At 73.5% G+C, this 57123-nt stretch carries 48 protein-coding genes and 2 riboswitches; of the genes, 27 read left to right on the top strand and 21 right to left on the bottom strand.

Features of this window, described 5'->3' with window-relative positions:
* Nucleotides 1-58: 58 nt before the first annotated feature.
* The 6 genes from HDA33_RS12045 (at nucleotide 59) to HDA33_RS12070 (ending at nucleotide 6639) form a co-directional block, all read left to right on the top strand.
* On the top strand, nucleotides 59-1153 hold the full coding sequence (locus tag HDA33_RS12045) for a glycosyltransferase family protein (RefSeq protein ID WP_338104354.1): 1095 nt from the start codon (nucleotides 59-61) through the stop codon (nucleotides 1151-1153).
* Nucleotides 1150-2529, top strand: a complete 1380-nt coding sequence (locus tag HDA33_RS12050; RefSeq protein WP_338104355.1) for a glycosyltransferase — start codon at nucleotides 1150-1152, stop codon at nucleotides 2527-2529. The genes HDA33_RS12045 and HDA33_RS12050 overlap by 4 nt, the downstream gene beginning before the upstream one ends.
* Before the next feature lie 64 nt (nucleotides 2530-2593).
* A complete protein-coding gene (locus HDA33_RS12055; RefSeq protein WP_184173520.1) occupies nucleotides 2594-3520 on the top strand; it encodes a 3'-5' exonuclease family protein in 927 nt (308 codons plus the stop codon).
* A 17-nt stretch (nucleotides 3521-3537) separates the two neighbouring features.
* Entirely contained in the window at nucleotides 3538-4491 is a 954-nt protein-coding gene (locus tag HDA33_RS12060) for a WcbI family polysaccharide biosynthesis putative acetyltransferase (protein WP_184173522.1), read from the top strand.
* Nucleotides 4492-4603: 112 nt separating this feature from the next.
* Nucleotides 4604-5785, top strand: a complete 1182-nt coding sequence (locus HDA33_RS12065) for an FAD-dependent oxidoreductase (protein ID WP_184173524.1) — start codon at nucleotides 4604-4606, stop codon at nucleotides 5783-5785.
* A gap of 578 nt (nucleotides 5786-6363) precedes the next feature.
* Entirely contained in the window at nucleotides 6364-6639 is a 276-nt protein-coding gene (locus HDA33_RS12070; RefSeq protein WP_184173526.1) for a DUF1540 domain-containing protein, read from the top strand.
* Nucleotides 6640-6648: 9 nt separating this feature from the next.
* On the opposite strand, the gene HDA33_RS12075 is transcribed toward HDA33_RS12070, so the two are convergent.
* Nucleotides 6649-7476 carry a hypothetical protein gene (locus HDA33_RS12075; protein ID WP_184173528.1) on the bottom strand — a complete coding sequence of 276 codons (828 nt, stop codon included), beginning with the start codon at nucleotides 7474-7476 and terminating at the stop codon, nucleotides 6649-6651.
* Between the two features lie 195 nt (nucleotides 7477-7671).
* Nucleotides 7672-9432 (bottom strand): helix-turn-helix domain-containing protein, encoded by a 1761-nt coding sequence (locus HDA33_RS12080; protein ID WP_184173530.1) that lies wholly within the window; start codon nucleotides 9430-9432, stop codon nucleotides 7672-7674.
* Between the two features lie 122 nt (nucleotides 9433-9554).
* Between HDA33_RS12080 and HDA33_RS12085 the strand changes: the two genes are divergently transcribed.
* The 9 genes from HDA33_RS12085 (at nucleotide 9555) to HDA33_RS12125 (ending at nucleotide 21420) form a co-directional block, all read left to right on the top strand.
* Nucleotides 9555-10658: an alcohol dehydrogenase catalytic domain-containing protein gene (locus tag HDA33_RS12085; RefSeq protein ID WP_184173532.1), complete on the top strand. Its 1104-nt coding sequence runs from the start codon at nucleotides 9555-9557 to the stop codon at nucleotides 10656-10658.
* 11 nt (nucleotides 10659-10669) lie between these two features.
* On the top strand, nucleotides 10670-12082 hold the full coding sequence (locus tag HDA33_RS12090; protein ID WP_184173534.1) for a hypothetical protein: 1413 nt from the start codon (nucleotides 10670-10672) through the stop codon (nucleotides 12080-12082).
* 710 nt (nucleotides 12083-12792) lie between these two features.
* On the top strand, nucleotides 12793-13653 hold the full coding sequence (locus HDA33_RS12095) for a restriction system modified-DNA reader domain-containing protein (protein WP_184173536.1): 861 nt from the start codon (nucleotides 12793-12795) through the stop codon (nucleotides 13651-13653).
* A gap of 97 nt (nucleotides 13654-13750) precedes the next feature.
* Nucleotides 13751-16543, top strand: coding sequence for a class I SAM-dependent DNA methyltransferase (locus tag HDA33_RS12100; RefSeq protein ID WP_184173538.1), 2793 nt, complete (start codon nucleotides 13751-13753; stop codon nucleotides 16541-16543).
* Nucleotides 16540-16677: a recombinase family protein gene (locus HDA33_RS12975; RefSeq protein ID WP_184173540.1), complete on the top strand. Its 138-nt coding sequence runs from the start codon at nucleotides 16540-16542 to the stop codon at nucleotides 16675-16677. The genes HDA33_RS12100 and HDA33_RS12975 overlap by 4 nt, the downstream gene beginning before the upstream one ends.
* 45 nt (nucleotides 16678-16722) lie before the next feature.
* Complete coding sequence (locus HDA33_RS12110; RefSeq protein ID WP_184173542.1) at nucleotides 16723-19263, top strand: GmrSD restriction endonuclease domain-containing protein; 2541 nt, start codon at nucleotides 16723-16725, stop codon at nucleotides 19261-19263.
* A gap of 75 nt (nucleotides 19264-19338) precedes the next feature.
* Entirely contained in the window at nucleotides 19339-19548 is a 210-nt protein-coding gene (locus tag HDA33_RS12115) for a hypothetical protein (protein ID WP_184173544.1), read from the top strand.
* 431 nt (nucleotides 19549-19979) lie between these two features.
* On the top strand, nucleotides 19980-20717 hold the full coding sequence (locus tag HDA33_RS12580; protein WP_221433003.1) for a 4a-hydroxytetrahydrobiopterin dehydratase: 738 nt from the start codon (nucleotides 19980-19982) through the stop codon (nucleotides 20715-20717).
* Nucleotides 20695-21420, top strand: a complete 726-nt coding sequence (locus tag HDA33_RS12125) for a DUF2238 domain-containing protein (RefSeq protein WP_476703396.1) — start codon at nucleotides 20695-20697, stop codon at nucleotides 21418-21420. Before HDA33_RS12580 ends, HDA33_RS12125 begins: the two co-directional genes overlap by 23 nt.
* Nucleotides 21421-21478: 58 nt before the next feature.
* Here the strand turns inward: HDA33_RS12125 and HDA33_RS12130 are convergent, their stop codons facing one another.
* The 4 genes from HDA33_RS12130 to HDA33_RS12145 all read right to left on the bottom strand — a co-directional run bounded on the left by HDA33_RS12130 (nucleotide 21479) and on the right by HDA33_RS12145 (nucleotide 26438).
* On the bottom strand, nucleotides 21479-22279 hold the full coding sequence (locus HDA33_RS12130; RefSeq protein WP_184173547.1) for an enoyl-CoA hydratase/isomerase family protein: 801 nt from the start codon (nucleotides 22277-22279) through the stop codon (nucleotides 21479-21481).
* 62 nt (nucleotides 22280-22341) lie between these two features.
* Nucleotides 22342-23544, bottom strand: coding sequence for an acyl-CoA dehydrogenase family protein (locus HDA33_RS12135; RefSeq protein WP_184173549.1), 1203 nt, complete (start codon nucleotides 23542-23544; stop codon nucleotides 22342-22344).
* A complete protein-coding gene (locus tag HDA33_RS12140; RefSeq protein ID WP_184173551.1) occupies nucleotides 23541-25136 on the bottom strand; it encodes a fatty acyl-CoA synthetase in 1596 nt (531 codons plus the stop codon). Before HDA33_RS12140 ends, HDA33_RS12135 begins: the two co-directional genes overlap by 4 nt.
* 153 nt (nucleotides 25137-25289) lie before the next feature.
* Complete coding sequence (locus HDA33_RS12145) at nucleotides 25290-26438, bottom strand: acetyl-CoA C-acetyltransferase (RefSeq protein ID WP_184173553.1); 1149 nt, start codon at nucleotides 26436-26438, stop codon at nucleotides 25290-25292.
* 92 nt (nucleotides 26439-26530) lie between these two features.
* On the opposite strand from HDA33_RS12145, the gene HDA33_RS12150 reads away from it, so the two are divergent.
* On the top strand, nucleotides 26531-26962 hold the full coding sequence (locus HDA33_RS12150) for a hypothetical protein (RefSeq protein WP_184173555.1): 432 nt from the start codon (nucleotides 26531-26533) through the stop codon (nucleotides 26960-26962).
* Nucleotides 26963-27049: 87 nt separating this feature from the next.
* On the opposite strand, the gene HDA33_RS12155 is transcribed toward HDA33_RS12150, so the two are convergent.
* Nucleotides 27050-27580: a MarR family winged helix-turn-helix transcriptional regulator gene (locus tag HDA33_RS12155; RefSeq protein ID WP_184173557.1), complete on the bottom strand. Its 531-nt coding sequence runs from the start codon at nucleotides 27578-27580 to the stop codon at nucleotides 27050-27052.
* 152 nt (nucleotides 27581-27732) lie between these two features.
* On the opposite strand from HDA33_RS12155, the gene HDA33_RS12160 reads away from it, so the two are divergent.
* Both HDA33_RS12160 and HDA33_RS12165 read left to right on the top strand, forming a co-directional pair.
* Nucleotides 27733-28131, top strand: coding sequence for a hypothetical protein (locus HDA33_RS12160; RefSeq protein WP_184173559.1), 399 nt, complete (start codon nucleotides 27733-27735; stop codon nucleotides 28129-28131).
* Between the two features lie 94 nt (nucleotides 28132-28225).
* The gene (locus HDA33_RS12165; RefSeq protein WP_184173561.1) at nucleotides 28226-28489 is read left to right on the top strand and encodes a DUF6480 family protein; all 264 of its coding nucleotides are present in this window, start codon (nucleotides 28226-28228) and stop codon (nucleotides 28487-28489) included.
* A 239-nt stretch (nucleotides 28490-28728) separates the two neighbouring features.
* Here HDA33_RS12165 and HDA33_RS12170 read toward each other — a convergent pair whose 3' ends face one another.
* From HDA33_RS12170 to HDA33_RS12200, 7 genes are all read right to left on the bottom strand, one after another.
* Entirely contained in the window at nucleotides 28729-29106 is a 378-nt protein-coding gene (locus tag HDA33_RS12170) for a hypothetical protein (protein WP_158492363.1), read from the bottom strand.
* 196 nt (nucleotides 29107-29302) lie between these two features.
* On the bottom strand, nucleotides 29303-30745 hold the full coding sequence (locus tag HDA33_RS12175) for an amino acid carrier protein (RefSeq protein WP_184173563.1): 1443 nt from the start codon (nucleotides 30743-30745) through the stop codon (nucleotides 29303-29305).
* Between the two features lie 22 nt (nucleotides 30746-30767).
* A complete protein-coding gene (locus HDA33_RS12180; protein ID WP_184173565.1) occupies nucleotides 30768-32180 on the bottom strand; it encodes an RNase H family protein in 1413 nt (470 codons plus the stop codon).
* A 193-nt stretch (nucleotides 32181-32373) separates the two neighbouring features.
* Entirely contained in the window at nucleotides 32374-32892 is a 519-nt protein-coding gene (locus HDA33_RS12185; protein ID WP_184173567.1) for a TetR family transcriptional regulator, read from the bottom strand.
* 10 nt (nucleotides 32893-32902) lie between these two features.
* Nucleotides 32903-33697, bottom strand: coding sequence for an ABC transporter ATP-binding protein (locus HDA33_RS12190; protein WP_246416960.1), 795 nt, complete (start codon nucleotides 33695-33697; stop codon nucleotides 32903-32905).
* Nucleotides 33697-35487 (bottom strand): ABC transporter permease, encoded by a 1791-nt coding sequence (locus tag HDA33_RS12195; protein WP_420826923.1) that lies wholly within the window; start codon nucleotides 35485-35487, stop codon nucleotides 33697-33699. Before HDA33_RS12195 ends, HDA33_RS12190 begins: the two co-directional genes overlap by 1 nt.
* The gene (locus HDA33_RS12200; protein WP_158494079.1) at nucleotides 35454-36536 is read right to left on the bottom strand and encodes a thiamine ABC transporter substrate-binding protein; all 1083 of its coding nucleotides are present in this window, start codon (nucleotides 36534-36536) and stop codon (nucleotides 35454-35456) included. Before HDA33_RS12200 ends, HDA33_RS12195 begins: the two co-directional genes overlap by 34 nt.
* Nucleotides 36537-36595: 59 nt before the next feature.
* Nucleotides 36596-36700: riboswitch (TPP riboswitch) on the bottom strand.
* Between the two features lie 44 nt (nucleotides 36701-36744).
* On the opposite strand from HDA33_RS12200, the gene HDA33_RS12205 reads away from it, so the two are divergent.
* The gene (locus HDA33_RS12205; RefSeq protein WP_338104356.1) at nucleotides 36745-38151 is read left to right on the top strand and encodes an AI-2E family transporter; all 1407 of its coding nucleotides are present in this window, start codon (nucleotides 36745-36747) and stop codon (nucleotides 38149-38151) included.
* Here HDA33_RS12205 and HDA33_RS12210 read toward each other — a convergent pair.
* Complete coding sequence (locus HDA33_RS12210; RefSeq protein WP_184173569.1) at nucleotides 38117-39166, bottom strand: agmatine deiminase family protein; 1050 nt, start codon at nucleotides 39164-39166, stop codon at nucleotides 38117-38119. The two genes, HDA33_RS12205 and HDA33_RS12210, sit on opposite strands and share 35 nt — an antisense overlap.
* 153 nt (nucleotides 39167-39319) lie before the next feature.
* Here HDA33_RS12210 and HDA33_RS12215 point away from each other — a divergent pair, with 153 nt between their 5' ends.
* The 5 genes from HDA33_RS12215 to HDA33_RS12235 all read left to right on the top strand — a co-directional run bounded on the left by HDA33_RS12215 (nucleotide 39320) and on the right by HDA33_RS12235 (nucleotide 48559).
* The gene (locus HDA33_RS12215) at nucleotides 39320-39883 is read left to right on the top strand and encodes an acyl-CoA thioesterase (protein ID WP_184173571.1); all 564 of its coding nucleotides are present in this window, start codon (nucleotides 39320-39322) and stop codon (nucleotides 39881-39883) included.
* Nucleotides 39884-39930: 47 nt separating this feature from the next.
* Nucleotides 39931-43599: a bifunctional proline dehydrogenase/L-glutamate gamma-semialdehyde dehydrogenase gene (locus HDA33_RS12220; protein WP_184173573.1), complete on the top strand. Its 3669-nt coding sequence runs from the start codon at nucleotides 39931-39933 to the stop codon at nucleotides 43597-43599.
* Nucleotides 43600-43691: 92 nt separating this feature from the next.
* Nucleotides 43692-45683, top strand: coding sequence for a glutamate synthase-related protein (locus tag HDA33_RS12225; protein ID WP_184173575.1), 1992 nt, complete (start codon nucleotides 43692-43694; stop codon nucleotides 45681-45683).
* Nucleotides 45684-45929: 246 nt separating this feature from the next.
* Nucleotides 45930-47258, top strand: a complete 1329-nt coding sequence (locus HDA33_RS12230) for an MFS transporter (RefSeq protein WP_184173578.1) — start codon at nucleotides 45930-45932, stop codon at nucleotides 47256-47258.
* 83 nt (nucleotides 47259-47341) lie between these two features.
* Nucleotides 47342-48559: an MFS transporter gene (locus HDA33_RS12235; RefSeq protein ID WP_338104357.1), complete on the top strand. Its 1218-nt coding sequence runs from the start codon at nucleotides 47342-47344 to the stop codon at nucleotides 48557-48559.
* A 207-nt stretch (nucleotides 48560-48766) separates the two neighbouring features.
* On the opposite strand, the gene HDA33_RS12240 is transcribed toward HDA33_RS12235, so the two are convergent.
* Complete coding sequence (locus HDA33_RS12240; protein WP_017488271.1) at nucleotides 48767-48970, bottom strand: cold-shock protein; 204 nt, start codon at nucleotides 48968-48970, stop codon at nucleotides 48767-48769.
* 256 nt (nucleotides 48971-49226) lie between these two features.
* Nucleotides 49227-49751, bottom strand: coding sequence for a flavin reductase family protein (locus HDA33_RS12245; RefSeq protein WP_184173580.1), 525 nt, complete (start codon nucleotides 49749-49751; stop codon nucleotides 49227-49229).
* A gap of 72 nt (nucleotides 49752-49823) precedes the next feature.
* A riboswitch (SAM riboswitch) is annotated at nucleotides 49824-49942 on the bottom strand.
* 210 nt (nucleotides 49943-50152) lie between these two features.
* Between HDA33_RS12245 and HDA33_RS12250 the strand changes: the two genes are divergently transcribed.
* Nucleotides 50153-50803, top strand: coding sequence for a hypothetical protein (locus HDA33_RS12250; protein ID WP_184173582.1), 651 nt, complete (start codon nucleotides 50153-50155; stop codon nucleotides 50801-50803).
* Between the two features lie 29 nt (nucleotides 50804-50832).
* On the opposite strand, the gene HDA33_RS12255 is transcribed toward HDA33_RS12250, so the two are convergent.
* Nucleotides 50833-51213 (bottom strand): S4 domain-containing protein, encoded by a 381-nt coding sequence (locus HDA33_RS12255; protein WP_184173584.1) that lies wholly within the window; start codon nucleotides 51211-51213, stop codon nucleotides 50833-50835.
* A 106-nt stretch (nucleotides 51214-51319) separates the two neighbouring features.
* Nucleotides 51320-52636, bottom strand: coding sequence for a histidinol dehydrogenase (hisD, locus tag HDA33_RS12260; protein ID WP_184173586.1), 1317 nt, complete (start codon nucleotides 52634-52636; stop codon nucleotides 51320-51322).
* Between the two features lie 149 nt (nucleotides 52637-52785).
* Here hisD and HDA33_RS12265 point away from each other — a divergent pair, with 149 nt between their 5' ends.
* Nucleotides 52786-54363 (top strand): mechanosensitive ion channel family protein, encoded by a 1578-nt coding sequence (locus HDA33_RS12265; protein WP_221433004.1) that lies wholly within the window; start codon nucleotides 52786-52788, stop codon nucleotides 54361-54363.
* Between the two features lie 16 nt (nucleotides 54364-54379).
* Here the strand turns inward: HDA33_RS12265 and HDA33_RS12270 are convergent, their stop codons facing one another.
* A complete protein-coding gene (locus tag HDA33_RS12270; protein WP_184173588.1) occupies nucleotides 54380-54916 on the bottom strand; it encodes a universal stress protein in 537 nt (178 codons plus the stop codon).
* A 108-nt stretch (nucleotides 54917-55024) separates the two neighbouring features.
* Nucleotides 55025-55840 (bottom strand): MBL fold metallo-hydrolase, encoded by an 816-nt coding sequence (locus HDA33_RS12275; protein WP_184173590.1) that lies wholly within the window; start codon nucleotides 55838-55840, stop codon nucleotides 55025-55027.
* Nucleotides 55841-55852: 12 nt separating this feature from the next.
* On the opposite strand from HDA33_RS12275, the gene HDA33_RS12280 reads away from it, so the two are divergent.
* Entirely contained in the window at nucleotides 55853-57004 is a 1152-nt protein-coding gene (locus HDA33_RS12280) for a glutathione S-transferase family protein (RefSeq protein ID WP_184173592.1), read from the top strand.
* Nucleotides 57005-57123 lie beyond the last annotated feature (119 nt).

Consider the following 57123-nt stretch of genomic DNA (forward strand, 5'->3'; position numbering starts at 1 on the left):
TCGTCTCGGCGCGGCCCGCGCCGGCCGTCGCAGCAGCAGGTGAAGGGGACCGTTGGACGTGGAGTCGCAGCCGCAGGGGCGGGTGCTGTATGTGATCGTCGGCCCGCCGGAGCACGGCGTCGTCCGCCACGCCCGGCAGACGGCCGCCGCCCTCCGACGGGTGGGCGCCGAGGTGGAGCTGCTCACGGCGGAGGACGTCGCGGCGTTCCACGGCCTCGTGCCGCTGATGACCGAGGCCCGCTCCCTCGGCGCCGCCGTCCACCTGGACGTCACGGACGCCCTGTTCGGCCCCACCGCCGCCGTGGCCGCGGACCTGCTCGTGGACGTGCTCCCCGAGGGCGCCACGCTGACTCTGCACGACATCCCCCAGCCCGCCGAGGGGGACGGCCGCTACCGCCGCCGCGGAGAGGCGTACGCGCGGCTGGCGCACCACGCGGCCGGCGTCGTCGTCTCCTCCCAGCACGAGCGCGCGCTGCTGGCCGAGCTCGTGGACGCCGACGCGGACGTGGTGCCGCTGCCCGTGGAGGACCGCCGCGCCGAGGCCGCGCGCGCCGAGTCCGTGGTGCCGGAGAACATGGCCGGTCTGGACCAGGACGTGGTGCTCTTCGGGTTCGTGTACCCGGGCAAGGGGCACGCCCTCGCCCTCGAGGCGCTCACCGAGCTGCACCGTCAGTGGGGCCCGAACTCCGGGGCGCCGCGCCGGCTGACGGCGCTCGGACCCGTCAGCATCGGGCATGACGACCTCGTGGCGGAGCTGACCCGCGACGCCGAGGCGCGCGGCCTGGAGTTCCGCGTCACCGGGTTCGTGCCGGACGAGTTCGCGGACGCGGCCCTGCTCTCGGCGGGCATCCCGTTCGCGGCGCACCGCAACGTGTCCGCGTCCGGGTCTCTGGCGGCGTGGACCTCGGTGGGGCGGCGGGCCATCGCCTCCGCCGGCCGCTACACGGAGGAGATGGAGCGCCTGCGCCCCGGCACCCTGCGGCTCGTGCACCCGAACGGGTCGCCGGCCTTCGCGATGGCCGAGGCGATCGCCGAGGCGGTCGAGGACCCCGAGCGCACGTGGCTGGACCCCGCCGTGGACCTCTCGCCCGGGGCCGAGGACTGCGCGCGGATGCTCTTCGACGTGCTCCGCCGCGTGCACAGGTGGACGTGAGCGCCGCCGTCTCCGTGGTGGTGCCCTACTACCGGGCCCAGGCGGACCTCGACCGGCTCACGGCCGCGCTCGCGGCCCAGAGCGGTGTGACCGGCGGGCTGCAGCTCGTGGTGGCCGACGACGGCTCGCCCGTCCCGCCCATGGTGGGCCCGGACCCGCCCTTCGACGTGGTGACCGTGCGCCAGCAGGACCGCGGGTTCCGAGCTTCGGCGGCCCGGGCGCTCGGGGCGGAGGCGGCCGACGGCGACGTGCTCGCCTTCCTCGACGGGGACATGCTTCCCGAGCCCGGGTACCTCGCCGCGGCCGTGGCGGCGGTGGCCGAGGCGCCCCGGGACGCCGCGGTGGTGGGCCGGCGGCGGCACCTGGCCGAGGCCTGGCTGGAGCGGGCCTGGGCGGACGGCTGGCGGCCCGGGCATGAGGTGCCCGCGGACGCCCGCCTGGCCGACCCGGCCTGGCTGCGCGAGGGGTACCGGACCACGGACGAGCTGCGCCGCGCCGACTCCACCGGCTACCGGTACGTCATCTCGGCCGTGCTCACGGTGGCGCGTGAGGTCTACGAGGACGCCGGCGGCTTCGACCCCGCGTTCGTGGGCTACGGGGGGGAGGACTGGGAGCTGGCGCACCGGCTGTGGCGCGTGGGGGCGGCGCTGCGTCACGCGCCGGACGCGGTGGCGTGGCAGGCCGGTGCCGACTTCGGCGGGCGCGGCGACGCCGCCGAGGCCGCCCGGGTGAAGGCCCGCGAGGCGCTCGTGCTGGCCTCCCGCATCCCCGCGACGACGGCCCGCGGTCACGGCCTGTCCCTGGCCGGCCCGCTGCGGGTCGAGGCGCACGTGCGGGTGCCGGAGCGCGCGGACGGCGCGGCGGCGGCCGTGGTGGCGGTGGACGCCGTGCTGCGCGCGGCACCGGGGGCGCGGGTCGGCGTCGTGGGCGGCCTCGACGAGGCGGCGGCGCGGGCGCTCGGCGACCCCCGCGTGCGGCTGCTGGGCGAGCCCGACGGCGGCGCGGCGGCGGCCGAGGACCTGCCGCCGACGCCGGCGCGCGGCGACCTCGACGCCGTGCGGTCGGTGCCCGACTGGTCCGTGGACGTGCGCGTGCCGCTGCGGCCCGCCGCGGCCGGAGCCCGGCCTGACGCGGACGCCGTCGCCGCGTGGCTGCTGCGCCTGGAACGGGCCGGCGTCGAGCGTGTGGAGGTGCTGGGCGAGCCGGGCGAGCGGGCCGAGCGCGACGTGCTCGCCGTGCTGACGTGCGCGCGGGCGCTGTGGCGGCGCCGGCGGGGCGGGACGTCGCGGGTGTGGCGGGTGCCCGCCTCCCGGCTGGGCTGGGCGCCCGTGGCCGCCGTGCCGGACCTCGAGGCGTGGTGGGGCGGCTGGGGCTGAGCGGGCCGGTGCCCGCGGGGCGGGGCTGGCACAATCGCGGACAGGACGGAACACGGGAGGACCGATGAGCGAGCTGGACGAACTGGACTTCGTGGCCGTGGAGATCCACACCGCGGGGGCCGACCCGGCGTCCGTGTGCGCCGTGGACATGGCCCTCGTGCGTGGCGGCGAGATCGTCGCCGCCGAACGGTGGCCCGTGCGCCCGCCGACCGGGCCGACGTCGTTCTCCCGCCTGCACACGCAGCTGCACGGGGTGGACGAGGCCGCCGTCGCCGACGCGCCGGAGTGGCCCGAGGTGGCCGCCCAGCTCGACCTGCTGGGGGAGCACCTGCCGTTCGTGGCGTCCGGGGCGGACCGGGACCGGGGCGCCTACGAGGCGGCCACCCGCGCGACCGGCGGGACGCCGCAGGAGCACGAGTGGCGGGACGCCCTGGCCCTGGTGGGCCGTCTCCGCCCGGACGTCGACCCGCCCCGGATCGCGACCGCGGCCCAAGCCCTCGGCGTCCCCGACGGCGCCCGCCCGGCCGGCGCCGGGTCCGAGGCCGTGCGGACCGCCGACGTGGTGCTGGCGCTCGCCCGTCAGAGTGGGCGGGGCACCGTGCGCCGGCTCTGGAGCGAGGCGGCGCCGCCCACCCCGGACGAGCCGATCATCCCGGAGTCCCTGCGCCGGCGCCACGGCATGGAGCCGTCCGTGCCGCCCGCGGGCGCGCACCGGTGGGCGCCGCCCGCGCCGGCACCCGTCGCGGCGTCCGAGGCACCGGCCGCGCGCGGGGGCGGCGTGGGCTGGAAGCTCGCGGGCACGGCCATGGTGGGGATCGCGCTGGGCGCCGCACTGTTCTTCGTGGCGAGCGTCGCGGTGATCATGGAGTACCTGGAGGACGGGCGCGGCTCGGACGCCACGGTGGGCATGGGCATCGCGGCGCTCTCCGCGTTCCTGGCCTGGTGGTTCGGGAAGACGGGCGTCGACTGGATCCGTCGCCAGGACGGCTGAGGAGAGAGGACGCAGGCGTGCACGAGGACGAGGGACGACGCCGGCACTACGGCCACTTCTACGGGCTCGAGGACCTGCCCGAGGGCGACCTGCTCCTGGTGTGGGGCAACTGCCAGGGCGAGTCGTACCGGCGGCTCCTCGGCGGGGAGCCCGGCACACCGCTGCACGGGGCGGACGTGGTGAGCGTCCGCGTGCCACCGGCCTTCGAGGTCCAGCCGGACGAGGTCGAGCACCTGGAGCGGCTGCTGCCCCGCGTGAAGGCGCTGGTCACCCAGCCGATCCCGCACGACTACCGGGGCATGCCCATCGGCACGGACCAGCTCGTGGCCCGGCTGCCCGAGGACGCCGTGGTGGTGCGGATCCCCGTGGTGTACGACGTCTCGCGCTTCCCCTGGCAGGTCACCCTTCGCAACTGGAAGTTCGCGCCCGGGGCAGCCGAGCGGCCGGGGGAGGACCCGCCCGTCGTGCCGTACCACGACCTGCGCGTGCTGGCCGAGGCGGCGACGGGCCGTCGTCGGGAGGTGGCGCCGGCGGCGATCCGCGAGGCCGCGGCCGCGTCCGTGCAGGCGCTGCGGGCGCGGGAGGAGGCGAAGGGGACCCTGTCCATGGCGGATCTGGTGGCGGCGGAGCGGGGCGTCGGCTTCTACACCGTGAACCACCCGACCAACACGGTGCTGACCCGGGTGGCCGAGCGCGTGGCCGAGCACCTGCCGGGCGACGTCGCCGTCCAGCCCGTGCCCGCCTCCCGCGTGCTCCTCGGCGGGGTGCGCGCGCCCCTCGAGGCGGTCGTGATCGAGGCCCTCGACCTGGACGCCGAGCCGACCGAGGACTGGACCGTGGCCGGACAGACCGTCCCGGCCGAGCAGCTGCGGCGCACGCATCTGGACTGGTACGCACAGAACCCGCAGGCCGTGGAGGTCGGGATGCGCAAGTACGCCGAACAGCTGCGGATGCTGGGCCTCGCGGGCTAGCCCCGGCCCCGGCCCCCAGTGGAGGATGGGCGGCACGTCCCGTCTGCCCCGGAGCGCGTCTGCGGGGGCGGTCGTACCGTTCCCCTGACCCCGCCACCCCACGGAGGACCACGTGACCGAGCAGTACGACATCCTGATCGTCGGTGGCGGCAACGCCGGCGTGTCCCTGGCCGCCGCACTGCGGCGGAGGCGGCAGGGTCGGGTCGCCATCGCCGACGGCCAACAGCTGCACCGCTACCGGCCGATGTTGAACTACGCGGCGGGCGGGCAGGCGGACATGGCCCGGTTCGAACGGCCGATGCGGGCCGTCATCCCGGACGGGGTCGAATGGATCCCGGACCACGTCGTGGCCGTGGACGCCGAGGAACGGACCGCGGTGACGACCACCGGGCTGACCGTCGGCTTCGGCCACCTGGTGCTCTGCCCGGGGCTGACCCCGTGGTGGGGTGCGATCGACGGGCTGCGTGAGGCCTACGCCGCCGGATGGGCGGCGAGTGCGCACGTGCCCGAGCACGTGGACGCCGCCCGGGCGCTGCTGTCGCGTGTGGCCGCGGGGGACCGTGTGGTGGCGAATGTGCCGGCTGAGCCCTCCTCGTGCGGCGGCACCGTGCTCAAGGCGCTGTTCCTGGCCTGCGCGGCGTGGGAGCGCACGGGGATCCTGCCGGACGTGGATGTCCACCTGGTGACCCCGTACGGCCGGATCCTGGACCGGCAGACCATCGACCCCGCTCTGGCCGAGGCCGTGGCGAGGTACGGCATCCGTGTGCACGCCGACGCAGAGGTGAACGCGGTGGACCACGAGGCCCGCGAGGTGGTGCTCAACACCGGTGAGCGGATCACCGACGTCGCGGCCGCGTACATCACGCCCGTGGTGAGGGCCCCGGAGTTCATCGCCGAGGCGGGCCTGGCGGACGACGGCGAGGCCGGCCTGGCGGCCGCGGATCCCGCGACCCTGCGGCATCGCGTGCACCCGCACGTGTGGGCGCTGGGCGACGCCGCCGCCCTGGGCACACGGCCCTCCGGCGGTGCCCTGCGCCGGCAGATCAAGGTCCTGGCCCAGAACATCCAGGCCGCGGATGCGGGGAAGCCGCTCCAGAAGTACGACGGCTACACCGTGATCCCGGTGATGGTCAGCCGGGACGAGCTGGTCCTGGACGAGCACGTCCGCGACGGCTCCGAGGACCGGTCGGTCCCCGGCGTGGACCTGACGAAGCCGCGGAAGAGCACGGCGGCCTTCGACCGCTTCGGCCAGCCTCGGATCTACTGGCACCGACTGCTCAAGGGGAAGGTCTGAGCCCAGCGTTCTCGCTGACGCGACACGTGCGGCGGGCGTGCTTTCCCTTGCGGGGCGCCCCCGCCCGATCCGGATGACGACGCCGGCCCGCCGAGCGTTTTCGTTCGGGAAACGGCGGCGTGTCGCACCGCTTGGCCGCGGTGTCCACGCCCACGCGCTCGTCCCGGGCGCGCAGGAGGGCCTCGTCCGAGAGGTGCTCATCGCGCCCATGGGGTACTTCGGCTAGGCCAGGCCGGATGCCGCGTCCAGGAGGCGGGGCTTGAACGGGTGGCCCTTTCCGACGGCGGCCATGAGGGCGATCTTGCGGGCTGCTCAGGAGGCGAGGACGGCGGATCGTCGGCGCATCTGACCCTTCTGAGTGGGCGCGTGGTCGCCAGAAGGGCCAGAGATGCAGAAGATTCCGGGTAGGGGCGGGCACGACGTCGGTCCATACGGCACGCGACAATGCGCAAAATTCATTTGCGCTAATCCTCTATGGACTAAGTCTCACCCCTCTTGTGCTATTCGTGGGCCGGGGTAATCTCGATTCCAGCAGCACCGTCCCAGTCCGGGGCGGGCCCGAACCGGAAGGACCTCCCATGACCGCCACCGTCAGCTCCTGCGCCGCCAGTGCCTGCGCCTTCAATGCCGAGACGTCCTGCAACGCCCTGGCCATCACCGTCGCCGGCTCCGACCGCACGCCCGGCTGCGGCACCTTCGTCCAGCTGGACGTCCGCCGCCCGGTGACCGAGGGTGCCTCGACCGTCGGTGCGTGCCACCGCCTCGAGTGCACGTACAACGCCGACCTCGCCTGCACTGCCGAGGGCATCGAGGTCACGGACGTGGCCACCTGCGCCACCTACTCGATCGACTGACGCCGCCCCTCAGGGGTGGGCGACGCGCGCGGGGATCGCGTCCAGCAGTCGCCGCCAGGCGTGCCGGGGGCTGTGGTCGAGCCGGCTCGCGCTGGGCAGGGCCACGTGCACCGCGGTGGTCTCGCCGTCGCGGACGCGCAGCAGGGTCACCCCGGCTTCGTCCGCGTCGAGGGCATGGGCGGGGGACTCGGACCGGGGTTCGGTGCCGACCTGCAACGGGGTGCTCTCGCCCGGCAGCAGGCCCAGGGCGACGGCGTCGGCCAGGTCGGCGAGCACCTCGGGGGCGGTGCCCAGCACGTCGTCCGCCAGGTCTGCGAGCTCGGCCTGGTCGACGAGTCCGCGCGACGTGAGCGGCAGGGTGTGGCGGCAGAACACGGCGACGCCGTCGACGTCGTGCAGCAGGATCCGCTGGGTCTCGACGACACCCACGCGCACCCGCGGGCCGACGTCGGCCACGAGGTCCGCGACGCGACCGCGCAGCCCCAGCTCCGCGACCTCGGCCGAGTCCCGGCACCAGCGCAGGGTGCCGAGCAGATGCACGGATGCCAGGCGGGTGGGGAGCGTGAGGTCCAGGGCGTCGCGCAGGACGTCCACGCGCACGTCCAGCGGCGCGGGCGTGTGGAACGCGCCGAGCGAACCGAGGAGGTTGGGGACGTGGGCGACCACGAGGCGGCCGTCCGCGCTCACGCCGTGGACGGCCGTCGTGAGTGTCTCGCCGGCGCGGAAGGCCGTGACCTCCACGGAACCCTCGCCACGGAGCAGTCGCTGGGCCAGCAGCAGGCGACGGGACGCCACGGGCGGCAGTGGATGGGCGGGGTGCGTGGAGGCGTGGGCCATGGGGGTCCTTCCGGCGGGTTTCCGGAAACCAGTAAGGCACACCTCAGTGAGATACGCAAGGCGAGTGTTGTGTATTTATCGGGTGCGGGGCGGTGGGGCGTGTATCAGGAATCGTCTGCGGATCTGACCCTTCTCGGCGGCCGTGGCCGGGTCAGAAGGGTCCGATGTGCAGAAGAGTCCTAAGGCTCGGGGCTGTCACTCCCGGGTGCGCTCCCGGGGCCGGCGAAGCTCCGCGGCGCGACGACGGGGTTGACTTCGCGCGGGTGGTGCGCCCGGAGCGCCGCCGTCGTCGCGTGCTGCCGAGAGCAGGGCGAGATGGAGGTCGAGCGACCGCGGGGGCGTGTGCCAGTCGGGCCCCAGGACGGCGCCGAGCTGCTCCAGTCGTTGAAGGACCGTGTTGCGGTGCAGGAAGAGCCGGCGGGACGTCTCGGCCACGTTCATTCCGGCGTCCAGGTAGGCCAGCGCGGTCTCCCGGAGGGCCGAGGCACGCTGGGGCGGCAGATCGCGCAACGGCGCCAGCGGGCGGGCCGTCACGTCCTTGCCCGCCTCGCCGACCCCGGCGAGGACCATGCCCACGGCGCCCACGGTCGACGCGTCCACGGCGTGGAGCCCTCCGGCCACCCGGCTGACGGCGAGGGCGTTCTCGAGCGTGCGGAACGCTCCCGGCAGATCGCGGAGGTGCTCGCCCGGCCCAAGGAAGGCCATCTGCCATACGGCCTCCGTCGCGTGCCGAACCGCGGCCTCCACGCGGGCGGGCACATCCGGGCGGTCGCCGACCACGCACCATGTGCCGCCCCACGGGGCGCTGAGGCGCACTCCGGCGACGGGTGAGAGCACTCGCTCGGCGAACTGGGGTTCGGGTACGGCGGCGAGATCGATGACGACCAAGCTGACCTGTGAATCCTCGCGCAGGCCGAGCTCGGAGAGCGCCCGACGTCGTCGCACGATTCCACCGGCGGAATCATCGACGAGTTCGGCCAGCAGGCCGGCGCCCGCCTCGAGCTCGGTGGCGCGCCGCGCGCTGCGGAGCCGTCGTGCGAGCAGGAGGTGCTGCGCGGTCCTGACCAGGGCCTTCTCCTCGGCAGGGTTGAGGGCGCGGCGGACGGCGAGCCAGTCGTGCGCGTCCCGATCTGCGGCAACGAGCGTCCAGGTGCAGCCGTCCGGCGCCACGACCTGGTGGACCACGCCTGCGGTGTGACGGGAGGGGAGGGTGGGGGCGGGCCGCAGCGGCGACGTCGGACGTTCGGGGGAGAGGAGTTCCACCTCCACCCCGAAGTGCTCGGAGGCCCGATTGAGCACGGCCGTCTCATTGGGCTCCGCCAGGAGGGCCTGGCATTGGCGAGAGGAGAGCTCCTCCAGGCGAGTGAGCTCACGCAGGGACTGGCGTTCGTGATCCCGGTCTGCGTCCGCGCGCCCCGCGGCGTTGAGTGCCTCCGTGTAGCGGTGTGCGTTCTGGATCGCGATGGCGGCATGTTTGGCGAGTGACTCGACGATGGTCACCTCGGAGTGGGTGAACCTCCGGGCGCGACGTTCGGCGACCATCAGGGCGCCGAGCGGTCGGCCGTCGACGACGAGGGGTGAGCCCATGATCGCGTGGACGCCCTCGGCCTGCACCGCGTGGTCCACCTGGGGGATGTGGGTGATCGTCGGGTCGTTGGAGTAGTCGAGGCTCTGGAAGGGTGCCAGACCCTCCGCCACCTTCCCGAGCACTCCCGTGCCGATGGGCATGCGGATCGTCCGGTACGCGTGGGTCACGACGCCCTCAGCCCGGCGGATGTACGTCTCACCTGCTGCGTGGTCATTGAGGCTGAGATACGCCATGTCCGTTCCGACGAGGGCCCGAGTACGCCGAACGATGGACGCCAGGACGGATTCGGTGTCGGCCAGTTCCGCGAGGTCGGCAGCCGTGTCGAGCAGGGCTCGGAGGAGGCGGTGGTCGAGGGCGTCAGTGGACATTTTGCCTACTCTATCCCGTGAGAGATGGACTGGATGTCTATAGCGCTTGAAGGGGTGCGCTGGTGGGATGAGGGGAGGCCATGAGGCCTACATCACACATCCCCGTCGTGGAAGGCGCTCACATGCTGATCCGTGGAGCTGTTCTCGAGGAGATCGGCAGGCAGAGGCCGTACGCCTCGTCCCGTCCCCTCACCGTCTCGGACCTGGAGCTCGATCCCCCGGGCGCAGGCGAGATCCTCGTCCGCATGGAGACTTCGGGCGTGTGCCACTCGGATCTCTCCGTGGTGAACGGTCATCGTGTTCGGCCCGTCCCCATGCTGCTCGGCCACGAGGCCGCCGGGATCGTCGAGGAGCTCGGTGAGGGGGTCGACGACGTGGAGATCGGCCAGCGGGTCGTCATGACGTTCCTGCCTCGATGCGGCGAATGCGATGCGTGCAAGACCGACGGTCGCCTGCCCTGCACCCCCGGCACGGAGGCGAACAACGCCGGCGTCCTCCTGGGCGGCGGGACCCGACTCCACCGCGACGGCGACGAGGTGTTCCACCACCTGGGCGTCTCAGGATTCGCGACCCACGCGGTCGTGAACCGGAAGTCCGTGGTGCCCGTCGGCTCCGACGTGCCGGCCGCCGTCGCTGCGGTCCTGGGATGTGCCGTGCTGACCGGCGGCGGCGCCCTGCTCAATGCCGCGGCCCCGGAAGAGGGGGACTCCATCGCGATCGTCGGACTCGGCGGCGTGGGGGTCGCGTGCCTTCTGACGGCGGTGGCGAGCGGTGTGCAGGAGATCATCGCCGTGGACATGTCCGAGGAGAAGCGGGAGCTCGCCCTCAGCTATGGCGCGCATGCCGCCTACTCACCCGAAGAGATGGCGGAGCGCGGCATCAAGACCACCCACGCCGTCGAGTGCGCCGGCCATCCGGCGGCCTTCACGACGGCGTTCAACGCGACGTCGCCGGGCGGCAGGACCGTCACGGCAGGGCTTCCCTCGCCGGAGCAGACGGCGGAGATCTCACCGCTCACCATCACGGGTGAGGCCCGCACGATCATCGGCTCGTACCTGGGCACCTCTGTGCCCGCTCGCGACATCCCGCGATACGAGCAGATGTGGCGTGAAGGTCGGCTGCCCGTGGAGAAGCTCGTCTCCGCGACCATGCGGCTCGACGACATCAACGAAGCGATGGACCAGCTGGCCGATGGCCGTGCGGTCCGTCAGATCATCGAATACTGAAGGCCACGGACATGACGACTACTGCGCATCACTCGCTGGACGACGAAGGCATCGGGGAAGTCTCCCCGCACTGGAAGGCAGGGCCCTTCCAGATCCGCCTGCCGTTCGTGCACTACCGCTTCGAGTGGCCGGACTACGTCCAGGGCCTCCTGATGTGCGCCGTGGACCTGGCGGCCATCCCCCTGATGGTCGAACTGCTCGGCATGCCGTTCGAGGTGGCCCTCGCCGTCGTGGTGTTCAACGGCCTCCTGTACCTCACCCATCACCTCCTCGGCGATCCGGTGGTTCCCGGGTGGATCACCCCGGCGATCCCGCTGGTCATGGCCTACTGCTCAGCGTTCCCCGAGGGGGAGGAGCGCGTGCATGCACTCATCGCGTTCCAGTTCATGCTGGGCGTCTTCTCGATCACGTTGGGTGCGACGGGACTCGCCTCCAAGGTGGTCTCGCTGATCCCCTCCGCCATCAAGGCGGGCGTCCTGGTGGGTGCGGGAATCGCCGCCGTCCAGTCACTCTTCGTCGCCGGAGGGCGTTTCGAGACCTTCCCGGTCACCATCACGATCGCGGTGGGGATCGCCTTCCTCCTGCTCTTCTCCAGCCGGTTCGCCGCGATGCGGACCAAGAACCCGATGTGGCGCACGATCGGCAACCTGGGCATCCTCCCGGTGATCCTCCTGGCCGTGGTCATCGCGCCCCTGGCCGGCGAAGCGCCGTGGCCGACCATCGAGTGGGGGTTCAACACCCCGGACTTCGCGGGCCTCTTCGCCGGATACACGATCTTCGGCATCGGCCTCCCGCCGGCCTCGATGTTCCTCACCGCGCTGCCCACCGTGCTCGCGACCTACATCGTCGTGTTCGGTGACGTCCTCCAGTCCCGGGCGATCCTCAAGGAGGCCGACCAGATCCGCACGGATGAGGCGGTCGTGTACAACCCGGACCGTGCGCACCTGATCTTCGGCGGCCGCAACACCCTCATGTCCATGATCGGTCCGGACGTGGCCATGTGCGGTCCGATCTGGTCTGCCATGCACGTCGTGATCGTGGAGCGCTACAAGGAAGGCCGCAAGGCCATGAAGTCGATCTTCGGCGGGGCAGGGTCGTTCCGGTGGGGCACGAACACCGGGCTCCTGCTGCTGCCGATCGTGACGCTGGTGCAGCCGGTGCTCGGGGTGGCACTGGCCCTGACCCTGCTCATCCAGGGATTCGTGTCCGTGAAGGTCGGCATCATGGAGGCCCGCAGCCTCAAGGATCTTGGAATCGCGGGAGTCACCGCGGCGGTGCTGGCGTCCAACGGTGCCGCATGGGGCCTGGCGACGGGAGTCATCCTCTGCCTCGTGGTCTACGGCCGGGACTTCTTCCGCGGTGAGCCGGATGCCACCTTCAAGGCCATGCTCCGCGCGCAGGAGGGCCAGGCCGCCGAGAGCTGACCTCTCACGGGCCGCAGCCGTCGACCGAGGCCTCGGGATGCATCGCCCAGTGCGACGCAGACCGGGGCCTCGGTGCGTGGGTGGGTCTGGCCGCCGGAGGGTCCGCGCGACGAACTGAGTCGGAGTGGGAAGCGGCCGTGCCGGGTGAGAGCCGAGACCTGGGATGTCGCCGTGCCAGAATGAGGCCGACTGCCACACCGCCGTGCTCCGAAAGGCTCTGCCGCCTTGGGACTGATGCACGCATAGGTGACAGTCCCATGGCTCGGATCCCGGGCGAACGAGGCCCCCTGGGTGGCCTGGCGTTTCAGGATCATCCGTACGGCGCGTTCACGCAGCTCGAGGCTGAACTTCTTGGGCATGGTCCGATTCTCCTTCAGTTGGATCGGAACGAAACCCAGGGCGCTTCAGGCTCTGCCAACGAGGTCACCGGGCCAGCGTCATCCTTCCCGGCTCGGACCTGGGGCGGGTTCCCTGACAGGCGCATCCGCGACGCAGATTTTTGACGAGCCACGCGCGGAGCCAGGTTGCCGGCTGCCCTCGTGTCAGACTGCAAAGAGATCGACCGATTTCCTGCAGGTCGGCATGACAGGGGAAGCGAGGCGCCAGCACCATGGCACCCACCGAGGCTCGAACGGCGGCGTTAGATCAGAGGCACAGCTACGACGTGATAACTGACGGCCATCTGCTCATCTCCCAGGGGAATGGGTGTCATGCATAAGGCGCCCCCTCCAGAACGGGATTCGCGACTGCCGTTCACCGTTCTGCTCGCGGACGCCCCCGGGCAACCGATCGAGATCCACGATCACTCCGTCGGCCTCCACATGGTTCTCGTCGAGAAGTCGTCGGTGCACTGGTTGAACACGGATTGGGACGTCACCGGCGTCTACCTGTTGCTTGACCTTGTCCAAGCCGACGGGTCCTTCGGTGCCTATGTTGGGAAGTCCCCGGCAGGGGTGCGGTCACGGCTACAGCAGCACGAGCGAGAGAAATCCTGGAACCGCGCCCTCTTGATCCGCCGGTCTACGTTGCACGGGTTGACCTCCGCGCAGGCAGGGTGGCTGGAAGGCGACCTCCATGAGCTCCTGCGCGCATCCGAGCGCGCTGTTCTTAGCAACTCTGTAACGCCCGGTGACGACACCGTCCCCTCCTACGACCAGACCATCCTGGAATCGTTTCGAGATCCCATCGTTCGTGTCCTCCGCCTCCTCGGCTACGAGACGGAGAGTGTGGATTCCAGCTCTCCGGCCGGTGGAACGCAGCAACGACGAAGCAGCAAGTACGCCGGCATTCAGCTCGCCGACCTCATCGGCACCGATCTCCTTCATGCAGGGGACCGGCTGATCTCGGTCAACAGCTCGTGGCCGGCCAGCGCGAGCGTGAACAGTGACGGGACCATCTCCTGCAACGCCACTTCGTACACGTCGCCCTCCGCGGCCGCGGCCGCAGTAAGGGGCGGGGCGGCCAACGGCTGGGACTTCTGGGCCGTCGAAGGCCCGGGCAAGTCCGTTCGCCTGGCCACTTTGCGTGAGCAGTACTTCGAACAGCGAGAAGCGGAGGGCTCAGACACCTGAGCAACCCAAAAGCCGTCCTGCAGCAAGGCCGAGATCCATACGGGCTGGCTGACAGGACACTGCAGGACTGATGATTTCGGACCCCGGAGGGACACACATGGCAGACCAGGCGCAGGCTGCGCGCAAGCGCGCCGCGAAGGAGTTCGCGGAGAAGTGGGCCGGACGCGGCTATGAGAAGGGCGACACGTCCTCGTTCTGGCTCGAGCTGCTGCGCGATGTGGTCGGCATGGAGGACGTGACCACCAACGTCCGGTTCGAGAACCGCACCACCGAGCGGGGCTTCATCGACGTCGTCATCCGCGACGCCAAGACCGTGATCGAGCAGAAGTCTCTCGGCGTCGACCTGGACAAGGCCGAGATGCGCCAGGGCGTGGCTGTGACCCCCTTCGGGCAGGCCAAGCGCTACGCCGACTCCCTCCGGAACTCGGAGCGGCCAGACACGATCATCGTCTGCGATTTCGACCGCTTCCGCATCCACGACCTGGACACCGAGCACCCCGAGCGGGACTACGAAGAGTTCCGCCTGGCCGAGCTGCCCGAGCAGCTGCACCTGCTGGACTTCCTCCTTGACCCCCAGCGCGAGCGGCAGCGACGCGAGACGCAGGTCTCCCTGGACGCCGGCGCCCTGATCGGCAAGCTCTACGACATGCTGCGGGCGCAGTACCTCGACCCCGACTCCGAAGCGTCGATGCACTCGCTGAACGTGCTGTGCGTGCGGCTGGTGTTCCTGCTGTTCGCCGAGGACGCCGGCCTGTTCCCCAAGAACGCGTTCTACCACTACCTCAAGCCGGTGCCGGCCGATCGGGCCCGGGCCGCGCTCAAGGAGCTCTTCGCCTACCTCAACGCCGCCCCGCAGGAGCGGGACCCCTACGCCTCGGAAGCACTGAAGGCCTTCCCCTACGTCAACGGCGGCCTGTTCGCCGCGGACGTGGAGATCCCCCAGCTGACCCAGGACATCGTCGACATGCTCCTGGATGAGGTCAGTGAGGGTACGGACTGGTCCCAGATCAGCCCCACCGTGTTCGGCGGCGTGTTCGAGTCCACCCTGAACCCCGAGACCCGCCGTTCCGGGGGCATGCACTATACCTCCCCGCAGAACATCCACCGGCTGATCGACCCGCTGTTCCTGGACGAGCTAAAGGCCGAACTGGACGGCATCCTCACCGCCCAGGGCGTGGGGGACCGTAAGCGACGCAACGAGCTGACCCGGTTTCACGACAAGATCGCCGGCCTGAGGTTCTTCGACCCGGCCTGCGGGTCCGGGAACTTCCTCACCGAGACCTACATCCAGCTGCGCAAGCTCGAGAACAAGATCCTCTCCGTGCTCCTGCACGACCAGGGCGTCTTCGAGCTCCAGGAGCAGCACTCCCCCCTGAAGGTCTCCCTGCAGCAGTTCCACGGCATCGAGATCAACGACTTCGCCGTGAACGTGGCGACCACGGCCCTGTGGATCGCCGAGCTGCAGGCCAACGCCGAAGCCGAGACCATCGTCTACGGCATGGTCAAGGACCTCCCCCTGAAGGACTCCGCCCACATCGTGCTCGGCAACGCCCTGACCGTGGACTGGGCCGAGGTCCTGGACCCGGCCGAGTGCGACTACATCATCGGCAACCCCCCGTTCCTCGGCTACTCGAACCTGTCCTTGGAACAGAAGGCCGACCGTCAGAAGGTGATGGGGGCGGCCGGAGGCGTTCTGGACTTCGTCACGTGCTGGTTCGCGCTCGCTGGCCAGTACATGGGGGGCACCCGAACACAGGCGGCCTTTGTTGCCACGAACTCGATCTGCCAGGGCCAGCAGGTCCAGCCGCTGTGGAAGCCACTTTTCGAGGCCGGGGTGGTCATCAACTTCGCCCATCGCACCTTTACTTGGGCAAGCGAATCCAAGGACGCGGCCCACGTGCACGTGGTGATCGTGGGCTTCGGTTATCACTCCTGGTCACAGAAGACGTTGTTCACACATCTGCGGGGCGGGGAGGTCGCGGTTGAGCATCCAGACAACATCAACGCCTATCTCGCACCAGCGCCCAACCTGTTCATCGCCAAGCGCAGTAAGCCATTGAGCGCCCCGGTGCAGATGATCGCCGGAGGGAAGCCGACGGATGGAAAGCATCTGCTGCTCAGCAGGGAAGCGCGCGATGAGCTGGTGGCAGCTGAACCAGCGGCTGAGGAATGGATTCGGCCGTTCTCCATGGGCGAGGAGTTCATCTCAGGGACCGAGCGGTTCTGCCTGTGGCTGGTGGACTGCCCGCCGGAAATCCTGAAAACCATGCCTCTGGTCAGGGAAAGGGTTGAACGGGTCAGGTCCATGCGGCTGGCATCGCCTAAGCCGGCCACACAGGCGAAGGCGGCGGTCCCGTGGCGCTTCGACGAGGTCAAGTACCGCGGAGAGGGCGATTACATCGCGGTGCCAAAGGTGTCCTCTCAGCGCCGCGTATACGTCCCCATCGGGTTCGTTACGGACGGGATGATCCCTGGCGACAAGCTGTTCTACATCCCGTCGGAGTCCCGTTACGTCTTCGGAGTCCTGATGTCCCGCGTCCATAATGCGTGGATGCGGTCTGTGGGCGGCCGCCTCAAGAGCGACTACAGCTACGCCAACACGCTGATCCACAACACGATGGTGTGGCCAGACACCTCTGACTCACAGCGTGAGAAGATCGAGAAGGCTGCTCAGGCCGTGCTGGATGCGCGAGCAGAGCACCCGCAGGCTTCACTGGCGGATCTGTATGAACCGGACGACGCCTGGCTCTACCCGGCTCTCACCGCCGCGCACCAGGCCCTCGATGACGCCGTGGAGCGGGCCTACGGGCTCGAACCTGGCCTAGACGAAGCTGACCTGGTCGCGCACCTGTTCGAGCTGTACGGCAAGGCTGTAGGAGCCACCTCGTGAAGCTCGGCTATGTCCGCGTGAGCACCCGCGACCAGGAAGGCTCCCTCCAGGCCCAGGAGACTGCGCTGGCCGGGGCCGGCTGCTCGAAGAGCTTCCAGGACCGGCTCTCGGGGGCCAGAGCCGACCGGCCCTGACACCTCGGGACGACCTGGCCTTAGGGCCCCCGTTAGGCTCGTCCCATGGTCGCCGCGCGTGAAGTCACCCTTCAGGAACTCCTCGGGGGCTCCTACCAGTACACGGTCCCGCTCTATCAGCGGACGTACTCCTGGGGCCGCCCGCAGTGGCAACGACTGTGGGAGGACGTCGTGGACGTCGCCGACCACCGGCGGGACAACCCGTCGGCAACCCACTTCATCGGCTCCCTCGTTCTCGCCGGCTTCCGGGACAACGGGCCCGGCGGCGTCCAGCGGTGGCTCGTGGTGGACGGGCAGCAGCGACTGACGACGCTGACGCTCCTCCTCGCCGCTGTCCGCGACCACCGGGCTGAGCACGAAGGCCCCATGCACGCCGATCGGGTCAACGAGAAGTACCTGGTCAACAAGTGGGAGGACGGCGATCTCCGCTACAAGGTCCTGCCCACCCAGGCCGACCGTGCCGCCTACCGCGGGCGGATCGAGCACGCCCCGGACGCTGCCGAGGGCTCCAGGATCAGCGAAGCCCACCAGTTCTTCCTGACGAAGCTGTTCGGGTTGAGTCAACCGTCTGCTGACGGTGAAGAGGAGCAGCTGACCTTGGCGGAGGTTGAGTCCGCCGTCGTCGCCGGCCTGTCGATCGTGTCCGTGACCACCGGGGAGAACGACAACGCTCACCGCATCTTCGAGTCGCTGAACAACACCGGCCTCAAGCTCACCCAAGGCGACCTGCTCAGGAACTACCTGTTCATGCAGCTGCCCACACGGGCGGATGAGGTCTACACCACCCTGTGGCTCCCGTTGCAGAACCTGCTCTCCAATGAGGAACTGGAGACGCTGTTCTGGCTTGACCTGGTGCAACAGGATCCCAAGGTCCGCCAGACGGAGATCTACGCGGGGCAGCAGCGTCGCATGCGTGGCCTGCAGGATGAGTCGCAGGTCAGGGCGGAAGTCGAGCGGTTCCTGGCGTTGGGGCGTCTCTACGACGTCATGCTCCGTCCGGAGAAGGAGAAGGACGCCGCAGTGCGGTTCCGCTTGGCGCGCCTGCGCGCCTGGCGCACGACGACGACGTTCCCCATCACACTGCACCTGATGGAGCGCCGGTCCTTGGGGGACATCGACTCGGACGAACTGGCCCGTGCGCTCCTCTACCTCGAGTCGTACCTGGTCCGGCGCCTCGTCTTCGGCCGCTACTCCGACGGTCTCAACACCACCTTGCTCGCGGCGACGGCGGACATCCAAGGTCAGGACGATCCGGCGGATGCCCTGCACCGCTTCCTCTCCAGCGGACGGAAGCACTTCGCCTCCGACGATCAGATCCGCCAGGCCGTGATGACGGCACCCTTCTATACGACGGGCCGGGCGGCCCACCGGAAGCTGATCCTCCGGTGGATCGAGGAGTCCTACGGCAGCAAGGAGCCGGTGGATCTCGACAGCGCGACCATCGAGCACGTCATGCCGCGGACGCTCACGGAGGAGTGGGAGCGCGCTCTGGCCGGTCAGCTCGAGGCGCACCAGGACCTTCGAGAGGTGCACACCGAGCTCCTGCACACCTTGGGCAACCTCACCCTCACCGGGTACAACAGCGAGCTGAGCAATGGGCCCTTCGCGGTCAAGCGTGCGGAGCTGGCCAAGAGCGGCATCCGCATGAACCAGGAGATCTCCGCTGAGCCGGTATGGGGTCCCGCGCAGATCCGTGCTCGCGCCGAGCGGCTGGCGGACCGGATCGTCGGCATCTGGCCGGGACCCTCAGCAGAGGCCGCCTCCGGAGTCGCTCACACGGCCTGGCAGACGCTGACGGATGCCGTCGCGGCCATTCCCGACGGGTCCTGGACCTCCTACGGCGAACTCGCACGGCTGATCGGAAGCCATCCGGTCCCCGTGGGCACCTACCTCGCACGGACGGCCCTGCCGCACGCTCATCGTGTGCTCCAGGCGGGAGGCACCGTCTCTCCGTCCTTCCGGTGGCCCGACGTCCACCGCACGGACGATCCGCACGACGTCCTCGCAGCCGAAGGCGTGCGCTTCTCCGAGGACGGACGGGCCGACGGCGGCCAGCGGCTGTTGGCGGAGCAGCTCGCCGAGCTCATCGATGTCGACGTCGACCTGACCGATCCCCGGTCGCTCGCCGCCCCGGGCAACGACCCTGCGCTGCGGGACCGCTGGGTCGACCGACTGCACGACCACAACGATCCCGAATCGGCCCGCGCACTGATCGAGGTCCAACGAGGCTGGGTCGAGCGCGGTGGCCGGGCGGAATTCGCGGACAATGCCGCCGGCGGTTGCTTCTTGGTCGTCCCGCGCGCGTCAGCACGCGTTATCTGGCCGGTGATCCTGTACCCGACGTACGGCGTCGAGGTCGTCTTCTATCATCTGGCGAAGTGGGCTCCCTTCACGGACGAGGCGCTTCTCGACGAATTCCGGGGGCGTCTGAATCTCGTCCCCGGGCTGGAATTCGGCCCTGAGGCTCTCCGTCGGCGCCCGAGCATCAGGCCGCAGATCCTTCAGCCGGCCGCGGCGCAGGAGGCGTTCCTCGATGCGCTGGAGTGGTTCCTGCACACCGTCCAGGAGGACGACAGAAGTGCCTGACAGCCCTGCCAGGGGCAGGTCCTGACGACGCGCCGACCCCCTCACCCCGTCCGCCCCACCCATTACGCTCGCCCCATGAAGATCGGTCTCCGCAAGCCCAGCCTGAAGAAGTCCATCAAGGCCCGCACCACGGGCCGCGCCAAGCGGGCGATCAAGCGCAAGCTCATCCCCGGTTACGGCCGCAAGGGGATGGGCTGGCTGCGCGATCCGAAGCGCGCCGCCTACAACGCCGTCTACCGGCGCACCACGGTCGGGCTGGGCGACGTCCTGAAGATGTTTCGATGAGCACGCGCAGCAGCATCCCCGACGCCGTCGATACGGACCGGACCGCCGGCACCATCGAGCTCCTCGAACCGCCCCGTGAGGCCGTGGAGTGGATGGAGTCGCCGGACCGGCCCACGGACCTCTGGTGGACCACCAAGGTCCGCGGGGAGGTGGACCCGTACTGGCACGAACTGAAGAGCGCCGCTCAGATCGCGGATCTGGTGCACGCACTCACCGACCCCCAGGACCTCGTCCAGCCGCTTCAGGAACTGACTAACGCCGAGACCATCGAAGTGCTAGTCAGCTGGGCGCAGGGCCACGGCCTCCCGTTGCCCTACGGGGGGCCCTGCGCACGTACGGCTACCCGCCGGACCCGGGGCTCGTCGCGTGATCGCCGGCGGTCGTGTCGCGCGGCCGCCTCGTCCCCGCACCGCACCAGGCATCATGGCCCAATGACGTCCACCCTGGACCTCCTCGCCGCCACCCCGGCCCTCCGCCCGCTCGACCCGGCGGACGTCGCCGCGGCGCTCGCGGCCGCGCCCGAGCTGGCCGGCTGGGCGGTCGCCGCCCCCGAGGCTCCCGTCGCCGCCCCGCCCGAACTCGCCATCACCTACGCCACCGGCGACTTCGCCACCGCCCTCGCCCTGGCCGACCGGATCGGGGAGGCCGCCGAGGCCGCCGACCACCACCCGGACCTCGCTGTCTCCTACGGCCGGCTCGGCGTGCGCATGCACAGCCACGACGTCCGCGCCCTCACCTCCCGGGACGTCCGCCTGGCCCGCACCGTCGCCCGCCTCGCCGCCGAGGTGCTCGCGCCCACCGCCCTGGCCGCCTACGGCACCCTCGCGCCGGGCCGCTCGAACGCGCACGTCATGGACGGCGTCCGCGGCCCGTGGACGCCCGGCACCGTCCGCGGCGTGCTCCACGCCAGCGGCGCCGGCGCCGCCACGGGCTACCCGGGCGTCGTCCTCGCCACCCCGGCCGCAGCGGAGCACCCCGCCGCCCAGATCGCCGACGTCCCCGCCCAGCTGCTGGTCTCCGTCGACCTCCCGGACCACTGGGACCGCCTCGACGCCTTCGAGGGCGCCGGCTACCGGCGCGTGCCCGCCGTCGTCGCCCTGGACGACGACGCCGTCCGTCCCGCCTACCTCTACGAGCTGGTCCCCGATGCCGTCCCGCCGTCCGCCTGAGCGCCCCGTCGTCGGCCCCGCCGCTCCCGACGTCGCCCCGTCCCGTCCGGTCCCCGGGTCCTGTCAGCGCGCGCTCGTCCGGCGCTCGCCGCTGATCCTCGCCGCGGTCGTGCTGCTTGTCAGCGCCGCCGTCCTCGCCGCCCGGGGCGAGACGGAGGCGGCCGGCCTCAGCGTGCAGATCGCGATGGTCGTCCCCGTGACGATCGCCGTCGAGCGCGCGGCCCGGGTCCGCCTGCCCACCTCCCTGCACGCGATGTATGCGGCTCTCCTGCTGTCCGCCCCGTGGCTGGGCGCCGCACTCGGGCGCTACGCCGCCTGGCCGTGGTGGGACGTCCTCGTGCACTTCTTCTCGGGCGTGCCCATCGCGCTGGGGGCCGTCCTGCTCCTGGGCGTCGCCGCCGCCCGCCGGAGCCTGGTCATGCCGCCCGGGCTCGAGGCCCTCACCGTGGTGGGGCTGCACTCGCTCGTGGCCCTGGCGTGGGAGGTCGCCGAGTTCACCGCGGACCAGGTGCTCGGCGCCCAGACGCAGAAGGGCAACACGGACACCATGACGGACCTGATCGTGGGCACGCTGGGGGCGCTGCTCGTCGCGCTCGCCCTGTACGCGCACCGCACCCGGGGACGGTTCCCCTGGCTGGCCCGCTTCGCCGGGGCTCGGACGGACCTCGCCTGCGGGGGGCCGGCGCAGCCGCCGCCGGCCTGAGCCCGCGACGCCGTCGCCTCAGTGGGCGACGCCGCCGGCCCGGGCCGCAGCCCGCCCCTCACTGGCCCGCGAAGGCCTCCACCCGCCGCACGGCCTCCGGATGCTCGGACGCCGCCGCGATCGACGCCGCCTCCTGCCGCACGTGCGCGCGCAGCGCCTCGACGTCGGCCCCGCGCGCCAGCGCCTTCGTCGGCCCATAGGTGTGCGCCGGACCGGCCACCAGCTCGTCCTCGAGCTCCGCCAGACGTGCCGCGAACGCGTCGCCGGCCACCGCCTCAGTCGCCAGGCCCCACGCGACGGCCTCGGCCCCGTTCAGGCGCCGCCCGCCGAGCAGCAGCTGCGTCGCGCGCACCGGCCCGAGCACCCGCGGCAGCCAGTAGGACACGCCCGTGTCCGGGGTCATCCCGAGCGCGGAGAACGCCGTCACCAGCTGGGCGTCCTCGCGCACCAGCACGACGTCGCCGCCCAGCATGAGCCCGAGCCCCGCCCCGGCGGCCGTCCCGTTGACGCCGGCCAGCACCAGCAGGCGAGAGCCCGTCAGCGCCACCGCGACCTCGCCCGCCGCCTCGCCGAGCTCCTGGATCATCGTGCGCCGCTCCGGCCCGGCGGGGGAGGCAGCCATGGCCTGGACGTCCCCGCCGCCGCAGAAGATCCGCCCCGCGCCGGTCAGCGTGAGCACGTGCACGGACTCGTCCGCCTCGGCCGCGGCGATCGCCGCGAGCACCTCGCGCGCCATCGTCAGTCCGAGCGCGTTGCCCTTCGCGGGCCGGTTCAGCGTCAGCCGCACGACGCCGGGCCGCGTCTCGACGAGGACGGCGGGGGCGTCGTCGGCGGAGGAAGGGGTGGGCGCGGTGGTCATGTCAGCTCCTAGGAGACGGAAGGTGGGGGCGGGTGTCGGCCACGTGCAGGGCCGGCCGGGGCTCACGCAAACGCGCTCATCCCGGTCAGGTCCCGGCCGAGGATCAACGCCTGCACGGACTCCGTGCCCTCGTAGGTGTGCAGCGCCTCGACGTCGGCGAAGTGCCGCATCACCCGGTGCTCCAGCAGGATGCCGTTGCCGCCGAGCATGTCCCGGGCGATCTGCGCGACCCGCCGCGCGCCCCGCGTGCAGGCGTACTTCAGCAGGGAGGCCTGCTCGTCACGCAGCCGCCCGGCCGCCTGCAGGCGGGCCACGGCCACGCAGCGGGTCTGCATCGCGGTCACCTCGTCCAGCATCTGCGCGAGCCGTTCCTGCACCATCTGGTGCGCTCCCAGCGGCTTGCCGAACTGCTCGCGCTGCCGGGCGTAGGCCAGCGCGGCCTCGAACATGGCGGTCGCGTGGCCCAGCGCGGACCAGCCCACGTTCACGCGGGTGGCCACCAGCACGCGCGCGGCGTCCTTGAACGTCGCCACGCCCGGCAGCCGCGCGTCGTCACCGACCCGCACGTCGGTCAGCGTGATCTCGGCCTGGTGGATCGCCCGCAGCGCCCCCTTGCCCGTGATCACCTCGGCCTCGTAACCGGGCGTGGACTGCTCCACCACGAACCCCTTGACCTGGCCGTCCTCGGTGTCCCGGGCCCACACGATCGTGATGCCCCCGGCGGCCCCGTTGCCGATCCACTTCTTGGCGCCGTTCAGCACCCAGCCGCCGGCGCCGTCGGGCCGCGCGGACGTCTCGAGGGACACCGAGTCCGAACCGTGCAGCGGCTCCGTGAGCGCGAACCCGCCCGGCAGCGTGCCGCGCGCCACCGGCTCGAGGTACCTCTCCTTCTGCTCCGGGCTCGCGCAGTGCACCAGGGCGCGCAGCACGAGCCCGCCCTGCACCGCCGCCGCAGCCGCCATGGAGCCGTCCGCCCGGGAGATCTCCATCGCCACCAGGCCCGCGGCCAACGGGGACATCACGGCGTGCCCCGGCACCTCCAGCCCGTCGGTGAGCAGGTCCAGCTCGCCCGCGCGCGCCACCAGGTCCAGCGGGTACTCCGCCCGGTCCCAGTGCCCGTCGATCCGCTCGAGCACCTCCCGGCCGTAGGCACGGGCGCGGTCCCAGTGCGCGCGGTCCTCCTCCGTCGCCTCCCCGAACGCGTCCAGATAGTCGATGTCCAGGGGCGTGACGACGTCGTACGTCGGCTTCTGCCTGCGTGTCACCGGGCCTCCTGCGTCCGCTCGGCGCGCAGCGCGCGCTTGAGCAGCTTGCCCGACTGGTTCCGCGGCAGCTCCGCCACGAAGTCCACGCGCTTGGGCACCTTGAAGCCCGCCAGGCGCTCCTTCACGTGGGTGCGCACGGTCTCCGCGGTCAGCTCGGCGCCCTCCTTGAGCACGACGACGGCGGTCACCGCCTCGATCCAGCGCTCGTCCGGCAGGCCGATGACGGCGACCTCGGCCACCTCGTCGAGCTCGTAGATCGCGTCCTCGACCTCCCGCGGGGCGACCAGGACGCCGCCCGTGTTGATGACGTCCTTGATGCGGTCCACCACCTGGATGTAGCCGGCCGCGTCCTGGGTGACCTGGTCGCCGGAGCGGAACCAGCCGTCGTCGGTGAACGCGTCCGCGGTGGCATCCGGGCGGTTCCAGTAGCCGGAGAGCAGCTGCGGCGAGCGGTACTGGATCTCGCCGGGCTCGCCGGGCGCGGCGGGGGCGCCGTCGGCCGTCATCACCCGCGCCTCCACGTGGAACACGGGGCGGCCGCACGAGGCCGGCCGCGCGTCGTGCTCCTCGGGGCGCAGCACGGTGCACAAGGGGCCCAGCTCGGATTGGCCGAAGCAGTTGTAGAAGCCGATGCCCGGCTGGCTCTGACGCAGGCGCTGCAGCACGGTCACCGGCATGATCGAGGCGCCGTACTGGGCCTTGCGCAGCGAGGAGAGGTCGCGCGTGGCCAGGTCCGGATGGTTCGCCAGCGGCACCCAGACGGTGGGCGCCAGGAACAGGGAGCCGATGTGCTCGGTCTCCACCAGCTCGAGCATCCGGGGGATGTCCGGGGCGGCCAGCAGGCGCACCGTGGCGCCGAGGCTCAGGTAGGGGAGCAGGAACACGTGCATCGCGGCGGAGTGGTACAGCGGCATGGCCACCAGGGGGCGGTCCTCGGCCGTGAAGTCCAGCGCAATGATGCAGGAGAGGTACTCGGCCACGAGCGCCCGGTGGGACATCATCGCGCCCTTGGGCGTGGAGGTGGTGCCGGAGGTGTAGAGCAGCTGGGCCAGATCGGTGGCCGACACCTCCGCCTCCGGGGCCGCGGCATCCAACGTCTCGTCCTGGGCGGTCTCCAGCACGGAGGGCTCGGCGTGGCCGGCGGGGAGCATGGTCCACACGTGCCGCAGCCCGGCCCCGCCGCCGTCGGCCCGGACCTGCTCGACGCGCTCGAGCATGCCGGCGTCGGCCACGAGCAGCTCCGCGCCGGAGTCCTCGAGGGCGTGGGCGAGCTCCCCGCCCTTGAGCGCGAAGTTCACGGGCACGTGCACGTAACCGGCCGTGACGCAGGCCAGGAAGAGCAGCGCGTAGGCGTCCGAGTTGGTGGCGTAGGCGGCCACCCGGGTGCCGGCCGGCAGGCCGGTGTCCTGGAGGCGGCGGGCCACGCGGTGCGCTCCGTCCCGCAGCTGGGCGTAGGTCCAGTCCCGGTCCTCGAAGCGCAGGGCCACGGTCTCGGGGTGGCGGGCCACAGCCCGCGTGAACAGGCGGCCGATCGTGTCCTCGGGCGAGGGGGAGCCGGCGGTCGGGGCGGCGGGCGAGGTCTGCTCGGTCATGGGGTCCTCCAGGTGGGGGCGGGACGGGGGTGCTGGGGGTGAGGGCGATGGGGGAGGGGGGTCTCGATCGGCGAGTGCAATCTTTTCTCCCGGAGAATCGATTGCATTCTTCCGACGACGGCCTCGCCGCCGCCTCGGGTGAGGACGGTGCCGTCAGAGCCGCTCGATGACGGTGACGTTGGCCTGGCCGCCGCCCTCGCACATGGTCTGCAGGCCGTAGCGGCCGCCGCTGCGCTCGAGCTCGTGCAGCAGGGAGGTCATCAGCCGGGCGCCGGTGGCGCCGATGGGGTGGCCCAGGGCGATCGCCCCGCCGTTGACGTTGACCTTCGCGGGGTCCGCGCCGGTCTCGGTCAGCCAGGCCAGCACGACGGCGCCGAACGCCTCGTTGATCTCCACGAGATCCATGTCGTCGATGGTCAGCCCCATGCGGTCGAGCGCATGCGCCGTCGCCGGGATCGGGGCGGAGAGCATCATGACGGGGTCCGCGCCGCGCGCGGAGATGTGGTGGATGCGGGCGCGCGGGGTGAGGCCGTGACGACGCACCGCCTCCTCGGAGGCGAGCAGGAGGGCGGCCGCGCCGTCGGACATCTGGGAGGCGGTGGCCGCCGTGTGCAGCCCGCCCTCGACGATGGGCGGCAGGGAGGCGATCTTCGCCCGGTCCGGGGTGCGCGGGCCCTCGTCCGCCGCCAGGCCGGCCAGCGGCAGGATCTCCCGGTCGAACCGGCCCTCGGCCTGGGCGGCCAGCGCCCGCTCGTGGGAGCGCACCGCGAACTCCTCGAGGGCGTCCTGGTCCAGGCCCCACTGCCGGGCCATCATCTCGGCGCCGCGGAACTGGGAGATCTCCTGGTCCCCGTAGCGGGCGGCCCAGGACTCCGAGCCGGTGAAGGGGTCCGCGAAGCCGAACTCGGCGGCCGCCCGGTTCGAGTGGGAGAGCGGGATCGCGCTCATGGACTGCACGCCGCCGGCGACCACCAAGTCCGCGGTCCCGCTCATCACGGCCTGCGCCGCGTAGTGCACGGCCTGCTGGCCCGAGCCGCACTGGCGCTCCACCGTGGTGCCCGGGACGTCCTCGGAGAGCCCGGCCGCGAGCCAGGCGTTGCGCGCCACGTCCATGGCCTGGGGGCCGAGCTGGTCGATGCAGCCGAGGATGACCTCGTCGTACTCGGCCGAGTCGATGTCCTGGCGGCCCACGAGCTCGCGCAGGGGAGCGGCCGCCAGGTCCAGCGGATGCACCTGCGCCAGGCCCTTGCCGCGGCGTCCCACCGGGGTGCGGACGGCGTCGATGATGTAGGCCTCGGGCATGGGGCTCCTCCAGGAGGTCGGGGCGACTGTGGCCCTGGTCACGCTAGCCCCGGCTCCCCGGCCGGACAACCTCGCCGGGGCATCATGGACCCATGCGCGCCGACCACCGCTTCGAGGCCACCCTGGACGAGGACCTGGAGGCCGCCTCCGCCTCCGCCCTCCACCACTGCCTCGTTACCGAGATCCCGCCGCTGACGGACACGCAGCTGCGGGCCTTCCGCCGGGCCCGGATCGAGATCCGCGCGGACCACGTCCCCTCCTTCGACACCGGCCTCACCGGCCTGCGCCTGGTGGTGGCCGCCGTCGCCCTAGGCCTGAGCGCCGCGGCCCTGTACAACGTGGCCCCCAACGGCATCGTCCTGGTGTGGGCGGTCGTGGCGCTGGCCGTGGTGCTGCTGCTGGCGATGCTGGGCATGACCCTGCTGCACGGCCGCAACCGGCGGCGCTCGCAGACGCTGGAGATGGCCGTCGCCCTCGCGGAGATCGTGGAGCCGCTGGGCGCCCGGCCGCGCGTGCGGCACTGAGCCGGACGACGGCGTCGCCCGCCTCCGCCTGGCGGCGTCGGCATTCCGCGGAGGCGTGCCCGCCTGCCCGGGGACGGCGGGGGAGGGTCAGTGCTCCGTGCCGTGTTCCAGCGCGTCCTCCGCGGCCTCGTCCACGCTGCGGGTGAGCGCGGTGAGGAACTTCGCGACGGCGGCCAGCTCGTCCGGGCTCAGCGACTCGACCGCGTCCAGCATGCTGCGGTGCATGCGGCCCAGGGTGGCGCGGACCTCGTCGTCGGTGCGCGCCGTGGTCTCGATGATCACCGACCGACGGTCGGCCGGATGCGGGGACCGGCGCGCGTAGCCGTCCCTGATGAGGCGGTCCACCAGGGCGCTGGCGGAGGCGGGGCTGATCTCGAGCGCGGCGGCGAGGTCGCGCTGGCGCACCGGCCGGCCGGCGCGGCTCTCGCGGAGCAGGTGGCGCAGGGCCAGCAGGTCCGTCTCGCCCATGCGCATCGAGTCCCGGGTGCGCTGGCGCATGCGCCGCTCGGCCGCGAGGTAGCCGCGCAGCAGGTTGAGGACCTCCACGGGCCCGGCGGAGTCGGGGGAGGAGAGGTACCAGTAGCCGCTCGCGGACGGCGCACGGTGGTCCTCGGTCATGGTCTCCCCTCCTGACGTGCCGTGATGTGATGGCGCGGCGGCCCGGGTGTTGTTAGCCTATCGAACAGATAGAGACTCGAACAGTCTGGTCCGCTCCCACTCCCGGGCATCGGATGGGCGCCTCTCCGAGCATAGAGAACAGGAGCAGGGACATGACCGCGACGATGCACCCGCACGTGGAGGATTCCACGGACGGCCTCACCACCACCTCCGCCGACCGGGCCGAAGAGGTCGCCGCCCGATGGGCGCAGGAAGTCTGGATCGCCCGCGCCCGCCGGCTGGCGGCCAGCGCCGAGCGCGCCGTGCTCGTGTTCCCCGAGGTGGCCTCCGCGCGGTTCGCCATCGACGGCGGCCCCGCGGCCCCGACCGTGGACATCGACTGCACCGTGCTGTCCGGCGAGGACACCGAGGCCGTGATCGAGACCATCACCTGCAAGGTCGTCGCCGACCTCGAGCAGCTCCTCGACGCGCGGTTCGCCACCCGGCGGATCAACGTCCAGGTGGCCGCCGAGCCTGTGGTCCCCGGCATCGGGGTGGTCGAGCTCGCCTGAGCGGGCCGTCGTGCCTGGTCAGGCCCCCCGGGGAGGGGTCTAGCGTGTGCGCGACAGGCGCCGCGTGCGCCGTCACCACGAAGAGGAGCCGTCCATGGCCGCCCCGCACACCCCCCGTCCCCACGACTCCGACCCTCACGACGCCCGCCGGGCCGCAGACGAGCACTCCGGCCACACGGACCGCGGCGGCACGCCGCCCGCCGAAGGGTCCGGAGTCGGCCCCACGAACCCGCAGATGGACGTGGAGCAGCCGGGTGAGCGATCCACGGGCAGGATCGTCCTGTTCGCGATCATCGCCCTGCTGGTGATCGGCATCCTGCTGTTCGTCCTCGGCCGCATGTTCGACGTGTTCGGCTGAGCGGGGCGGACCTCACCTTGACGGTGCCGCCGTCCCGCTCCACCGCGGAGAAGCGCCGGCCTCTTGAATCACCGCAGAGAAGCACGAGCTCTCCGCATCACAGCAGAGAAACGACATCACCGCCGGGCGGACCGGCGGTGATGTCGTTTTCTGCAGGTGGGTCTGGTGGCCTGGTGGCACCGGCGGACGGGCCGGCGGGTGAGCCGTCCGGCGGCGGCGGGGCCCCCAGCCCCGTGGGCTCAGAACCGGCCGCCGGTGGTGCGGCGCCCGCTGCGGGAGTTCATCGCGCCGCTGAGCAGTCCGCCCAGCAGGCCGCCGCCGCGGCTCGAGGAGCGGCCGGCGCCCATGCCGCCGAGTCCGCCCAGCAGGCCGCCGAGCCCGCCGGAGGTGCGGCCGTAGCCGCCGGTGGTCCGGCCGTAGCCGGCCTGGCCGCCGTAGCCCCGCGCGGTGCCGCCGGAGCTGCGGCGGGAGAGCTCGCGCAGCGCGAGGCCGCCGAGTGTGCCGAGCAGGGCGCCGCCGGCGCCGCTGGAGCGACGTCGGCCGTAGGTGTTCGCGCCGATGGTGGGGCGGCGTCGGCTGCCGCCGAGTGCACGGGTGATGCCGGACAGGATGCCCATGGTGTCCTCCTCGTACGTCTGGCCGGCCGCGGTGCACGGCCGGTCGGGTGAGAGCCAACGTAGGCCCGCGCCCCCCTGATCCGTCCAGGGTTCGACGCCGCTGGGACGGACGCCGCTGAGACGGACGCCGCCGGGACGACCCCCGCACCGGCCCGGGGCTCCCGGACCGGCCGGCGTCGCGCCCGGCGGCGTCGGCTCACTTCTGCAGCGGAGCGGTCTCCGGCGTGTCCTGCCACAGCGCCACGTTGCGGGCCTCGGGCAGGTCGGAGATGTGGAAGCCCGGATCCATGCCCGCCTTGAGCTTGCGCTCGTAGTCCTTGAGCAGCTTCACGGCCAGGCCGCCCAGCGGGATGATCGCCACGAGGTTGATGGTGGCCATGAGCGCGGCGAACGTGTCCGCGAGGTTCCACACCAGCGCCACGGAGCCGAGCGCGCCGCCGACCACGCACACCAGCACGAGCACGCGGAACACGGTGATGGCCGCGTCGGCGCGCTTGCCGGCGAGGTACCGGATGTTGGCCTCGCCGTAGTAGGTGTTGCCCAGCATGGAGGACCAGGCGAGGAAGAAGATGATCACGGTCAGCGCGGGGCCGGCCCATGCGCCCACGGCCTGCTGCAGCGCGTTCTGCGTGACGGCCATGCCGAGGGCCTCGCCGTCGCCGTAGGCCGGGTTGGAGAGCAGGATGATGAACGCCGTGGCCGAGCAGACGATCAGGGTGTCGAAGTACACGCCGAGGGACTGCACGAAGCCCTGCTTGGCGGGGTGGGAGACGGCCGCGGTGGCGGCGGCGTTCGGGGCCGAGCCCATGCCGGCCTCGTTGGAGAACATGCCGCGGCGCACGCCCTGCATGATCATGGCCATGCCGACGGCGGCGCCGGCCACCTCCTGGAAGCCGAGGGCGTGGCCCACGATGAGGCCGATCAGGGCCGGCACCTCGGTGATGTTCAGCGCGAGGACGATGATCGCCAGGATGATGTAGAACACGGCCATCACGGGCACGACCACGTTGGTCACGGCGGAGAGCCGGCGCACGCCGCCGAAGATCACGAGGCCGGTGATGACGGCCAGGGCGATGCCCACGATCCACGCGGTGGTGGTGGAGACGCCCCAGTTGGCCTGCACGGACTCGGAGATGGAGTTGGACTGCACGGCGTTGAACACGAAGCCGTAGGTCACGGTGATGGCGAGGGCGAAGATCGTCGCGAGCCAGGGGGCGCGCAGGCCGTCGCGGATGTAGTAGGCGGGGCCGCCGTAGAAGCCGTCCGGGCCCTTCTGCTTGTACAGCTGGGCGAGGGTGGACTCCACGAAGGCCGTGGCGCCGCCGATGATGGCCAGCACCCACATCCAGAACACCGCGCCGGGGCCGCCGATCACGATCGCGATCGCCACGCCGGCCACGTTGCCGGTGCCCACGCGGGAGGCCGCGGAGATGGTGAAGGCGCGGAACGGGCTGACGCCGTCGTTCTCGAAGCCCTTCTGCGAGCCCGCCGTCACCGAGCGGACCATCTCCGGGAGCATGCGCACCTGCACGCCCACGGTACGGATCGTGAACCACACGCCCGCCGTGAACAGCAGCGCCATGACCACGTACCAGTACTTGTTGTTGAAGGCGGAGACCGCCGCTGTGATCGCTTCCACAAGATCACAGCCTAGGGCCTGGTCACCGCCCGCGCGGCATCGGCCGGTGGCCCTCGGCCGCCTCGGCCCGGGCAGGCGTCTGCCCGGCCTCGGCCTCGGTCTCCTCGTGCAGGTCGATCAGCCGGTCCAGGCGGCGGCGCAGGTCTTCCTCGGAGGTTCCCACGCCGGCGTGGCGGGCGGCGGCGCGGGCCAGGTCGTCGGCCAGCTCGTTGCCCTGCACGCCCACGTGCCCCTTGACCCAGGTGGTCTCCACGCGGACGTCCGCGGCCTGGGCGAGGTCGACGGCGGCCAGCAGGCGCCTCAGGGTGCGGCGGATGCGCTCGCCGCGGGCGCCGCCGAGGGTCAGCCGGTCGCGGCGGGCGGCGTTGAGCAGCGCCAGGGCGGCACGCGAGTCGGAGTGGATGGTCACGCGCTCGCCGGGGACGCCGGCCCAGGCGCTGACCACGTGGCCGAGGACGAGGGCCTCGAGTTCCACCTCGAGGGGGGTGGTGGCCCCGTTGACGGCCTGGACGGCCCACATGCTGGGCCCGCCCACGGCGGCGGCGCCGCCGATCCGGGAGCCGCGCAGCACGGAGCCGTCCACGTAGACGTCCGCCACGTCGGCCTCGTCGGAGAAGGAGAGGCTGTGGGTGACGGCCGGGAGGGTGCGTCGCAGGAAGCGGTCCGTGCGGCGGCGGGAGAGGAACACGCCCGAGGAGCGGCGCAGGGCGTCCTCCTCCTCCTGCGTGGCCTCGATGGCCTCCAGGGGGATGCGGGGGGACTCGGTGCGGGCCACGATCTCGGGGTCCACGTCCGGCAGGAGGTAGCTGGAGCGCTGGGTGCCCACGGGGGACTCGTGCAGCCGGTAGGACACCACCCGCATCTCCACGGGGGCGAGGACCTCCAGCAGGGAGAGCAGCTCGGCGTCCCGGTCCGAGCGCAGGCGGACGATCACGGGCCGGTCCGGGGGCAGGTCCACGGTCACCGTGGACCAGAAGGCGTGGAGCTGGGCGGTGCCCACCATGCCCGCGTGCACATGGCCGCGGACGTCGTCGCCGAGCTCGCGCAGCACGAGGTCCCGGGCCACGTAGACGATGCCGCCGGGCACCGGGTGCAGATCCATGCGCAGGGCCGGGCCGTGGTCCACGCCGGGCAGCATGGCCAGCGGGGCGGCCACCACGCGCACCCCGTCGGGGCGGACGCGGGTGCGGGGCGGGGCGGGCCGCGGAGTGGCGGGGCGGCGGTCGGTGAGGTCGACGGCGGGCCGGTCGTAGGGGATGCCCCGGGGGCGGCGGGCGCGGACGACGCGCAGCGGCGCGTGTCGCTCGGCGGCCTTGGCGCCGGGTCCACGGAACTCCCAGCCCACGTCGACGAGCGCCGCGGGGTGGCCGGCGGCGACGTCGTGGTGCAGCGAGCGGTCGACGGCCGTCCGCGGGTGGTTGATCCTGGCTCCCATAGTCATCGGCTGGTGGTCGGAGGGGACCGCGCCGGGGGTGTCAGCCGGGTCCGGGGCGGCCTTGCTGGTCCTGCCGGGAGGCGCATTCCTCAGCAGAGGGAATGCGGTCTGCCCGGGTCGATTTAATGGTCGACCATACCGACACCTGCGTCGGGCAGGCAGGTCTGTCCACCTGTGCGACCACGAACCGCGCTCACAGCGGATCCGTGCGGTGGCGCTGCACGTCCGGGCCCACGCGCACGCCGAGGGCCTCGGCCTGGGCCCGCTGCTGGCGCAGGGAGACGCCGCCGAGCAGCAGGGCCAGGGCCCGCTCGCCCTCCTCCGGGGTGGGCGCCGCCTCGGTGAGCAGGGCGTGCAGGCCGAGCCCGCCGAGCCCGAGGGCGAGCGCGGAGAGGACCACGTCGGCGCCGTCGCGGTGGCGCAGCAGGGCGGCCTCCGCGACCTCGGCGCGGCCGGCGAGGTCGGCGATCCCGCGGTGCCGCACGGCCTCCTCGGCCTCGGCGACGATCCGGTCCGCCACGCGCGCCAGCAGGGTCTGCTTGTCCGGGACGTGCCAGTACAGGGCGGAGGCCTGCACGCCGAGCACCGAGGCCACGCGCCGCATGGACAGGTCGCCCATGCCGAAGTCCTGCAGGATCCCGACGGCGGCGTCCACCACGTCCGTCGCGCTGAGGCGGCCGCGGGAGGAGCCGGCGCGGGGTGGTGAGCTCATGCGCTCGAGGCTACCGCGCGTCGCCGTCCGGCCCCGGCCCGGCGCCCTCGTCCGGCTCGCCCTCGCCCGGCGCGGCCAGGCGCCCACCCGCGCCGAGGCGCACGGTGCGGTCGGCCATCACGGCGGCCTCGGCGAGGTCGTGGGTCACGACGACGGCGGTCACCCCCGCCGCCCGCAGCACCTCGCGGATCTGCACGGCCAGGCGGGCCCGCAGGTCGGCGTCGAGCGCGGACAGCGGCTCGTCCAGCAGCAGCACGCGGGGCCGCGGGGCGAGGGAGCGGGCCAGCGCCACGCGCTGGGCCTGGCCGCCGGAGAGCGACTGCACGGGCCGCTCGGCCAGCTCCGCCAGGTCCACGAGCTCGAGGAGCTCGGCCACCCGCGCCCGGCGCCGCTCCCGCGGCCACCCGGCGGCCTCGAGTCCGTAGGCCACGTTGCGGGCCACGCTGCGGTGGGGGAACAGCTGCCCGTCCTGGAACACCATCCCCACGCCGCGCCGGTGCGTGGGCACCGCGGCCACGTCCTCGCTGTCGATCTCGACGACGCCGCCCACCACGTCCTCCAGGCCCGCGATCCCGCGCAGCACCGTGGACTTGCCGGAGCCCGAGGCGCCCACGAGGGCGACGATCTCCCCGGGGGCCAGCTCCAGGTCCAGGCCGCGCACGGGCGTGGTTCCGTCCGGGTAGGCCACGCTCAGCGCGCGCAGGCGCAGGCCGGCGGGGTCGCGGCCGGCCCGGCCGTCATCGTCGTGGCCCCGGGGCGCCGGGTCCGGGGTCGCGCCCCGGGACGTCCTCGTGGTGCGTGCCATCAGATCCCTCCTCGTGAGGCCGCGGCCCGCGGGCCCAGCCGTTCGCAGGCCATCATGGTGCCGGCGCTGAGCACGGCGAGCACCGTGGCCGCCGCGAGCGCCATGCCGTAGTTGTCCGCCCCGGGCCGGCCGAGGAGCTTCACGATCAGCAGGGGCAGGGTCTGGTAGTCGGGGCTGGAGAGGAAACTGGTGGCGCCGAACTCGCCCAGGGACACCGCGAACGCGAACCCGGCCGCCACCCCCAGCCCACGCAGGAGGAACGGGCCGTCCACGGTGGCCAGCACCCGCAGCGGGCCGGCGCCCAGGGTGCGGGCGGCCTCGCGCAGCCGCGGGTCCACGGCGCCGAGCACCGGCACCAGCGAGCGCACCACGAGCGGCAGCGCCACCACCGCCTGCGCGATGGGCACGAGCGCGCCCGAGGCGGCCAGCGCCGGCGCCTCCGCCCGCAGGGACACCACGAACCCGAAGCCCACCGTCACCGCGGAGACGCCCAGCGGCAGCAGCAGGGCGCCGTCCAGGCCGCGCTGGGCCCGCCGCCCCGCGGCCGAGCGCACGGGCCGGGTGAGCAGCAGCGCCAGCGGGACGCCGATCAGCAGGGTCAGCAGCGTGGCGTCCAGCGCGATCCGCAGCGAGTGCTCGAGGGCCTGCGCCGGGGTGACGCCGCCGGAGAACCCCGCCCCGGGGCTCGAGGCGAGCAGGCGGTAGTTGCGCAGCCCCCAGCCCTCGCTCGAGTGGAAGGAGCGCACCAGCAGGGTCGCCAGCGGCGCGAGGACGAGCAGCGCCGTCGCCAGGGTGACGGCCACGGGCGCGGCGTCCGCGCGGGTGAGCCGGCGCACCGGGGCGTCGCGCAGCCGCAGGGCGCGGCGGGTGCGCCGCGCGGTGGCGCCCGAGACCAGCACGGCGGCCAGCACCACGAGGAACTGCAGCGTGGAGAACACGGCCGCGGTGCGCAGGTCGAAGTAGACCACCGTCTGGACCCAGATCTCGGACTCCAGGGTGCCCACGCCGGGCCGGCCCAGCGTCTGCACGATCCCGAACGCGGACGCGCAGAACAGGAAGACGAGCGCCGCAGAGCTGGCCAGCGCCGGCGCCAGCTGCGGCAGGGTCACCGTGCGGAAGGCGCGCCAGCCCGAGGAGCCCAGGGTCCGCGCCGCCTCCGCCTGCCGCGGGTCCAGGGACGCCCACAGGGCGCCCACCTGGCGCACCACCACGGAGACGTTGAAGAACACCATGGCCAGCACGACGGCGGCCGTGGACTGGTCCAGGCCCGTCCAGCCGAACGGGCCGCCCGGGGCCAGCAGGGCGCGGAACGCCACGCCGACCACCACGGTGGGCAGCACGAACGGCACCGTGATCACCGCGCGCAGCGCCGCCCGTCCCGGGAAGGCGCGCCGGTGCAGCACGAACGCCGCCGGCAGCCCCAGCGCCACCGCCAGGACCGTGCCGGCCGCCGCCATCCCCAGCGTCTGGCCCACGATCCGCCACGTGCGCTCGCGGCCCAGCACCTCCGCGAAGGCGCCCAGGTCCAGGACGCCCTCGGCGGACACGCCGCGCCAGAGCATCGCGCCCACCGGCCACGCGAAGAACACCAGCAGGAACGCCACGGGCACCACCGCGGCCAGCAGCCACCACGCCCCGATCCCGTCCCCGCCGGCGGTGCGCCGCCGTCGTCGTCCCCCGGACGCGGCCGGGCCGGGCGCGTCCGAGGGCGCGCCCGGCCCGCCCACCGGCGCGGGGAGGGAGGTCAGCCCGCCCGTCAGGAGGCCGCTTCCTCGTGCAGGGCCGTCCACTCCTTCAGGAGGTCCTCACGGCGGGAGTCCAGGAGCCCCGCGTCCGGGACGATCGGGTCCTCGACCAGCGGGGCGTGCTCGGCCCAGGCCTCGGGCAGCGGGACCGAGGAGTCGACCGGGTACATGTACATGGCGTCCGGGATGGCCGCCTGCACGTCCTCGGTGAGCAGGAAGTCCACGAACGCGCGGGCGCCCTCGGGGTTCTCCGCGCCCTCGACGACGCCGGCGTACTCCACCTGCGGGGTGCATGAGGCCGCCACCACGTCCGTGTCCGGGGCGAACGCGGGGGAGGAGGAGTAGGACAGCACGATCGGCCGGGTGCCGGTGCCCTCGCCGCCGGAGAAGGAGGTGTTGTAGGCGTCGGACCAGGAGGCGTCCACCTGCATGCCGCCCTGCAGGGCGGTGCGCCACCAGTCCTGCCAGCCGTCCTCGCCGAACTCGGCCACGGTGGCGGCCAGCAGCGCCAGGCCGGGGGAGGAGCTGACGGGGCTGGTGACCACGGTCAGCTCGGCGTACTCGGGGGCGGCCACCTGCTCCAGGGTGGTCGGGGCCGCCAGCCCCTGCTCCTGGAACCACGGGGTGTCCACGTTCAGGCACACCTGGCCCTGGTCCACCGGGGTCATGCGGCCGTCCACCACGAGGTCCCGGGCGGAGTCGGGCAGGTCGGCGGGGACGTGCTCGGCGATCACGCCCTCGGACACCAGGCGGTGGGCCGAGTGGTCCTCGATGCCGTAGACGCCGTCCACGGTGGGGGCGTCCTTGGCCAGCAGCAGCTGGTTCACCACGGAGCCGGCGTCGCCCGGGGCGGTGGTGACGAGGGTGTGGCCGGACTCCTGCTCGAACCGGGCGATCAGCTCGTCCGGCAGGGAGAAGGAGTCGTGCGTCATGATCGTGACGGTCCTCGCCTCGGCCGAGGACGAGCCCTGGTCGCCGGAGCCGCCGCGGTCGGCGACCGAGCAGCCGGTGAGGGCGAGGGCCGCCACGGAGAGGGCGGCGAGGGCGCCGTGCCGGCGGGGCCGGGTGCGGACGCGGTGCGGGGCGGTGGTCATGGTGGTCTCCTCCGTGCGGTGCAGGAGGGGCCGGTGCGACGCCGGCCGGGGACGACGTCGACCGGGAGGACTCGACTTCCTTCGCCGGTGCGAGCCGGAGCAGGTTCGAGGGTCTGCGGCGGACCGCACTCTCAGCGCCGTGGGGCGCTCCCCTGTCGATGTGACACCTCGACCCTACCCCGTCCGGTCCCGTGCATAGACTGCCCGGGTGAGCGCCGCACAGCCCGTCGGGGCGGCCCCGACCCCCTCCGCCGCCGGTCCCGTCTCGGACTGGGACATCCGCCGTCCGCATCGCATGTGGCCGCGGATGCTCGTGATCGTCCTGACGCTGGCCGGGCTCGTGCTCCTGGTCCAGTTCTTCCAGGGCATCGCGTCCATCGCGGCACCCGTGTTCCTCGGCCTGAACCTCGTGATCGTGGCCTACCCGCTGCAGGCGTGGCTGATCCGCCGGGGCGTGCACCCGGTGCTCGGGGCCGCCGCCAGCGTGGTGGTGGTCGTGGCCGTGCTCGGGGCGTTCGTGGGCATGATCGTGTGGTCCGGCCTCGAGCTGGTGGCCGAGCTGCCCAAGTACTCGGGCCAGTTCCAGCAGATCGTCCTGGACGTCTCGAACTGGCTGAACGCGCGCGGCGTCACCCCGGACATGGTCTCCCAGCAGCTCGCCTCGATCGACATGAGCGCGGTGACCAGCGCGGCGGTCGGCGCGCTCACCAAGATCGCCACGAACCTCTACGCCGTGCTCGGCCTGCTCGTCACCGTGGTGATGGGCATGTTCTTCCTGGCCATGGACTCCATGGACGTGGAGCGCCGGGTCCGACTGCTCAGCACCGCCCGCCTCGAGCTCGGCGAGGCGCTCATCGACTTCGCCCACGGCGTGCGCCGGTACTGGGTGGTCACCACCGTGTTCGGCCTGATCGTGGCCGTGCTGGACGTGATCGCCCTGGTCCTCATCGGCGTCCCGCTGGCGCTCGTGTGGGGCGTGCTGAGCTTCCTCACGAACTACATCCCGAACGTCGGGTTCATCATCGGGCTCATCCCGCCGGCCATCCTCGGCCTGGCGGCGGGCGGCTGGACCTCGTTCCTGTGGGTGGTGGTGAGCTACAGCGTGCTGAACTTCGTGCTGCAGTCCGTCATCCAGCCGAAGGTGGCCGGGGACGCGATCGGCGTGATCCCCACCGTCAGCTTCCTCTCCCTGCTGTTCTGGGCTTGGGTCCTCGGCCCGCTCGGCGCCATCCTCGCCCTGCCCTGCACCCTGCTGGCCAAGGCCGTGCTCATCGACGCCGACCCGAACGCCCGGTGGGTGAACTCGCTGATCGCCTCGGACCTGAAGGGCATGGAGCGGCGGCAGCACTCCCTGCTGGAGCGCCTGCGCGAGGGCCGGCGCGGCGAGGGCCGGGCGGGGAAGGCGGACGCCGAGGCCGTGGCCGGCATCGACGGCGCCGCAGCCGGGGTCGACGACGCGCCGGACGTCGACGACGCCGCGGCGGGCGCCCGGCGCCCCGAGGCGGCCCCGACGGGGTCGACGCTCACCGAGCCGGCGCGCACCGAGCCGGGACCGGCCGCACCGGCCGACGGCCCGGGCCTCACGGGCGGGGCTGCACCAGCACCAGGTCGCTGAGGGAGCCGGCCAGCCGCAGCAGAGGCGCGCCGGGGAACGGCACGGGGCGCAGCCCGGGGTGCAGGGCCGCGCACGCGGCGGCGGCCGCCTCCTCGGTGCCGGCGTCCTCGAACGCGGGCCGCAGCACCGCCGAGCCCAGGGGCACCGTGTCCACGAGGGAGCGGGGCCCGATCTCCGCGGGGTCGTGCTCGGGCGGCAGCGCCCCGCCGGGCACGGTGCGCACGCGCAGCGGTCGGCCGGCGGCGTCCGGCGCGTCCTGCAGGATCCGCAGCGCGGCCGCGCCGTGGAGGTGCTCGGGGTGGAAGCGGTCCGCGCGCCAGTGCACGGCCGCCTCGCCCCCGCCGAGCAGGCGCACCCACGCGCCCAGGTGACCGGCCCCGCCCCACGGCCCGGTGGGGATGCGGGGCACGGGCGGCAGCCACACCACGCGGGTGATCCCCAGCAGCGTCGCGAACTCCGCCTCCACCTGCTCCGGGGTCCACGCCGGGTTGGTCCGGCCGTCCAGCACGGGGTCCGCGGCGACCACGGCCGTCCCCTCGCCGTCGGCCACCCACGCGTCCCGCGGGGCCCGCAGCATCGGGGTCAGCAGGGGCAGCCCGGCGGCCGCGGCCACGGCGGCGGCCACGCCCGCGTCCCGGGGGCCGGGCCCGCCCGCGCCGGCGGCCGGGCGCCAGGCGATCGCCGCCAGGCCCTCGGGGCGGCGCACGAAGCCCGGCCCGGCGCGGCCGAGCAGGGGCGAGTCCACGGGGGCGGCCAGCAGGTCCACCTCGGGCGGGATCAGGCTCCGGGCGGTGTGGTCCGCGGGGTCGGCGAGCACGGTCACGGGCAGCACCTCGGCGAGCGTCTCCGCGAGCCCGGCGACGGCGTCGCGGGCCTCGTCCAGCAGCGCGGGCACCGGGTGCCGGCGCGGCAGCGCCAGCCAGGCCCGCTCCGGCTGCTCCCGGGGTCCGGGCACGCGCGGCCGGGCGTCGGGACGCCCGGCGGCGTCGGCGGGGACGGTCTCGGCGGCGGGCATGGCGGGCGGCTCCGGAGGCGTGAGGCGTGTTGCATGGGGCGTGATGCTCGGACGCGCCGGGGACGCGTCCTCCCTGCCGAGCATAGGCCGCCGCGCGGCGCGGCAGGGGGGTGCGGCGGCCCCCGGACCGGGCCGCTCTGGCAGGGTGGGGACATGCATCTGATCCCACGCACCCTCTGGGTGCTCGCCCGCGCCCGCCGCCGCCCGCCCCTGTCGATCTGGGACTCCGCGTCCCTGCCGATGCGGGCCCTGCCCACGGACGTGGACATCGCCGGCCACGTGAACAACGGCCAGTACTTCGGCCTGTTCGATCTCGGCCGCTTCGACCTCATGGCCCGCTCCGGCGTGATGCGGGCCGTCCGCCGGCGCGGCTGGCTGCCCGTGGTGCAGGCCGAGCAGATCGCCTTCCGCCGCTCCGTCACCCTGGGCGCCGCGTTCACCCTGGAGACCCGGATCATCGGCCTGGACGAGCGCGCCGTCTGGTTCGAGCAGCGCGTGGTGGTGGCCGGGGACGTGGCCGTGCGCGGGTACGTCTGCACCCGGCTGCGCGGCCGCGACGGCACCCCCGTGGGCAACGACGAGGTGCGCGCCCTCGCCGTCGAGCTGGGCCACGATCCGGCCGCCGAGCCCGAGCTGCCGGGCTGGCTGCACGACTGGCGCGAGCAGGTCGCCCTGCCCTCGGCGCGCACCCCGCTGCCGCACGCCTGGGGGCGCTGACCGGGGCCGGTTTGACCGGTGACGCGGCTCGCGTGCAGAGTGCGCCCATGACCCCCACGTTCTCCGCGCAGGACCACGACGACCTCGACCGTGTCCTCACCGCCACCGGCGGCATCCCCGACCCCGCCGACCTCCAGCACCTGGCCGACGACGCCGTCGCGCAGGTCCGCCGCTGGCTCGCCGACGCGCGCGGCCACCAGGCCGACTTCGCCGCCCAGCAGCTGGCCGGCGCCCTGAAGGAGCCGGGCGGCCTGGACTTCATCGTCCGCTTCGTGGACCACGTGGTGCGGCCGGAGGACCCGGCCATCGCCGCCCGCGCCCTGCGCGAGCTCGCCCAGCAGGCTCCCGGCTTCCTGCCCCCGGCCCTGCGCGCCGTGTTCGGGGTCGGCGGCCGCGCGGCCCCGCTCGTGCCGCGCGTCGCCGTGCCGGTGGCCCGGCGCGTGCTGCGCCGGATGGTCTCCCACCTGATCGTCGACGCGCGCGACCGGCAGCTCGGCGAGGCCATCGCCGCCCTGCGCGACGAGCGCACGCGGCTTAACGTGAACCTGCTCGGCGAGGCCATCCTCGGCAAGGGCGAGGCCGACCGCCGCCTCGAGGGCATCGCCGGGCTCATCCGCCGCGACGACGTGGACTACGTGTCCGTGAAGGTCTCCGCCGCCACCGCCCCGCACGCCCCCTACGCGTTCGACGAGGCCGTCGCGGACATCACCGAGCGCCTCACGCCGCTCTACGAGCTGGCGCGGGACAACGGCACCTTCATCAACCTGGACATGGAGGAGTACCACGACCTCGACCTCACCCTGAACGTGTTCACCGGCCTGCTCGAGCAGCCCGGGCTGCGCGACTACGAGGCCGGGATCGTGCTGCAGGCCTACCTGCCGGACGCGCTTGCGGCCATGGTGCGCCTGCAGGAGTGGGCGGCCCGGCGCGTGGCCGCCGGCGGGGCCCCCGTGAAGGTGCGCGTGGTCAAGGGCGCCAACCTGCCCATGGAGCTGATGCAGGCCTCCCTCATGGGCTGGCCGGTGGCCACCGTGGCCTCCAAGCAGGAGGCGGACACCAACTACAAGCGGGTGCTGAACTACGCGCTCACCCCGGAGCACCTGCGCCACGTGCGCATCGGCGTGGCCGGGCACAACCTCTTCGACGTCGCCCTGGCCCACCGCCTCATGGACCGCCGCGGCCTCGGCCCGGAGCAGGTGGAGTTCGAGATGCTGCTGGGCATGGCCACCGGCCAGGCCGCGGCCGTGAAGGCGGACGTCGGCTCGCTGCTGCTCTACACCCCGGTGGTGCGGCCCGAGGAGTTCGACGTGGCCATCTCCTACCTCGTGCGCCGCCTCGAGGAGGGCGCCTCCCCGGAGAACTTCATGTCCGCGGTCTTCGACCTGGACGCGGACGAGGCCCTGTTCGCCCGGGAGGAGGAGCGCTTCCGCGCCTCGCTGGCCCACCTGGACGCCGAGGTGCCCCGCCCCTCCCGCGGCCAGGACCGCTCGCGCGGGGAGGACGGCGTGCGGCCGGCCCCCGTGGACGGGTTCGCCAACACCCCGGACACCGACCCCTCGCTGCCCGGCAACCGCGCCTGGGCGCGCGGGATCCTCGAGGCGATCCCCGGCTCCGCGCTGGGGGCCGAGCGCGCCCGCGCGCACCGCGTGGGCACCGCCGAGGCCGCCCGCGCCGCGATCGCGGACACGCAGGCCCCGGGCGCCGCGTGGGGCGCGCTCACCGGCGCGCAGCGGGCCGAGGCGCTGGACGCCGTCGGGCGGGCGCTGCACGCCGGCCGCGGACGCCTCCTGGAGGTCGCCGCCGCCGAGACCGGCAAGACCCTGGACCAGGGCGACCCGGAGATCTCCGAGGCCGTGGACTTCGCCCACTACTACGCGCGGCTGGCCCGCGGCCTGGACGAGGTGGAGGGCGCCCGCGCCGTGCCCGTGCGCCTGACCCTGGTCATCCCGCCGTGGAACTTCCCCGTGGCCATCCCCGTCGGCGGCGTCCTCGCCGCCCTGGGCGCCGGCTCGCCCGTGGTGTTCAAGCCGGCCCCGCAGTCCGAGCGGACCGGCGCCGTCGCCTGGGAGCTGATCGTCCAGGGCCTGCGGGACTCGGGCCTGTTCGACGACGGCGGCCCCCTCGCCGCGCACGACCCGGCGGACCTCGTGCGGCTGGTGACGATGGCCGACGAGGACGAGGAGGAGGTGGGCACCGCGCTGGTGACCGACCCGGCCGTGGAGCGGCTCATCCTCACCGGCGGCTGGGACACCGCGAAGCTGTTCAAGGGCATGCGCCCGGACCTGCACCTGCTCGCGGAGACCTCCGGCAAGAACGCCGTGATCGTCACCCCGTCGGCGGACCTGGACCTGGCCACGAAGGACGTGGTGCACTCCGCGTTCGGCCACGCCGGGCAGAAGTGCTCCGCCTCCTCCCTCGTGGTGCTCGTGGGCTCGGTGGCCACCTCGGAGCGGTTCCACCGCCAGCTGCTGGACGCCGCCTCGTCCCTGCACGTGGCGCACCCGGCCGACCCGCGCGCCCAGATGGGCCCCGTCATCGAGGAGCCGGGCGAGAAGCTGCGCCGCGGGCTCACCGAGCTCGGCGAGGGGGAGCGGTGGGCGCTGCGCCCCCGCGAGCTGGACGCCACCGGGCGCCTGTGGAGCCCCGGCATCCGCTCGGGCGTGCGCCCCGGCGCGGACGCGCACCTCACCGAGTACTTCGGCCCCGTGCTCTCCGTGATGACCGCGGCCACCCTGGACGAGGCCATCGACATCGTCAACGCCGTGGACTTCGGCCTCACCTCGGGCCTGCACTCCCTGGACCCGGACGAGATCGCCCACTGGCTCGAGCGCGTGCACGCCGGCAACCTCTACGTGAACCGCGGCATCACCGGCGCCATCGTGCGTCGCCAGCCGTTCGGCGGCTGGAAGCGCTCCGTGGTCGGCCCCACCACCAAGGCCGGCGGCCCGCACTACCTGCACGGCCTCGTGGACTGGGAGGACGCGCCCTCGTCGACGTCGGAGTCGCCGGCCGCGGACCGGGCGGGGGAGGGGACCGTCGCCGGGACCCCGGCCGCCGCCGAGCGGTCCTGGCTGGACGCCGCCCGCGCGCTGGACGAGCGGGCCTGGGCCGCCACGTTCGGCGCGGGCACGGACGTCTCGGCGCTCGCGGCCGAGCGCAACGTGCTGCGCCACCTGCCCGTCCCCGTGCTGGTGCGCCGCGCGTCCGGCCCCGCCGAGCACCTGCTGCGCGTCGTCTCCGCCGGCCTGCGCGCCGGGGCGCCCATGACGGTGAGCATCGCCCCGACCCCGGCCGCGCAGGCCCCCGGCACGGACGACCTGTCCGCCGAGGCACTGCGCGGGCAGGTGGCCGAGCTCGTCCGCACCGCCGGCGCGGGCCGGGCCGAGGGCGCCGCCCCGGTGAGCGTCGTCGTCGAGGACGCCGCGGCGTTCCACGACCGCGCCCGCCAGCTCGCGCAGATCCCGCCGGCCGCCGAGGGCGGCGGGGACGCCCGCATCCGCCTGGTCGCCGACTGGGCGCAGGACCGCGAGGGCGCCCGGGCCGCCGGCGCCGCCCTCCACGCGGCCCTCGGGGACACCCCGGACGTGGCCGTCTACGCCGGTCCCGTGGTCTCCGCGGGCGAGGTGGAGCTGCTGCCGTTCCTGCACGAGCAGGCGGTGTCCGTGACCGCCCACCGGTTCGGCACCCCGGACCACCTCACCGACGCGATCCTGTGAGCTGAGCCCGCCGCGCTCCTCGGGAGGCTGTCCGCACTGCGACACAGTCTCCCGGGGATGCCGGATCGAGTGATATAGGGCACCATGGTCGGGTGAACAACAGACTCCTGATCGTCGCGACCCTCTCCCTCGGCGCGCTCGTGGTCGTCCTGGTCGCCGCCATCGGCAACGGCGCCTGGTGGGTGCTCGCCGCGATCGTCGTCGGGCTGCTGATCCTGGCCGTCCGCGACATGACCCAGAAGCGCCACGCGATCCTGCGCAACTTCCCCGTGCTCGGGCACATGCGGTACCTGCTGGAGTCGATCCGCCCGGAGATCCAGCAGTACTTCATCGAGCGCAACTTCGACGGCAAGCCCTTCGACCGGGACACCCGCTCGCTCGTGTACGCCCGCTCCAAGGGCCTGGACAGCCACAAGGCGTTCGGCACCGAGCGGGACACCTCGGAGATCGGCTACGAGTTCCTGCTGCACTCGTCCGCCCCCGTGAACGCCCCGGCCGAGGCCCCCACCGTGCGCATCGGCGGGCCCGACTGCCGCCAGCCCGTGGACATCTCCCTGATGAACATCTCCTCGATGTCCTTCGGCTCGCTCTCGGCCAACGCCGTGCAGGCCATGAACAAGGGCGCCGGCCTGGGCGGGTTCATCCACGAGACCGGCGAGGGCGGCCTCACCAAGTACCACCGCGGCAACGGCGCGGACCTGTTCTGGGAGATCGGCTCCGGCTACTTCGGCTGCCGGAGCGACGACGGCACGTTCAGCGCGGAGAAGTTCGCGGCCAAGGCGGCGCTCCCCGAGGTCAAGGGCATCACCATCAAGATGTCCCAGGGCGCCAAGCCCGGCCTGGGCGGCATGCTGCCCAAGGAGAAGATCACCGCGGAGATCGCCGAGGCCCGCGAGATCCCCATGGACCAGGACTGCCTGTCCCCGGCCTCCCACTCCGCGTTCCGCACCCCCCGCGAGATGGTCCGGTTCATCGGGCACCTGCGCGAGCTCTCCGACGGCAAGCCGGTGGGCATCAAGTTCTGCGTGGGCTCCCGCGTGGACGTGCTGGCCATGTGCAAAGCCATCTGGGAGGAGCGGATCGCCCCGGACTTCATCATCGTGGACGGCTCCGAGGGCGGCACCGGCGCCGCCCCGCTGGAGTACTCGGACCGCGTGGGCACCCCGCTGACCGAGGGCCTGATGCTCGTGCACAATGCCCTCGTGGGCACCGGCCTGCGCCACATGATCAAGCTCGGCGCCGCCGGCAAGGTGGCCACCGGCTCGGACATCGTCAAGCGCCTCATCCAGGGCGCGGACTTCACCATGTCCGCCCGCGCCATGATGATGGCCACCGGCTGCATCCAGGCGCAGAAGTGCCACACCAACGAGTGCCCCGTGGGCGTCGCGACCCAGGACCCGCGCCTCATGCGCGCCCTGGACGTGACGGACAAGTCGAACCGCGTGTTCAACTACCACCGCCTGACCGTGCGCGAGGCCGTGCAGATCATGGCCTCCATGGGCGTCACCCACCCGTCCCAGCTGAACACGCGCATGCTCCGCCGCCGCGTGGACCACCTGGCCACCCGCTCCTACGCGTCCATCTACCACTGGCTGCGCACGGACGAGCTGCTCAACGACCCGCCGGCCGGCTGGGCCATGGACTGGGAGGAGGCGGACGGCGACCACTTCGGCGAGCACGCCCGCGTGGACTACCTCACCGAGCGCGACCCCGAGTGGCGCTCCGAGCTGCTCATCCCGGGCCGCGAGGAGCAGGGCGCCCCGGTCCAGGGCTCCCCGGCCTCGGGCGCCGGCTCCCGCGTGGCCGTCGGCGACTCCCGGGACACCGTGCCCGCCACCACCTCGCCGCTGCCGCGCGTGAGCACGCTCGCCGAGGGCGAGACCCTGTACTCGCGCAGCACCCGCTCCCACGACCCGGCCCGTGAGCAGGCCGGCGTCACCCAGCGCGTGGACACGGACGGCAACGACGGTCTGTCCCCGCACGCCGGCGAGGACCCGGAGCGTCAGGACGGCGAGGAGGTCACGCAGCGCGGGACCACCGGCCGCGTGGACGCCGAGCCCCGCGGGGAGGGCCGCGTCGGCTGATCCGGGCCGGCCGTCGTCGTCCTCGGACGCCGACCGATGGTGCGCTGGGCGCACTACTGCCAGGTAGACCGCAAGGTACTCGGCAGTAGTGCGCCCAGCGTCGTCGTGGGGCGGTCCACCCCTCACCCGACGTCGGCGCACCTCGCCCCCCGGTTGACGCCCCGCCCATCACCCGACGTCGGCGCACCTCGCCCCCCCGGGCGACGCCCGGACCGCCGCCGCGTCGGCCGGGTCTAGCCTGGGTCCGTGACCCCGGCCTCCTCCGCCCCCGCCGCCGCGCGCTCCGGCCCCTCCACGGCGCTGCTGTGGGTGCTGCTGGCCGCCATGGGCGCCGGGCCCCTGTTCAACTACGGGATCTCCGCGTCCTCCACGGTGATCATCGAACGGCTCGGGGTGACCTCCGGCCAGCTGGGCACCGTGATGACCGCGGTGTTCGCGGCGGCCGCGGTCACCTCCCTCGGCCTGGGCCGGGCCGCCGACCGGCTCTCCTCCCGCGCCCAGATGAGCATCATCTTCGGCGGCACCGCCGTGGCCCTCGTGATGGGCGCGTCCGCCCCGTCCCTGCCCGTGCTCTACGCGGCGGCCGCCGTCGCGGGCGTCACCCAGGCGATCTCCAACCCCACCACCAACCGGATCATCCGCACCGTGGTCCCGCCCGAGCGGCGGATCGGGTGGATCGGCGTGAAGCAGTCTGGCGTGCAGGCCGCGCAACTCTTCGGCGGCCTGTTCTTCCCGGCCGCCTCCCTCGCCCTCGGCTGGACGGGGGCGGCGCTGGTCGTGGCCGTGCTCGCGTGCGTGCTGTGGGGCTTCGCCCTGTGGGCGGCCCCGCCGCTGCCCGGCGCGGCACCCACCGCGGACCCGGACGCCGAGCGCGCCTCGGCACCCGACGCCGACCGCGCGTCGGCTCCGGACACCGGGCCGGCCGCGGCCCGCGCGCGCCGCCGGGACGGACGACGTCGGCGGGGCACCACGGCGCTGCCGGCCTCGGTCTGGTTCTTCGCGGCCATCGCGTTCCTCACCGGCCTGGGCATGCAGGCCACCAACATGTACCTGCCGTTGTTCGCGGTGGAGTCCCTGGACCTCACGCTCGTGGCCGGCGGCGCGGCGGCGGCCGTGTCCGGCGTGATCGGCGTGTTCTCGCGCATCTGGTGGAGCCGCCGCATGGCCGCGGGCGCGCGCCCCACCGCCCTGCTGGCCGCGATCTGCCTGGGCGCCCTGGCCGGCGTCGTGGTGCTGCTCGCCGCCGACCTCGCCCACCTGCCCGCCCTGCTGTGGGTGGGGGCGGCCGTGCACGGGCTGACCGTGCTGGGCGCGAACGTGGTCACCAACGCCGGCCTGATGAGCGAGGTGCCGGCCGAGAGCCTCGGCCGCGCCAGCGGCGCCAACGCGATGGGCATGTACGCCGGGTTCGCCCTGGGGCCGCTGGTCATGGGCGTGCTGCGCGACTTCACCGGCGACTACCGGGCCGGCTTCGGCGCGGTGGGCCTCGGGTATGTCCTCGCGTTCCTCGTGGTGCTGCTGCTGCGCCGCCACGTGGGCCGTCGCGCGGCGGATCTGCGCGCCGAGACGGCGTGAGGGGCAACGGCGTGGGCGGGCGCGGGTCGCGTGGGCGCGGACCGGAAGGGGACCGCGCGTCCCTGGCGTGGCTCTGGGCCCTCGTGGCCGGGGCCGCGCTGACCCAGACCGCCCTCAACCTCGCCCGCCCCGTCACCAGCTACCGCCTGCTGGCACTCGACGCCCCCGAGGCCGCCGTGGGCTGGGCGACGGCGGCCTACGCCCTGCTCCCGCTGCTCGGCGCCCTGTGGATGGGCCGGGCCACGGACCGGCTGCCCTCCGCGGTGCCGCTCGTGGCGGCCGGCGCCCTCACGATGGGCGCGGGCGGGGCCGGCCTGGCCCTCGCGACGTCGGCGGCGGCCGTGTACGCCGCCTCCGCCGTGCTCGGCGTGGGCCACCTCGCCTTCACCATCGCGGGGCAGGCCGCGATCGCCCGACGCGCGGGCCCCGGGCTTCTCGACGCCGGCTTCGGCTGGTTCACGGCCGCCTTCTCCGTGGGGCAGATGGCCGGGCCCCTGCTCGCCGGGCCGATGCTGGCCGACGGCGCCACCGTGGAGGCCACCGCGCTCGCCCTCTGGGTGTCCGCCGGGATCGCCGCCGCCGGCATGCTCCCCGTGCTCCTCGTCCCGGGCGCGCGGCCCCGGCCGGGGGAGCGGGACGGGACGGTCGAGCCGGACTCCCGTTCGGGTGATGCCGCCGAGGGCGCCGACGCCTCTGCCCCGCGTGGAGGCGAGACGGCGGACGCCGCCGCATCCCCGGGGGAGGCGACCACGCCGGAACCGGCGGCGGGGCGGCACGGGGGGCGGCCGAGCCTCGCGCGCATCCTGCGGGTGCCGGGCGTGGCCCCGCAGCTGCTCGCCTCGGTGGCGCTGCTGGCCATGGTGGACATCCTCACGGCGTTCCTGCCGGTGGTGGGGGAGCACTACGGCGTGAGCCCCGCCCATGTGGGCGTCCTGCTGGCCGTGCGCGGGGCGGGCTCGCTGCTCTCGCGGGCGCTGCTGCCGTGGCTGCGGCGCCGCTGGAGCCGCGAGGGGCTGGTGCGCACGGCCCTGCTGTTCTCCGCGGCGGCGATCGGCGTGGCCCCGCTGGGGCTGGCCGAGCCGACGTGGGGGTGGGTGGCCGTCGTCGCGATGGCGGCGGGCGGGTTCACCCTGGGGCTGGGGCAGCCGCTGACCATGTCCCTGGTGACGCAGGCCGTGCCGGCGGGCTGGCGCTCCAGCGCCCTGGCCGTCCGGCTGATGGGCAACCGGGCGGGGCAGGTGGTGCTGCCCGCGACGGCCGGCCTGCTGGCCGCCCCGCTCGGTCCGGCCGCGGCCGTGTGATTCGCGTGCGCCGTGCTCGCCGCCTCCGGGCTGGAGCGGACGGCGGCCGCGCGCCGCCGTCGCTGACCTCGGCACGACGGCGCCGCCCGCCGCCGGACACGACGACCAGCGCACACGCCCACCCCCCGGACACGACGACGCCCCCGGTCCGTGTGGACCGGGGGCGTCGGGACGTCCCCGGGGGACGTCAAGCCTGGTGGGCGAAGATCAGATCTTCGTCACGTTCGCGGCCTGGAGGCCCTTGGGGCCGTCCTGGGTCTCGAACTCGACGCGGTCGTTCTCCTGGAGCTCCTTGAAGCCCGAGCCCTGGATGGCGGAGAAGTGCACGAACACGTCCGCGGAGTTGTCCTCGGGGGCGATGAAGCCGTAGCCCTTCTCAGCGTTGAACCACTTGACGGTGCCGACAGCCATGATGGTGTCCTTTCGATGTGCCGCCGCAGTGCGGTGGCGGTGTTGGACCGCGGCCCGGGATGGGACGCGGGTGAAGCGGCGAGACTGAACCGCTTGCCCAACACTCATCAGCACCGGCCGGGGCCGGGAGGACGAGCAGTGAAGATGGCGGGATACAGCTTGATCAACTTCAGACACCATCCTCGCACGGATCGGCCGCCGCCGGAACCACGTGGGGAATGTTCACCCGGAGTTCGCCCGCGACGGGCCTGAGGAGTCAGAGCGCGCGCAGGCCGTGGAACAGGTTGCGGTGCAGCGCGGCGGGCGCCACCTCGTCCGTGTGGTCCGCGAAGCCGGTCACCTCGAGCAGCACCACGGTGTGGTCCCCGGCCGGCACCTCGGCGTGCAGGCGAGTCTCCAGCCACAGCGCCGCGCCCTCGATGAGCAGGGCCTCGTTCGGGCTGACGTGGACGTCCAGGCCGGCGAACCGGTCGCCCTCGCGGGAGGCGAGCTGCCGGCACAGGTGGGTCTGGTCCGCCGCGAGCAGCGAGACGCCGAGCGAGGCGGCCTGCCGCAGGCGCGGCCAGGTGCGGGAGGTGTTCTGCGCGGAGAAGGCCACGAGGGCCGGCTCCCAGGAGATGCCCACGCCGAACGAGGAGGAGACCATCACCTCCCGACGGTCCTCGGCGAGGCCGGCCACGGCCACGACCCCGGTGGGGAACGCGGACAGGCCGGAGCGCAGGTTGTGGTGGGAGAGGTCGGTGTCCCACACGCGGGTGCGGTCATCGAGAGTCCGGGTCATGGCGTCGGTCCTCTGCAAGACGAACGCGGCTCCGCGGCGAGGCGGTCACGCGGATCGACACGATCCACGGAGGCGCGGTACTTGCCCGCCGGAGGTCCCCGGGGGCCGAATCATCACCTGGAGCACCCCACTACTGCGTGAGAGGGTTGCCGTCCCGCCGGCCAGGGCCGTGATGACGGGAACTCGTGATTCTGCGTCCCACACTAGGACCGTCCCCGCCGCCCGGTCAACGTGGTCCGTCAGATGGGACGGCGGGCCGGTCTTCCGGCGTCACAGTGCAGAGTCACGGGAGCGCAACGATTCGAGGGCGTCACGCTCGACGCGTTGCCCCGCCCTGTGGCCCGGGTCACACTGGGGCATCCGCCGCGCACCCCGCGCGGTCATCCTGCAGAGGGGAAGCCATGCCGCACCGCCGCCGTCGCCCCCGCGTCCCCGTCGCCCTGTCCGTCGCCGCGGCGCTCGGCCTGGCACTGTCCGCCTGTGCCTCCACGACGACGGCGGGCGTCGGCTCGCAGTCGCCCGCGCCGTCCTCGGCGGCGGGCACGACGTCCTCCGCCGCGGGCACGTCCTCCGCCGCACCGACGACCTCCGCCGCCCCGACGACGCCGGGCACCGCCGCCGAGATCGCCGGGGACGAGGCGGCCGCACAGGCCCAGGACGACGCCGCCACCCGGACCGCCCTGAACCGCGCCGTGGACGAGGACGGCATCCCCTACGCCGAGCTCGACCCGTCCCTGACCCTCGTCCCGGACGGCGCCTCGATCCTCTGGGAGGGGCTGGCCGTGGGGGCGCAGTCGCTGCGCGTGGACGCCCGCGCCGGGGAGGAGTACACGGTGGTGCTCCTCTGCGCGGAGCAGGACGGGTCCCGCCGCAGCCTCGTGATGACCACGGTGCCGGGCGAGGACTTCAGCGACGTGATGGCGGAGTCCCCGGGCTGCGGCCACTGGTCCGCGGGGCTGCCCGCCCGCGAGGCGGATGGGCCGCTGACGCTGACCGGCGTCGTGCCCGACGGCGGCCCGTTCCGCATGGTGGTGTACCGGTCCGAGGGCTGACACCCTCGCCCTTGCCCAGCCCCGCCCGCTCAGCCCCGCTCGTCCGACGCGCGGCCGCGCAGTTCGTCCAGCTTGCGGCGGTCCCGCTTGGTGGGCCGGCCCGCGCCGCGCTCGCGGTGGGGCACCGCCAGCAGCTCGCGCGGGATCGGCGGCGGGGAGTGGTCGATGTAGTTCTTCACGGCCACGGGCGCGCCGACCCGCTTGCCGATCAGCCCGGTGACCTCGAGGATCCGCTCGCGCTGGTCCTTGCGCACCCGAACGCGGTCGCCCACGGCGAGGGTGTGGGCGGCCTTGACCGGCTCGTCGTTGACGCGCACGTGCCCGCCGCGCACGGCGGCGGTGGCCGCCGAACGGGTCTTGTACACGCGCACGGCCCACAGCCACGCGTCCACCCGGACGGCGCCGCTCACGCCGCGCCCCCGGGCCGGGCCGCCGTCGTCGTGGTGGTCACCGCCGGGCCGCTCACGCGAACCGACCCGCTCACGCGAACCGACCCGCTCACGCGAACCGACCCGCTCACGCGAACCGGGTCCGCACCGCCACCCCGTGGGCGGGCAGGCGCTCGTCCTCGGCGAGCACGCTGATGCCCTCGGCGAGCTCCTTGAGCCCGGTCTCGGTGTACCGGATGCGCTGCTGCAGGCGCAGGAACGTCACGGTGCTCAGGCCGGAGGAGTGGCGGGCGGTGCCGGAGGTGGGCAGCACGTGGTTGGAGCCGGCGGAGTAGTCGCCGAGCGGCACGGGGGCGTGCGGGCCCACGAACACGGCGCCGGCGTTGCGGATCCGCGCCGCGACGGCCTCAGGGTCGCGGGTCTGGATCTCCAGGTGCTCGGTGGCGTAGCGGTCCGAGACCTCCACGGCCTGGTCGAGGTCGCGCACCAGCAGCACGCCGGACTGCGGCCCGGTGAGGGCCACGCGGATCTGCTCCTCGTGGAGGGAGCCGGGCACCTGCGCCTCGATCGCCGCGAGCACGTCCCGCACGAGGTCCTCGGAGTCCGTGATGAGCACGGAGGCGGCCAGCGGGTCGTGCTCGGACTGGCTGATCAGGTCCGCGGCCACCCAGTCGGCGCGGGCGGTGCCGTCCGCGATCACGGCGATCTCGGAGGGCCCGGCCTCCGCGTCCACGCCGATGATCCCCTGCAGGGCGCGCTTCGCGGCGGCCACGTACACGTTGCCGGGCCCCGTCACCATGTCCACGGGGGCGCAGAGCCACCCGCCGCGTTCGTCCCGGACGCCGTGGGCGAGCATCGCCACGGCCTGCGCGCCGCCGGCCGCGTAGACCTCGTCCACGCCCAGCAGGGCGCACGCGGCGAGCACGGTGGGGTGCGGCAGGCCGCCGTGGTCGGCCTGCGGCGGGGAGGTCACCGCGAGCGAGCCGACGCCGGCCGCCTGGGCCGGCACCACGTTCATCACCACGGAGGACGGGTACACGGCGCGGCCGCCGGGCACGTACAGGCCCACGCGGTCCACGGGGATCCAGTGGTTCTGCACCGAGGCGCCCTCGCCGAGCTCCACCGTGCTGTCCTGCGGCAGCTGCGCGGCGTGCACGAGCCGGGCGCGCCGGATCGACTCCTCCAGGGCCGCGCGCACGTCCGCGTCCAGGCCCTCGAGGGCGGCGGCCAGCGCCTCGGCGGGCACGCGCAGGGCGGGCGGGCGGACGCCGTCGAAGCGCTCGGCCAGCTCCAGCAGCGCGGCCTCGCCCCCGGTGCGGACCTGCTCGAGGATCGGCGCCACCACCGGCACGGTGGAGGCCACGTCCACGTCCGCGCGGGGGATGATGCGGGACAGGTCCGCGGCGGCGGTGTCGATCTGACGCAGGTCGGTGACGGAGAGCACGGGATCCTCCAGGGAGGTCGGGGGGCGGGCGTCGGGGGCCGGCGGCGCGGGACCACAACGGCGGCGGCCGGCCCCGGACCGCGCGGACGGTCAGCCTCCATTGTGCTCTTCCCCGGCGGGCGTCCGGTCACCGGTGTCAGACTGTCGTCATGCTCCTCGCCGCGCTCTCCGGTCCCGCGTCCCCGCCCGTGCTCGGCTCCCTGGCACGCCTGTTCGCCGGGGAGAACGTGCCCGCCGGCGTGGAGGGCAACGTCCAGGACGGGGCGGCCGCCACCACCGCCGCCCTCGGCGTGGAGTGGGGCACCCTGCTGACCGTGCTCGTCGCCTTCGCCGTCGGCGCCACGCTCGTCTACGCGGCGCTGCAGCTGGCCCGCGGCGTGCTGCGCCGCCGCCCCGCGTTCCAGCACGGCGCGGCCCGGCTCAGCGCGCCCGCGGCGGTGGCTGCCGGCTTCCTGGCCGCGCGCATCTGGCTGGGCGTGATGGCGGAGGAGCAGACCTGGTACCGGCCGGCGTCGTTCCTGCTGCTGATCGCCGTGGCCGCCGCCGGCGCGTGGGCCGCGTGGCGGCTGGTCGGGGTCATCGAGGAGGGCATCCTCGGCCGCTACCAGGAGACCGGCGTGGAGCACCGCCGCGAGCGCCGCATCCGCACGCAGACCATCCTGATCCGCCGCATCCTCAACGCGGTGATCGTGGTGGTGGCGATCGCCGTCGTGCTGCTGGGCGTGCCGGAGGTGCGCTCGCTCGGCGCCGGCCTGCTGGCCTCCGCGGGCGTGATCTCCGTGATCGCCGGCCTCGCCGTGCAGTCCACGCTCACCAACGTGTTCGCCGGCTTCCAGCTGGCCTTCACGGACGCGATCCGCGTGGGGGACGTGGTGGACATGGAGGGCGTGTTCGGCACGGTGGAGGAGATCACCCTGTCCAACGTGGTCCTCAAGCTCTGGGACGGGCGGCGCATGGTCTACCCGTCCTCCCACTTCACCACCCAGCCGTTCGAGAACTGGACGCGCGTGGGCACGGAGGTCTCCGGCGTCGTGGAGCTGGACGTGGACTGGCGCGTGCCCATGCCGGCGCTGCGCGAGCGCCTCACCCAGCTGCTGGACTCCACCGACCTCTGGGACGGCCGCGAGTCCTCCATGCAGGTCACGGACGCGATCGGCGGCACCGTGCGCATCCGCGCCGTGGTCTCGGCCCGCAACTCCGGCGACCTGTGGGACCTGCGCTGCCTCGTCCGCGAGGACCTCGTGACGTTCCTGCGCAGCGAGCACCCCGAGGCCATCGTGGTGCAGCGCGTGGCGGAGCGGCTCCCCGCCCACGACGACGCGGCCCCCGCCTCCGAGGGCTCCGACGCGGGGGCCCGCGGTGCCGACCCGACAGGCGAGCCGGGCCCGGACGGCTCCGGGGTGGCGGCCCGCGAGCCGCGCCCGCGCACCGCGGAGCTGCCGCGCGTCGAGGGCGGGGAGCCCCGCCCGGACACGGTGACCACGCCGCTGACCCGCGTGGACGACCACGCCGGCCTCTACACCGGCTCGATCACCGCGGTGCAGCGCAACCGCGAGCTCGCCGGCCCGGGCGAGGAGGCGTTCGCCGAGCGGCGCGCCCAGCAGGCCAAACAGGCGGCGGAGGCTGCGACGGCAGACGAGGCCGGGCGGCGCAGCGGCGCCGGCTCCCACGCGGACGGCCTCCTCGACGACGCTGTCACGCGCCGCCGTCAGGACGACGAGGACTGAGGCCCGGCGGGAGCGCTCAGCGCTCCAGCGTCGGGTCCCCGGGATCGACGGGCGTGAGTCGACGCTGCTCGACCATCGGCTCGGAGGCGGGCAGGCCGCGGGTCGCGGGGTCGGTCTCGGCCACGTGGCTGACGGCCTCCGGGGTGCGGTCCCCGTACTGCGTGTATTCCTTGACGCACAGCACCGGCTGGTCGATCTCCTGGAGCAGCTCGTCCGAGACGGAGCCCATCACGAACCGGCCGAAGCCGCCGCGGCGGCGCACGCCGATCACCACGATGGACGGGTCCAGCTCCGCGGCCACGTCCTTCATCTCCTGCACGGTGGAGCGCCCGCGCGCGTACTGGCGGAACTCCGCGTCCACGCCCGAGGCGTCGAGGCGGGCCTGCACGCCGCGCTGCTGCTCCTCGGTGACGAGGGACTTGGTGCGGTGCTCCCCGCCCGGGCCCGCGTTGACCACCACCACGCGCTCGCCGGTGGAGCGGGCGATGTCCAGGGCGGTGTCCAGGGCGGCGTCCGCGGACGTCGAGGGGGCGTAGCCGACGAGGATGGTCATGGGGTGCCTCCGCGGGGGTCGAGGTGAGGAGTCGAGACTGCAGGGTGTGGCCCCAGCGTAGTGGCGGCGGGCCGCCCCGGGGGAGGGCCGACGGCGCCGCGGGACCGCTCAGCCCTCGCGCAGGTGGCGCAGGTGCGCGGCCACCGTCTGGACGGCCACGCGCGCCACGGTGCCCTCGAGCCCGGGGTAGATCCGCGGGGCCAGATGCTCGGGGGTGACGGTCGCGGCCTCGTCCTCGCCCAGCTCGGCGAGCGCCGCGCTGACCTGCGCCAGCCGGCCCTCGCGGTGGTGCCGGTAGTCGCGGGCGACGACGTCCAGCGGCTCCGGCACGGGCCCGTGCGCGGGCAGCACCGTGAGCGGGCCCGCCGCCTCGAGGCGACGCAGGCTGGCCAGGTAGTCGGTGAGCGTGCCGTCCGGGTGGTCGAGCATGGTGGTGCCCGAGCCGAGGATGGTGTCGCCCGTGATGACCGCGCCGTGCGCGCCCGCGTCCGGGACGGCGAACGAGTAGGAGTCCGAGGTGTGGCCCGGGGTGTGCCACGCCAGCACCAGGGTGCCGGCGACGTCGATCCGCTCGTCCCGCGTCAGGACGGCGGCCCCGCCGCGGCACCAGTCCGGGTCCGCGGCGCGCACGGGGGCGCCCGTGGCTGTGTGGAACGCGTCCACCCCGCCGGTGTGGTCGGCGTGCCGGTGCGTCACCAGGATGAGCGCGATCCGGCGCCCCTCGGCCGCCGCACGGACGCGCTCGAGGTGGGCGGCGGCGTCGTCCTCCGGGCCCGGGTCCACCACGACGGCCGCATCTGAGTCCGGTGCGGCGACCACGTACGTGTTGGTGCCCGCGAGGGTCATCGGGGAGGGGTTCTGGGCGGTCACGCAGCGCACCAGCGGGGCGGGCGTGAGGCCAGGCGTGGCGGGGGTCGTCGTCATAGGCTCGAGTGTATGGAGAACCAGCAGACCGGCCAGGCCGCGGACCGCGGCACCATCGACACCCGCGAGGGGCTCAAGGGCAACTACGTGCAGTCGGGCGCCGAGTTCACGCGCGACACGAACTACATCACCGACCGGATCGTGGCAGACCCGGAGGCCGTGCGGGCCCTGCCCGTGGCCGAGCCGTCCACGGTCGGCCGCGTGGGCGGCGGGCTCACCGAGGGGGCCGAGGCGTGGCCCGTCGAGGCGGGCCGCTACCGCCTCGTGGCGGCGAGGGCGTGCCCGTGGGCGAACCGGACGATCATCGTGCGGCGCCTGCTCGGCCTGGAGGACGCGATCTCGCTGGGCACCCCGGGGCCGACCCACGACGAGCGATCCTGGACCTTCGACCTCGACGAGGGCGGGAAGGACCCCGTGCTCGGCACCGAGCGGCTCCAGGAGAACTACTTCACGCGGTTCCCCGACTACCCGCGGGGCATCACGGTGCCGGCGATCGTGGACGTGCCGACGGGCGGCGTCGTGACCAACGACTACCCGCAGATCACCCTCGACCTCTCGACGGAGTGGACCGCGTTCCACCGCGACGGCGCCCCGCAGCTGATCCCCGACGCCGGGCCGGAGCGGGACGAGATGTTCGAGGTGATCAAGCGCGTGTTCACCGAGGTGAACAACGGCGTGTACCGGTGCGGCTTCGCGGGCTCGCAGGAGGCGTACGACGCCGCGTACGAGCGGCTGTGGGCCGCGATGGACTGGCTCGAGGAGCGACTGACGACGCGCCGCTTCCTGATGGGGGAGCGGATCACCGAGGCCGACGTGCGGCTGTTCACCACGCTGGTGCGGTTCGACCCCGTGTACCACGGGCACTTCAAGTGCAACCGGAACAGGCTGACCGAGATGCCGGCGCTGTGGGGCTACGCGCGGGACCTGTTCCAGACCCCGGGCTTCGGGGACACGATCGACTTCGCCCAGATCAAGGAGCACTACTACGTGGTGCACGAGGACATCAACCCGGCGGGCATCGTGCCCGCCGGCCCGGAGCTGGCGAGCTGGATGAGCGAGCACGGGCGTGAGGCGTTCGGCGGCGACCCGTGGGGCGGCGGCACCGCACCCGGGCCCGTGCGCGAGGGCGAAGAGGTCGACCCGGCGCACACCCCGCTGCACTGACCCGCCCCCGCTTTCGTTCGGGAAACGGGAGCCTTCACGGGCACTTTCGTTCGGGAAACGGGAGCCTTCCGGGCCCGGCTTCCCGCACGACAGCGCTGGGGGACGACGACGGCGCGCAC

It is taken from the genome of Micrococcus endophyticus (assembly GCF_014205115.1).
GTDB lineage: Bacteria > Actinomycetota > Actinomycetes > Actinomycetales > Micrococcaceae > Micrococcus > Micrococcus endophyticus.

Excerpts from the sequence above, each read along its gene's own strand:
- HDA33_RS12055 (WP_184173520.1), top strand. The coding sequence starts at position 2,594 with ATGAGCGAGCTGGACGAACTGGACTTCGTGGCCGTGGAGATCCACACC.
- HDA33_RS12070 (WP_184173526.1), top strand. The coding sequence starts at position 6,364 with ATGACCGCCACCGTCAGCTCCTGCGCCGCCAGTGCCTGCGCCTTCAAT.
- HDA33_RS12075 (WP_184173528.1), bottom strand. The coding sequence starts at position 7,476 with ATGGCCCACGCCTCCACGCACCCCGCCCATCCACTGCCGCCCGTGGCG.
- HDA33_RS12080 (WP_184173530.1), bottom strand. The coding sequence starts at position 9,432 with ATGTCCACTGACGCCCTCGACCACCGCCTCCTCCGAGCCCTGCTCGAC.
- HDA33_RS12085 (WP_184173532.1), top strand. The coding sequence starts at position 9,555 with ATGCTGATCCGTGGAGCTGTTCTCGAGGAGATCGGCAGGCAGAGGCCG.
- HDA33_RS12090 (WP_184173534.1), top strand. The coding sequence starts at position 10,670 with ATGACGACTACTGCGCATCACTCGCTGGACGACGAAGGCATCGGGGAA.
- HDA33_RS12095 (WP_184173536.1), top strand. The coding sequence starts at position 12,793 with ATGCATAAGGCGCCCCCTCCAGAACGGGATTCGCGACTGCCGTTCACC.
- HDA33_RS12100 (WP_184173538.1), top strand. The coding sequence starts at position 13,751 with ATGGCAGACCAGGCGCAGGCTGCGCGCAAGCGCGCCGCGAAGGAGTTC.
- HDA33_RS12110 (WP_184173542.1), top strand. The coding sequence starts at position 16,723 with ATGGTCGCCGCGCGTGAAGTCACCCTTCAGGAACTCCTCGGGGGCTCC.
- HDA33_RS12115 (WP_184173544.1), top strand. The coding sequence starts at position 19,339 with ATGAAGATCGGTCTCCGCAAGCCCAGCCTGAAGAAGTCCATCAAGGCC.
- HDA33_RS12580 (WP_221433003.1), top strand. The coding sequence starts at position 19,980 with ATGACGTCCACCCTGGACCTCCTCGCCGCCACCCCGGCCCTCCGCCCG.
- HDA33_RS12125 (WP_476703396.1), top strand. The coding sequence starts at position 20,695 with ATGCCGTCCCGCCGTCCGCCTGAGCGCCCCGTCGTCGGCCCCGCCGCT.
- HDA33_RS12130 (WP_184173547.1), bottom strand. The coding sequence starts at position 22,279 with ATGACCACCGCGCCCACCCCTTCCTCCGCCGACGACGCCCCCGCCGTC.
- HDA33_RS12140 (WP_184173551.1), bottom strand. The coding sequence starts at position 25,136 with ATGACCGAGCAGACCTCGCCCGCCGCCCCGACCGCCGGCTCCCCCTCG.
- HDA33_RS12145 (WP_184173553.1), bottom strand. The coding sequence starts at position 26,438 with ATGCCCGAGGCCTACATCATCGACGCCGTCCGCACCCCGGTGGGACGC.
- HDA33_RS12150 (WP_184173555.1), top strand. The coding sequence starts at position 26,531 with ATGCGCGCCGACCACCGCTTCGAGGCCACCCTGGACGAGGACCTGGAG.
- HDA33_RS12155 (WP_184173557.1), bottom strand. The coding sequence starts at position 27,580 with ATGACCGAGGACCACCGTGCGCCGTCCGCGAGCGGCTACTGGTACCTC.
- HDA33_RS12160 (WP_184173559.1), top strand. The coding sequence starts at position 27,733 with ATGACCGCGACGATGCACCCGCACGTGGAGGATTCCACGGACGGCCTC.
- HDA33_RS12165 (WP_184173561.1), top strand. The coding sequence starts at position 28,226 with ATGGCCGCCCCGCACACCCCCCGTCCCCACGACTCCGACCCTCACGAC.
- HDA33_RS12170 (WP_158492363.1), bottom strand. The coding sequence starts at position 29,106 with ATGGGCATCCTGTCCGGCATCACCCGTGCACTCGGCGGCAGCCGACGC.
- HDA33_RS12180 (WP_184173565.1), bottom strand. The coding sequence starts at position 32,180 with ATGGGAGCCAGGATCAACCACCCGCGGACGGCCGTCGACCGCTCGCTG.
- HDA33_RS12185 (WP_184173567.1), bottom strand. The coding sequence starts at position 32,892 with ATGAGCTCACCACCCCGCGCCGGCTCCTCCCGCGGCCGCCTCAGCGCG.
- HDA33_RS12190 (WP_246416960.1), bottom strand. The coding sequence starts at position 33,697 with ATGGCACGCACCACGAGGACGTCCCGGGGCGCGACCCCGGACCCGGCG.
- HDA33_RS12200 (WP_158494079.1), bottom strand. The coding sequence starts at position 36,536 with ATGACCACCGCCCCGCACCGCGTCCGCACCCGGCCCCGCCGGCACGGC.
- HDA33_RS12210 (WP_184173569.1), bottom strand. The coding sequence starts at position 39,166 with ATGCCCGCCGCCGAGACCGTCCCCGCCGACGCCGCCGGGCGTCCCGAC.
- HDA33_RS12215 (WP_184173571.1), top strand. The coding sequence starts at position 39,320 with ATGCATCTGATCCCACGCACCCTCTGGGTGCTCGCCCGCGCCCGCCGC.
- HDA33_RS12220 (WP_184173573.1), top strand. The coding sequence starts at position 39,931 with ATGACCCCCACGTTCTCCGCGCAGGACCACGACGACCTCGACCGTGTC.
- HDA33_RS12240 (WP_017488271.1), bottom strand. The coding sequence starts at position 48,970 with ATGGCTGTCGGCACCGTCAAGTGGTTCAACGCTGAGAAGGGCTACGGC.
- HDA33_RS12245 (WP_184173580.1), bottom strand. The coding sequence starts at position 49,751 with ATGACCCGGACTCTCGATGACCGCACCCGCGTGTGGGACACCGACCTC.
- HDA33_RS12250 (WP_184173582.1), top strand. The coding sequence starts at position 50,153 with ATGCCGCACCGCCGCCGTCGCCCCCGCGTCCCCGTCGCCCTGTCCGTC.
- HDA33_RS12265 (WP_221433004.1), top strand. The coding sequence starts at position 52,786 with ATGCTCCTCGCCGCGCTCTCCGGTCCCGCGTCCCCGCCCGTGCTCGGC.
- HDA33_RS12270 (WP_184173588.1), bottom strand. The coding sequence starts at position 54,916 with ATGACCATCCTCGTCGGCTACGCCCCCTCGACGTCCGCGGACGCCGCC.
- HDA33_RS12275 (WP_184173590.1), bottom strand. The coding sequence starts at position 55,840 with ATGACGACGACCCCCGCCACGCCTGGCCTCACGCCCGCCCCGCTGGTG.
- HDA33_RS12280 (WP_184173592.1), top strand. The coding sequence starts at position 55,853 with ATGGAGAACCAGCAGACCGGCCAGGCCGCGGACCGCGGCACCATCGAC.